Source organism: Celeribacter sp., assembly GCF_048259695.1.
In the GTDB taxonomy this organism is placed as follows: domain Bacteria; phylum Pseudomonadota; class Alphaproteobacteria; order Rhodobacterales; family Rhodobacteraceae; genus Celeribacter.
In genome coordinates this window covers 55,180-112,850 of the sequence record NZ_JBLXHL010000001.1, presented here as the reverse complement: position 1 = coordinate 112,850, position 57,671 = coordinate 55,180, and the positions used below count along the sequence as shown (strand labels likewise).

Here is a 57,671-nt window from a genome sequence, read left to right as displayed (position 1 = left end):
GTCTTGAAGCTCGGCCAGAGCATCATCCACAATGGCGATCCGTTCAGCCAATGCCGCAGCGGTCCCACCGGGTTTCTTCCCAGCAATCATGGCGTCACGGGCTTCGGCACGGGCATTGTCGAGTTCACCGGTCAGGCGGTCCCGTTCGGCCTGTAGGTCAGCAATTCGTTTTTCCAATTCATTCTTGTCCATATCATCCTCAGTTCGTTGTAGTCGGGGAACGGACGGCCAAGGTCGAAACCGCCAAAGCGCCTCAGCCGCCCGCAATTTGCCCAGACAAGAAAAGGAGGTAATTGCCGGGCACTTTCACACGATGCCGCTTCTGTCGGGCATGGGGGACCAGCGTTTGACTGCCGAACGTGAAATGCTGGCTCAGGGTTCGCCCATCAGGTCGAGTTCCATTTGCCGGATAAGATCGACCGGTGCGCCGGGCGTGGTGAGGAACTGGCCCGGATTGTCTTTCACGTCAGAACGGTATGAGCGCCAACAGCGCGGATTTGGACAATCAACGCCTCTGTCAATGAAAGCTTGCATCGCTGGCGTTACCCATCCACGGGGAAACCTCATACTGCCTTGAATGAACCACATACCAACAATCAGCCTGACCGTGTTTGCACGCATCGAGAAATCCTGTGACGGCGGGTAGTCTTCCAAAGCCTCTTCAACCAACGACTTTGCTGCTTTCTGGGTCTTGGCATAAGATATTGACGGCAAAGGAGGGACTGGTCGCGACGCAAGCTCACTCATCGGGGTCCTTGGGCGTTGTTGAGGTTCGAGAGCATCGTGCCGTATTGGCTCACGTCAGTAAGCCAGCAAGCCGTCCATCTGACATTCGATCAAAGGGATTTGGCCAATGAAGGGTTTAATAATCAGACGCTTGAAGTCCAGCGAAGACGCCAAGTACAGTATTGGGAACTGCATTGACTGCAATTAGGGAGCGCTACGGGACATCGTCATGGCTCTCATTTCCTAATTCTAATCGTCTCAGATGCTCTGACCCAAGAATCAACAGGTTTTCCATTTTGCATGGAGATTTGTTTGGGCGCGGCAGAACCTGCTTTTAAAATTTCATGCAGTGTCTCGCTCACCCTCAAGTGGGTGGGTTCCATCCACGATACCATCTGACCATCACAGATTTCATCACCAAAGACATCAATGTACTCGTTGTGCCGCACGCCAATATTTAGTGGGTAATTTCCATTCAAGTTTTCTACCAGACTGTCGAATGACATTATCTTGAAGTTAGGTGTTTCATACGACTTAACTAGCTGCTTTCGTTGGGGACTGTTTTCTATCTCAGCCCTTCGTCCATGCACCAACACGAACTTGAATGCTGTAGGGTGTTTTGCCATATGTGCAGGAACCTGCAGAGTGCTCAGCGAAGCAAGAAATCCGGCGGCGTTAGATTGGTCATTTAGCCATGCTTCCCACGTTTTAATTTGATGGATAGCTTTCTGAAAATCTGGACTAATTTCATTACTCTTGCGTTTAAAATACCGTGAAGATGGCTTCTCAATTTCGATGAAGACCGCATGCCAATCAATGCTACTCTTCGAGAAAAAGAAGAAGTCTGATTTGTAGTCTGCACCGAAGGATAATTTTCGAAGAACGAGACCAAAATGTACGCCGTGATTTTGCACGAACATCCTTGGTATCAATCCTGTATTCCTCTCCATAAAGTCCTGATAGCGTTGTTCTTTGTGTTCCTCGTCAAGTAAGGTGAGAAAATCTGTCTTAATCTTGTCGTTGATTAGTGCATTCATCTTAGAAAACCAATTGTTAGAAATGAGATACTTTCACTGACAACTTTCGCACATCTTACAGCATCACCTTGTTCTGGCTATTTATAATCATTCACCTCGACCTGTTGAAGGCCTAGTTTCTAATTTTAGATCAACGTTCTAGCGCGATGGTAGATGCAACTGACGCGCGGCTGCTACTGGTCCTCGAAATAGGGCGTTGCAGCAATCCATTCGAGCAAGCGGGCGCGTGTTTCGTTGTCTAAGTCTCCCCGTGCTTTAACGGCCAATACGGCCTCATCACGCACTTCGGCTGATTGCCATGGCACAGGATCGTGCCGGGCTTTCATCTCTGCCAGCACCCCGTCATCTGGGTCATGCAGATAACCCAAACAGATGCGCATGGTTGCGGCCCCATCGGCGAAGGTTTGGGTCGCAACGCCACCAGGGCGAACGAATGTGATTTGTGATGAATGCTCAGTCATTAGATATTCCCCTAGTCTCCTGTGGCGTCCCCTGGACAATTTCGGCGTCAATCGTGTCGTGTCGCTTATCCGAGACCGCTTCGGTCACCACGGGCCTCCGTATAGCCCCTTCTGGCTGAACCAGCTTGGGCTTGGCAGGCAAGGCGGTTTGAGCGCTCGTGGAATTGTTGATTTGGACATTGGTCTGGGCGGGTCCATCCACAGAACTCATCCGCAGGGATAGGAGCTTGTTCAGGACACGGGGATCGACGCTCGCTGTCTCGAAACGGTAAACTGGCTCGAATTCGTCATCCAACTCGGGTTCACCCGTCTCAGGATCGAAGCATTGAACCCATTTGCCAGTCCCCATCTCCAAGGCCGTCTGGGCCACCCGCATGGCCAATTCTTCTTCGAAGGCTGCCAGTGCCTCGTCCCAAGCCTCCGCAAAGTCAGGATGCTTTGCGCGCCGGTCATAGAAGGTCCGCCGGGTCAGGCCAGTCATGTTGGCCGCATAGGTGATGTGGCCGAATTGACGGAGATAGAGCAGAAACTCGCCACCCTTCTCGCCGTAGATGGGGCGGGTGATCGCTGCAATCTTGGAAGGCATCCGCGGGTCACTGGCCGGTTTGATCCGGTTCATCCTCATCAAGCTCATTTTTTGATACCTATTCTGTCTTCGTTACTGTGCTTGGCTGAGCAGGGTGCCGATTAAGCCCTTGAAGTCATTCGCGCCCCAGACGCCAGAACACCCAATTCAGTATCAATGGGGCGGCCTATCTGTGCGTGCTGATGGCTTCGGTTTTTCACGGACACCATCCTCGTTGCCGTTCGTGGTCAGAATGTCGTGTTCCGTTGGAGCCGTATGCCAGCGATTTACAATGGAGTGTGCCGTCTCACAACGTTGCGCAGTCCCAGTCTTCCAAGCTGGAAGATTTCTACGTCAACAAGGCGTTTTCGGGGGTTTCCGTAACGTACTGTTTTTATTGCCTTGTTGACGACGTTGATCTTCGTTGACCGTTTTTACTATATATATCCGGATTGCAGGCTGCCCCTATGCCCTGGTCCGTGCCCTGTGCCTAATCGGCTTATTCTACCAAGATATATTGCTATAAGATCAACATGATCAACATCGTCAACAAGTGTTCCGAAACAAGGCCTTAGAAGCATCATGTCAGGTCAACGAAGATCAACGACCATCAACACCGTGACTGAATTGATACGCTCCGATTTTCAGAACATCACTCATCGGCTCGGACATAGCCCGCCGAAACACGCCCTCCCAGCCTGACGCCTCGTCTGTGCTTCCAGCCAAGGGTTTCCATTGACCGCCTCAAACGCTGCGCATGGCCTTTATTCTGTCGGTCGCTTTCCAAGCCTAGATAGCTGAGCAGGTCTTGAGTATGCACTTTGTCGGCTAGAGGAGGCTCACGCAACGGCGAGGCAACTTGCTCGCCATCAATCAATTCCGCCGCATAGTCACCCGTACCGTTCTCAAAAGCCCGTCGTTCCGCTTTTCGGTTACTGAGCATCAGAGCCAGTTTATCGACCCAGGGATCATCAACCGTTTCGTCTGCCTGGCGTTCTGCCGCCATCGACCACAAAGGCTCAGGCAATACGTGACCGGTGTCCGATTTGAACAACGCATCAGCTTCGGCCCAGAGTTGGTCCCGATGCTCAGCAATCCAGCCCAGATCAACCCTGGACCCAGAGGCCATTTCCAACGGCCAGAAACGCCGAGCACCCGTTGGGTCGCTCAGGTATCCGCCTTCGTTGACAGTGCCCGCAAAAACCACACGGCGTTGATGATCTTCGGTGTTGCGACCATAGGGCGTCCGATACCTGTCTGTGGCTCTGGACATGAATGCTTTGAGTACGTCCATGTCGCTTGCCCGAAGACCTGCCAATTCGGCAAACTCGTGGACCCAGACGCCTTCTAGGTTCATGGCCGCATCCTTGTTCCGCAGATCACCCAATTCTGCATCGCTGAACCAATCCGGTGAGAACAGGTCCCGGAAACCGGTTGATTTCAGAGAACCTTGTGGACCTTTGATTACGGGCATCGTGTCCACCTTGCAGCCAGGTTGCCTTTGGCGAGCCACAGCCCCAACCATAAAGCAGCGTGAGACGGCTTCGGTGTAGTCATCACGGGCACACTGAAAGGCATCCGTGAAAAGGTCTTTGACCCTGCTCGTTCCGTCCCAAGTCAAGCCATCCAGATAGTCCAGGATTGGGTTGAACTTGTAGAAATAAGCGACTGTCGTGATTGCGTCCTGAACGTTTTCTTTTGAAGGCTGGTAGTCCTTTCGCTGGTGTTGCTCCATCAGCCAAGTTCGGGCCAACAAGAGCAGCTTGTCAGTCAGCACACGGCCATAGTCTTCACCCCAAGGTAATACGCCCGTTAAAACAACACGCTGCTTGAGTTCGTCAAATCGAGGATCAAGCTTGGAACCGTTGATTGCCTTGAGTGCGTTCTTTGCCGTGTCAGGTGCAATGCCAGTGTTCTTATTGACGGCCAAACCACCTTCATGCACTGGCTGTCTTTTGGTCGTGGCTAGGGCACTTGTGGCCTCGTCATCAAGGTCGTCGTCAAAATCATCCGCAGCGGGTTTTCTCGGAATGGCATCTTCGCCCCCTGCATCTCTCATCAGTTTGTAAAGGGTGCGGAAGGTGATGCGATTGCCGTCATTGTCGGCGTGAAGGCTATCCCACCGAATGCCGATAAGGGCGCCATGGTCTGCATAAGTTGGGTCTTGAGTGCACCAGTCCACAAACTCTTGCCGGCCATCTCCCGCCGTGGCGTGGTGGCAGGCCTGCATCAGAGTCAGCCAATCGTCATGGTCTGCAAAGTCGGCTGGATCCAGATGTTCAAGCATCTGAGCCAATTCTTCCTGATCGTGCTCGCCCCCGCCAGTTGCCACGCTGCCTGATGGTCTTCGGATCAGATCGACAAGAGCCTTAGGTGCAGCCTCAGCACCGAAAGCATCCAACTCGGGCGTGTCAGCCTTCCAGATGTAGGTCTTCAAGCTGTCGGGGTGGATCGAGCCAGGAGCGACGACCTGACGGCCAACCGTTTTGAACTCGATGCCAGGAAACTTATCGTTCAGGCTGTCTCTGGTGGAAACGTCCTCGGGCTTTGTCATATAGATATGTAGGCCACCCGAGCCGGTCTCAACGGTCGAATAAAGGTCTGGGTCCATACCGGTCCAAAGAACCAGTTCGACAAACGGGTTGATTGGAGACGCCAAAGTCTGGCCATCAGGAAATGCCCGTGGGTCCACGTCCAAGACCAGCTCAAACGGTCGCAGACGAACGCCGACATTGCTGCCTGCTTCCATGTGCTTGATTTGGTCGTTTGAATTGTAAGGGCGTTTCATCCAGTTGCGATCAAGCGGGGACTTGCCCCGTTTACGTTTCTTGCCCTTAACGTCATTCTCGGCCGAGAACTTATGTAAAGGGAGAAGCTGGTATCCACTGGCAAGCAGCGGCGTTAGTTGTGACGCATCGGTATGAACACCCATTTCAAGCCCCCGCACGTTTGGCGTTGTAGGCCTCGATCACAGAACGCTCATAGAAAACGGCTGTCCCAATCTTCACGTAATCAGGACCGGCATTCTTGTATTTGGTGTTGTTGCGACGGTTGCGGAAGGTCATCAGTACAGTCGCAGGGTGCCCTGTAAGTACCGCCGCTTCGTTTGTCGTTAAAAGGTCGTTCAATGGCGTGCCAAACGGCTTGGGTGCGTTATCTTCAGGCATGGTAAGCCTCCTATGTGCTGCAAATTTGACCGGATTGCTCTAGCCGCGCAGCCTGGCAGTCCGGTCCATCACCTAGAACAATATCGCGGCACATAAGGCCCGCATACCAACACTTGACCAGCGCGCAACGAACGCTGGCTTAACGTTTCGGTTGTAATGCTGACTCAGAACGCTGGAACATTGAGGAAATCCAAGAACCTATTCCCCAAGGGGTCGAATTGGACGCCCAACTGCGCTGCCTCAGGGTACTTTGCCTTGTCGAAATAGATTTGTTCGCCGTTGACCAAGACCCGTAGAGCGGGGTCTCCGGATGCTTCTTTCCTTTCTGGGATATGAAATCGCTCAGCAAGATACACTCGAGTCTGACCCTTCAAAAATCGGGCTTGGGGCTTGGCAATGGCCAAAGGTTCTACTGCTTTTCCGTAGAGTGCGCGCTCTGGGACAACGAATAGTTCGACCTCGACACTCAGCGCTTCCTCACCTTCCGGCAGGGTCAAACTATTTGGCAACCACATCTCCACCGGAATGCCCCTACCAATACCGCCGCTTGGTGCAGTTTGCCGAAAACCCATCTTCTGCCAGAACGGCAGGCTGGTTTCAGGCATACAATCTCCCGACAGCCTCACAACCCCATCAGAATATGCACGTTCAAGCCCAGCTTTGAATAATGCCGTCCCATATCCGTTGCCTTGATGGGTGTCTTTCACGCATGTGATGTCTGGCGAGTACTTACCAATTTGGAATGCAATGGCATTTCCGCCCTCCCGTACCACCCACATGTCTCGATCTTTTTCATGGGAGCGGCGGATAAGATTTCTGTTTCCCCAAAAGCCGATACCCTCAACGTCATCGAACTGTTCTTTCAACCATTGAAGTATGTACTCTAAGTCATCGTCTGTTGAGGAAGTTACATTCACGCTAGTTATCCAAATTGATCCAATACCTTAGCTGAATATACTCCTTAGAGTTGTTTGACGCTATACTCTTTGACCTACCAGCCCTGATAGGGTCTCAGCCCAGGCCTCCGACCAGTTGGCCGCACTGGAATGCCGGGAGCACCACTGCGCTTTAGGGCAAGGCCGACAAGGTCTAGGTCATTCCAAAACAAGTCGGTTGCAGAGGTTTGCAGCGCCACATCGGGACAAGCAAAAATCAATTTTCCCTCGGACCGGTAAAAGTCAGGATCGGTTCTGTGAGTGGGGAACACATTTGCATGAAGTGCCACAACCCAGAGTGTCATGGGATGATCGTGCCGCCAACCAATGCGCTCGCAAGCCAGTCTGAGGTCTCGTTGGAAAACCTCGGTTGAACTGTCCGTACATGCCAACAAGACCACCTGATCAATCTTGGCGGTATGTTCGGCGGAAACCTCCTTGCCTTGCCAATTCTTAGCGGCTGTAAGGGCTTTCTCGATACTAAAGCTCATGCGGCACCTGCCATCAAGAAGGCATCAAGGTCGTCGCGATGGTAGCGAACAATCCGGCCAACGGTCCGATATGTCGGCCCGATCCCTTTACTGCGCCAATTGTGCATTGTGCCCGTTGAGACAGAAAGATAGCCGGCGGCGGCTTCTGTTGTCATCCAAGGTGTGTCGTTTGATTGGTTTGTCATGCTGATAACTCCAAAATCAAGATGTGCCCGAATGGGCGACGATGAAATCAGGTTATCAGCTTGCAATACCTTTATATGCCAACGAGTTAACCAGTAGTGCCATCACTTTGTGAAGTTGAGAATATAGTCTTCCAAGGCCTGAGCGTGGGGCCTCAAGGCTTCAACAAGATGGGATTGGTGAACGTATCCACCAGACGCACCCGGGAGCCTTTGACCCAGAAGCAATGCGCCTTCAGCATAGGGCACACCAGCAGCAATCATGAAGGTTCTGGCGTGGTGCCGAAGTGCATGCGGGGAGGGGATGCCCTTGCGTTTGGGTTCGGCAATTCGACCAGAGGCGGACGTTGGCGAAGGCCAGAGCCACTCTGATGCCAGAGGTTCGTCGTTGTTCAATCTGGATTTGAGCGTTTCGGTCAACCAGCGGCCAGTAGGGAAGGACCATGCCTCTCCAACCTTCATATGTGTAAAAGTCAGAATTCCCCGTTCAGGATCAAAGTCGGCTCGTTTCACACCCAACAAAGAGCTGCGACGTGCCCCTGTCAGCAGAAACGTCCGATGCAAATCACGCATCACATCTGATGAGGTTTCTGTCTGCCCCCAAAACGCTGCTATGTCCAATTCATCGACCTGACGTCTTGCTGTTGCAGGAACGCGGATGGCATCGACGGGATTGCCTTCGATTGTCTCATCGTGTCTGCGGGCCGTATTGATGATCGCTCGAACAGTTCGCATCACAGAGCCGCCTGTTGTGCGTCCGTGTCGCTTTGTCAGCGTGTCTAAGAGTTCTCGGCAGTCTTGGCGCGATATGTCAGCCACGGCACGCCGCCGAAGACGGCCAAGATATTGGTCCATGTGATATTGATAGTTTTTCACGGACGCAGGGGACAGGTCCCGTTCGTTCAGATGCGTGGCCAAGGCCTGTTCTAACGTCATACCCGTTGCTTCGGGTCCAGCCGTAGGGTCGATACCAGATTGGATCGTGGCCATGAGTTTTCTGGCTTCGTTTCTTGCCTCTCCCAAACGAACCAAATCTGTTCGACCGATTTTCATTCGCACAGTGCGGACATGGCGCTTTTGACGCCTTACATCTCCTTGCACAGCAAAGGTCTTTGTCGTCTTATGGCAGATACATAGAAGGCCTTTGACGTCTGTATCTCGGTGGATGCCTGAACCCAATTCGAGGTCACGCACGCGTGCCTCTGTGAACTTGAATATTGTCATTGATAAATACCGTCCTGAGTACTGTTTCTGGGCTTAACTCGGGTGATGCTGAGTGAGCCGATAGGACGTATTTTGCCTTGTTTATATGGGTTCGTACGCCCTGAATTGGCGTGAATTGACCATGATTATGATGCTCGTCTCGATTTGTAATCAGTAGGTCCGCGGTTCGAGTCCGTGTGGGGGCACCATTTCACCATCCGAAAATATCCAAAGACACGCGATAAGCCCTTTGTTACAAGGGTTTTGCGACGTTCCTTTGTCCGATAGCGTTTTGTGCTGTCCGAAGGAAGCCCCAGTGGGGGTGCCAGTGGGGGTATCGGTAAATGTGTGAAAACTGGATACCCCCGGATGCCTTTAAGTGATTCCAACTCCGTTCCCTCAAGCCAAAGGGAAAGCCCTATAAGGTTTCGGGTTTTGAAGGCCTGTATATCCTGGTGAAGCCAAGCGGCTCAAAGCTTTGGCAATTCAAATACAGAATGCACGGCAAAGAGCGGCTTTTGTCGGTTGGGCAAGATTCCGACGTATCGCCCGCACAGGCACGCAAGGCCAAAGAGGTTGCACGCGCCCAAGTGGCGGAGGGCATCGACCCGAGCGAAGCTAAACAAGAGGCAAAAGCCATAGCCTTTGGCGCGCTGTTGCGTGACGTGGATGCCTTTGAAGGGCAGGCGACTACGCGGATAGGCTTGCAGCTCTTGGCGCTCACAGCCCAAAGGCCGGGCGAAATCCGTCATGCAAAATGGGAAGAGTTCGATTTTCAGGAAAAGATCTGGTCTCTTCCTGCCTCAAAAATGAAAATGCGCCGTGACCACAATGTGCCATTGCCAGATCAAGCCATAGCGCTCTTGGACGAGCTGCGCATGATCACGGGCAACGGGGAATACCTCTTTCCCTCGCTCCGCTCATGGCAACGCCCAATGTCTGAAAACACCTTAAACGCCGCGCTTCGTCGCATGGGCTACTCAGGAGAGGAAATGACCGCCCACGGATTTCGCGCGAGCTTTTCGACGCTCGCAAACGAAAGCGGCTTATGGAACCCCGATGCCATTGAAGCCGCACTCGCCCATGTGGAGCGAAACGAGGTGCGCAAAGCCTACAGCCGCGGCTTGTATTGGGACGAACGCGTAAAACTTGCAGATTGGTGGGCAAGATTCTCGTGTGAGCTGAAGGCAGCATAGTCCCATATAATAAAAGGAAGGCCATCAAATGTCCTTGAGTGACAGTGAACGTGGGTCGCTTATTGAAGCGGCAACGAGCAGGAAGCTTGGCGATCTGTCAAATTGGACGCGTCCAGAGTTGGCCCATACGTTCGGTCAAGTGATCTTGATGTCATAGATGAATTTGAAAAGCGCCTTGGTGAAACAATTAAGAAATTGAATACCGCATTTGAGGCGATGACTGACGATGCGCTTGATGAAATAGATAATGAACTTTCTGACCCGATGTGAATTGGGGCGGCTCAATGGGGTGCAATAGACGCGGGGACGCTCCACCATCTACATGAACAAAAGCCGCCACATATCGCGTCCGGCTTTGGGCATCCAGACTTCGCCGCTGATTATACCTATTGCGGATGTATGCCCGAATTGGGGCTTCATGACGTAACAGCGCTTTCTGTCGGGGGATTACCATGTGGCGGCATCGCGCTTGGGGTGCCATTGGAAAACTAAAGCGGGACAAAACTAAAGCGGGACACTGTGATCCCGCCTTTTGTTCTGTGATGCGCCTGAACAGCCGGTTCCGATGCCCGCCACCCCCCTGTCTTCGATGGAATATCAACGTCAAAGTGTGGCGGGGCCGGATCGGGTCAACCGTTCGGCTCTGCCGACAGGGCTGTGCGCATGTCCCGTATCGCATCGCCAATGTCGGTGCCGAAACGCAAGAGACTGCCACCGAGCAAGTACACACAATCCTGACCATAGTTGGCCAACATATCAGGCAATCTGTCGATGCTCATGCCGCCGCCCGGGCTAGGAAGAATGGACGGGCCAATCCCGTCACCGGTTTTGCAACTTTTCACGATCTCCAGACATTCAGACTGTGAAAAGCCGAACCGCCCGCCAAAATTTGGGAACACGGAAATATCCGCCCCCGCGAGGCGCATCAGTTGTCCAAAGAGCATGCCATGCCCGTACCCATGGTCCGGTGACAGGACATACGGCCCCAAATGGCTGGGGTGCGCCATGATGGGCAGGCCGAAGTCGGGATCTTGAGCCAGCCGGTTCATCGCGTCAAATCCGAACAGGCCCGGAATCAGAAGCACGCCGGATGCCCCCGCATCTTTGGCATAATACGCGAGATCGCGAACCTGATCGGAATGCCCGCCTATATTGGCAAAATAAAGCGCCCGTGACGGATCCCCGCGTCCGGCGCGCTCCTGGTTCGCGCGGGCCACAGCGGCGGCACAGGCCCTGACGCGCTCTTTGAACGGGGCGGCGTCCTGATTGGCCAAACCATGATCTTCCTTGATGATATCCGCTCCGGCTGCGGCCGTCAGGTAACACAGCTGCGCCAGGGTTTCAGCGGACGATCCTTGTGGTTTGATCACGGGACACACGTACCCGCCCTGCGTGCGCCCCGTCAGTTTGCGCAAACCGTCAACACCAAAGCGGGCTCCGGAAAACCGCGCTCTCAAATCCGCGTTTGGCGTCAGGTCGATGGCCTTCACGCCCTGCAAAATAGACGCGTTGCCCAATATGACATTGAGCAACTGCGGCAGTTCCCGCCCGACGGCATCGATGTGGTACCCGATTTTTGCGATCCAGACCCCGGCCCCGATTGCCGACACGTCGTCGACACGGCCAACAATTGTATCTTTGATATATCCGTTCGGCACGGTATCTGGCGGGATCTCCACGGTATCTTCCAACGCAATTGCCTGCGCACGTGCACGCGCATCTGCATCGTCGTCGGCGACGATCCGGTAGGTTACGATAAAGCGGTCCACTAAAGTCCCTCCGCTTTTACCAGAGAGTGAACCGCATCCACGCGAGCCGCCGTGAGGTCTTCTTCGGTAATCGAAAGACCCTGGCCGATAATGGCCTCGACGCCTTGTGTCAGCGCCAGAGCATCCAGACCATAGTAGCGCATCAAATAGGCGCGACTGCCACCGTGGGCATATGTGTCCTTGAGGCCCAGGCGTTTCAGTTTTTTCCCGACGCCATTGTCCGCCATCACTTCGGCGACCAAGGAGCCAATGCCCCCTTCGGTTACGTGGTTTTCGAGGGTGACAACCCCGAATTTGACAGAATTGATGTGATCAAGGATCGCCTCTGCATCGAATGGCTTGATCGTGTTGAGGTGCAAATGGCGTACAGAAACCCCTGAGGCCTCAAGCGCCTTTGTCGCCCGCAAGGCTTCTTCGGTCGTGATCCCCGCGGTTACGATCAAGACGTCCGAGCCGAGGCCCAGTTCGCGCATTTTCCCCACGACGATGGGCGTATCGAACAACCGTGGCACAGAGCCGCGAAGAACGCGGCAATAGACCGGACCGTCGATGCTGTCTGCCGCTTCGCAGATGCTTTCGACCTCTGTCGCGTCACCCGTTTCGAGAATGGTCATGTTCGGCATGGAGCGCATTACGGAGATGTCCTCGATGGCCTGATGCGTCATGCCGCCGGGGGTTGTGATGCCGGGCAAAAACCCCATGATCCTGACCTTGCGGCGTGGATATGCAATCGAGGCCATGAGCTGATCATAGGGGCGACGATATGTGAACACGCCAAAGGTGTGAATAAACGGACGATATCCCGCAAGGCCAAGCCCGCCACAAAAACTCATCATGTTTTGCTCGGCCATGCCCATTGACAGGAATTGATCTGGATGATTGTCCCTAAACTTGTCGATTTCGCATGAGGAGGTTAAATCAGCCGAGATACACAGAACCTCGGGGTTGGCCAACGCGTGCTTTTCAAAAGCGCTCTCGTAAGGGCGGCGTACCATTTCTACCATTTTCAGGTCCTATTCGTGTTCGTATTGAATTGGATCGACACCTAAAGCGTCGGCGATCGAGATGTTCATGCGTGCGCGCTCCTCTTCTGAATTGAAGCGGACATAATGCAGGCGCGGGAAGCGTTCCTCGAGAATAGGCATCGCGTGAAACGGGTTGGATTTCGCAAGAATGATGAGAGGCTTGCCGTCATGTCGGGTCTTTGCGGCCTCGCGCATGTCATTGAGGTTGTGCGCGTCAACCTCCACGACAACGGCGCCAAAGCTCTCCATCTTTGTCTTGATGTCACCGACCCCCATGACGCTCTCCATCGCGCCGTCACACTGTTGGTTGTTCACGTCCATAATCGCTTTGACGTTGTCGATGCCGTGGTGGGCACAACATTGAATGGCCTCCCACGTCTGGCCCTCCTGAACCTCGCCATCCGACATGTAGACCCAGACCCGACCCTGTTCGCCTTTTCGCTTGCGTGCCCATGCAAGCCCCGCCGCGGTTGACAGGCCGATGCCCAAAGTGCCGTTGTGGACTTCCATGCCCGGAGAATGTTCGGCGCCGATCATTTCAACGCTTGATCCGTCCTGATTGAACATCTCGAGGCCTTCGCTCGCCATCCGCCCTGTCTCGACCAACGTTGCATAGGCAACCAGTGCATAGTGCGCGGGGGCGATGAAAAGCCGGTCGAATTCAGGCGCGAACGGCCCGTTGTACCCTGCGCCCGTGTGATAGCTCGGGTTGTCAACGTGGGGGACGCCCTCAAAGGGTTTCGGGATCATCGGAAGCGTCGGCGCCCCCAGATTGAGCTCTTCGTTGTAGAGCCACGCCAGTTGTTCAGCCGCAGAACAGGCCTGTGAGAGATATCCACCATTATTGCGCATCGCATGTTCAAACACACGTCTCCGGATGCCCAATGCTATATCTTCGGTCGTCTTTTCATTCTTCACGGCAGTCTTCCAATCTAGCCAACACATGTGCCGGCGGGGTTGAGGATAAATCGAAGGGTCGAAGGTGCGGCGTCACACATTTGTTTTGCGAACTGTCGCCCCGGAACCGGCGCGGTGTTGCGCGGGTGGGGGGATAGGTTGTGGCCGGTTTTATGGGATAATTGTCATGGGATAATCATGGCGCCATTTGGGGTGTGTGACCGGCCCGAATGCGGACCGTTTGCGGCAAACAAACACACCCCGAGCGGTAAACAGATCATCGACATCGGTCGCGTCCGGGGTGAGTTTGCGGGATTGCCAAGCCGTAAACGCCATGGTCTTGCGAGTATGGCGCGCTATTAGCGGGGTGGTCTTCACCGGGGAGCCATCCCCGGTTCCGGCCGGTCAATAACTCGGCAATCCTGTGTTTAACCTAGCGGGTTGGCAGCGGCAGCCAGTCGGCAATCGCCACATCGGCATGTTGGAATTGCGGCATGTTCACGCCCAACTCTTCCATGTTGCTGATGTCGTTGTCATTCAGGAACGACTGCGTGATGAGGGTTGGAGGCACAACCACGGAGCCGTCGACCTTTTCCCCCGCCAACATAAGCGCGAGTGCGCGAACGGAGACTTCGCCGACAACCGCCGGATTGGTCGCAACGGTCGCAACCCACGCAGAGCCGGGTTCGCGCATCGCAGAAATATCTGCGGTGGAGATATCGGCCGAATAGATGTCGATATCATCGGTCAGGCCCGCTTCGTCGACGGCGATTTTCACGCCCTTGGCGAATTCATCAAACGGCGCGAAAACGACGGAGATCGTCGGGTTCGCCTGTAGGACGGCCCGCGCCTGGTTTGCGACAGAGTTGGCGATCGGGTTGTCCAGAGTGCCGAACATGGCGGCCTCTGTGACGCCCGGATTGGCCTCCTTGAACTCTGTCCACGCGACATCACGACGATCGAGCGGCGCAATGCCGGGTACGTAAACGTAGCCCGCCGTGAACGCATCACCGTTGTCCGCGAGGGCCTGATCCAGCGCCAGTTTCCCGAGCAGATAATCAGATTGTTCAATCTGCGGGATCGCGGCGTTTTCGAGGTTCACGTCAAAGGCCACAACCGTAATGCCGGCATCGAGCGCACGCTGTGCGGCCCCGGTCAGGGATTCGGTCAGACCGTGCTGAATGATGATCCCGTCGACGCCAAGCGCAATCGCCTGATCAACCATGTCGGCCTGAAGTGCCGCATCCTGACGGCTGTCAAGAACCCGCAAATCCACCCCGATAGCGGCGGCTTGGGTTTCGACGCCGGACAGGTAGGACTGAAAGAAGTCGCCGGTGGACAGGTACCGTACGAGGGCAATCTTGACCTCACCGGGATTGTCGAACGGCGCGGGCATGTCCTGCGCGAATATCGCTGTGCTGCTTGCCAGAACCGTAAGACCGGCACCGACCAGTTTAAGCATGTTTCTTCGTAGCATAGTATTTCCTCCCTTGGATTTATTGAGAGTTCCCGCACCGTCAGGTTGAGGAACTTTTCGACGACAGATAGAAAGTGAAAACAAGCGCACAAACGAGAACCGCGCCTTTGACGAAATCTTGGGTGTAGTAGGGGGCGTTCATCATGGTCATCCCTTGCAACAGGATGCCGACAAACAACGCACCGATGGCCGTGCCGAACGCGTTGGGCCGTGCGGCACCCAGGACCGCAAACCCGATCAACGCGGCGGCTACACTATCGAGCAACAGGTTGTTGCCCGACGCAATATCGCCACGCCCCAGACGCGCCGCCAAAAGGATCCCGCCGACCGACGCCGTGACGCCTGAAATCATATAGGCGAGGATTTTGTAGCGCTCGACATTGGTGCCGACCAGTTGCGCCGCGCGTTGGTTGGACCCGATTGCGTACATCAGGCGGCCGTGGCGCGTGAATTGCAAAAAGATCCAGATCGCCAGTGCCACGAGAATGAAAATCACCACCGGCACAGGGATCAACCGCTCCATAAAGAAATCGAACCGATGGCGCCCGAGCCACAAAAATGCCGCCGCAAACGTGCCCTCGGCGGTCTCGCCGTTTGGCAGGCTCATCCCCGTGGCGATGGAATTGCCCTGTGTCGGAATGCGTTGCAGCCCGATCAACAGGAACATCATTCCCAAGGTGGCAAGCAAGTCGGGGACTTTCATCTTGACGATCAGCAAGCCGTTGATCAGGCCCACAAATGCGCCCATTCCCAAACACAGCAGAACGGCGACGTAGGCCGGCTGTTCAAGGATCACCATGGAGTAGGCGGACAGCATCAACGCCGATGTGGCCACAGATCCGATCGACAAATCGAACCCGTCCACGACCAGTGTGCAGGTCACGCCAAGCGCCAGAATTCCGGTGATTGCCACCGACTGGAAAATAAACACGGCCGAACGCGCGCTGAAAAAGCCCGAGGCCCCAAGGCTGAAATAGACCGATAGACCTACTAAAAGCAGGATAAACCCGTATCGGATTGCAAATGTGCGCAGGCTTCCGTTTTGCATTAGTGGTGGTCCTCTAGTAATTTTTCGCCCGTGATCTGGGTGACAAGATTGCCTAAATTTAGGTTTGAATTCCGGTGTTCCCCGACAAGTCCGCCCTCATAGAGAACGACAATTCTGTCGGCGATCTCGATGGCTTCGTCGATTTCGGCAACGAACACGAGGGTCGTCCGGTTTTGTGCGGTTGCGCGAATATGGCGCCCGATGTCGCGCCGCGCCCCGATGTCGACCCCCTGAAACGGTTCATCCAACAGCAACACACGGCTTGGCTTTAACAGCCAACGCCCGATCATCACCTTTTGCTGATTGCCCCCCGACAGGGTCATGATGCTGTCGTCTTCGGATTGGCACACGACACCGATCTGGTCGATCATATCCGTCACGTTGCCCCGTTGGACCCCTTTGCGGATGAATGAAAAATGGCTGAACGCGCGCAGGAACGGCAGGCTCATATTGTCCGTAATGTTAAAGGCGCCCACAACGGCATTGTTGCTGCGATCCTTGGGGGACATGAACACCCCCGCACGCACGGCCTCACTGGCGCTTTTCGGCGCATAGGGTTGGCCGTCGAGGGTCATTGTTCCGCCCGCGGCGTCATTCAGCCCGAAAATGGTCGCGGCAAGCTGGCTTTTACCGCTGCCGAGCAATCCGGTGATGGCGATTACCTCACCGGCGTTGGCGGTCAGGTCGAATGCCGGCCAATGCGGTTTAAGTGATATGTTTTCGAGGCAGAGAACGGGCACGCCCCCCACCGTTGGCGTGATGTTGACGTCCGTCATTTTGTGACCGAGCATCGCAGTCACCGCACCTTCGTAATCCAGTGCCTCTCCCTCGAACGTGCCGGCAACCTGTCCGTCACGCATGGAGATGATGCAATCCGCAATACGGCGGATGTCCGACATGCGGTGCGAAATATAAAGCACCGCAACGCCCTGTTCCCGCAAACGGTCGATGAACGAGAACAGCCGTTCCGCCTCGGTTGCGGACAGGGACGAGGTCGGTTCGTCCAGAATGAGAACTTTGGGCGCGCGCGCCATCGCCCGTGCAATCGCAATCATCTGCCGGTCCGCGACATCGAGATCCGCGACACGGGTGCGCACGTCCATCGTCAGCCCCATGGATTTCGCAATCCCGCTCGCGTGCTTGCGCAACATACGATCGCGCACGAATGTCTTGGCTCCGGGCTTTGTCAGTTGGTCCAACATCAGGTTGGTCGCGACATCGAGATCGGGAATCACCCCGTCATCGATGTTTTGATGCACCGCAATGACCCCCTGCGAGATGGCCTCGGCTGCGGTGGCCGGCGAATAGGGCGCTCCGCCCAATTGCATCACGCCCGTGTCGAGCGAGTGAATGCCGCAAATTGCTTTGACCAATGTGGATTTACCGGCCCCGTTCGCGCCCATCAGAACGGTGACGGATCCGGCGTTTAACGTCAGGTCAATCCCGCGCAAAACCTCGTACTTGCCGAAGCTTTTGCAAACGCCTTCGATCTTGAGAACGGCAGATGTCATGGTTCCTCCCAGGCCGTCCATCGAGGGGCAGCCATCGTCACCGTGACTCTGAAATACACTAATGTCAACATCATTGACAATTGGCTATGCATTTGGTCTTTTGGAATCAGGAGGCGCCCATGGATCAAAATAATACCTATGAAAAATTGTCTGCCGATACGTTGGCCGCGCGGCTTGGCGGTTTGGCGGCTGTGACCGACCGCGTTGGTGCTGACACATCCAAATGGATGGTCAGGGAGGTGGGTGACGGTAATCTGAATTTGGTTTTTGTCCTTGAGGGGCCGAAGGGGACCGTCATCGTCAAACAGGCTTTGCCCTATGTGCGGCTTGTGGGCGATTCATGGCCCTTGCCGCTGTATCGCGCCTTTTTCGAGCATCAGGCCCTGTTCCGCCAACAAGAGCGTGCGCCGGGAATGGTTCCGGAGGTTTTCCACTTCGATAAGGAACAGGCCTTGATCGTTATGGAATTCTATCAGCCGCACATCATCCTGCGGGGCAAGCTGATTGCGGGTGAAACGGTCAGGAACCTGCCCGAGATGTTAGGGGCGTTTTGCGCCCGTACGGCCTTTCGCGGCTCTGAGTTGTCGATGGCGAGCGCCGAGAAAAAGGCCGATGTCGGTCTGTTTTCGGGCAATGTCGAAATTCCTGCAATCACCGAGGCGCTGGTCTTTACGGATCCCTATTATGACGCCGAAATGAACCATCACACGCCCGGGTTGGACGCCATCGTGGCCAAGGTGCGCGGCAATGCGTTGCTAAAACAGCGGGCGCAAAAAATGCTGATGAAACTGGCCTCGAACACGGAAACGATGGTGCATGGCGACCTGCATTCGGGGTCTATCATGTCCACAGATAGCGACAGTCGTGTCATCGATCCGGAGTTCGCGCAATACGGCCCGATGGGGTTTGATATCGGGATGCTGACCGCGAATTTCCTGATGGCCTATTTCAGCCAACCCGCACACCGTGACGCGGCGGATCTGGTCGGCTATCAAGCGTGGATTCTGGAGACAATTCGCGAGACGTTTGATAATTTCAACACGGAATTCAAACACCTTTGGAAAACCGAAAGGACCGGTATGCTGTACCCGAAGGCCCTGTTCGAGGATCAGGGCCAGTCATCAGACGCGGTGTGCGAGAGCGTCTTGGCCGACATCCTGCAGGACGCCGTTTCGTTTTGCGGGATCGAGATGCACCGCCGCGTTCTGTCGCTTGCCCATAATGCGGATTTCGAGACGATCGAGGACACCGGTCTTCGCGCCAGACTTGAGGCGCGCAATATCGCCATGGGCGCGGAGCTTATCCTGAATTCCGACACCATCACCAATATCGCCGCGCTGACGGCAATGGCAGAACGATTTAACGCTGGAGACTACCTATGAAGGTCAATGGAACGCACTACCGCTCGCTTTGGTGGAACACGGACTTGGAGGCTCTCGAGATCATTGATCAGCGATCTTTGCCCTATGAATTCAAGACCCAATCCGTCAACACGATGGAGGAGTACGCCGCCGCGATTGTCGAGATGCGGGTGCGTGGCGCGCCGTTGATCGGGGCGACCGCGGCCTATGCTATGGCCTTGGCGATGAAACTGGATCCGTCGGATGCCAATATTGACAAGGCATGGGACTATTTCCACGAAACCCGACCGACGGCGATTAACCTCCGGTGGGCCCTGAACCGCAGCAAGGCTCTGTTGTTGCCTCTTTCGCCGGATCAACGGGCGGCTGCTGCGTTGCAACTGGCCCATGAAATCGCCGATGAAGACGTCGACATCAACGCCGCTATCGGCCGCAACGGCATGGCGTTGATCAAAGAAATTGCAGCGACCAAAAAGCCGGGCGAACCTGTGAACGTGTTGACCCATTGCAACGCCGGTTGGCTTGCGACCGTCGATTGGGGAACCGCCACCAGTCCGGTTTATCACGCCCATAATGCGGGCATCGCTGTTCACGTCTGGGTCGATGAGACCCGCCCCCGTAATCAAGGCGCGTTGACCTCTTGGGAGTTGGGAAGCCACGGCGTTCCGCACACCTATATCGTGGACAACGCGGGCGGACATTTGATGCAGCACGGGTTGGTTGATCTTGTGATTGTCGGCACCGACAGAACCACCAATCGCGGTGATGTGTGCAACAAGATCGGGACCTACCTGAAGGCGCTCGCCGCGCAAGATAACAACGTGCCATTCTATGTCGCGCTGCCATCGCCCACGATTGACTGGACCATTGCGGACGGCGTGGCGGATATCCCGATTGAAGAACGCGATGCGCACGAAACGTCTCACATTCAGGGCACGTTGCCGGACGGTACCCTACAGTCGGTCAAGGTCACGCCCGACGGAACCCCGAGCGGCAACCCCGCCTTTGATGTCACGCCAAACCGTCTTGTCACGGGGTTGATTACCGAGCGGGGGATTTGTCCCGCATCGGAGCAAGGGTTGCGAGAGATGTTCCCCGAGCTTGCCTCCAAAGCGGGCGGTGTGTGATTTGCCGGACAACAAGCCACGCGCCTCTGACGAAATCCGCCTCGACCGACAGGAGCGGGCGATCCTGGATACAACGTGGTGTTATTACCACGAGGGTCTGAACCAGAACCAGATTGCGGCGAAGCTGAATATCTCGCGGGCGTCGGTCGTGAATTATTTGTCAGAGGCCCGCAAGCGCGGTTATATCCGTACATCGCTCGACCCAAGCATTTTTTCCGAGCACGAACTGGCCCATACCGTGGCCAAAACGTTCGGCCTGAAAGAGGTCAGCATCACCCCGTCGTCAGGGGAAACAACCGATGCGCGGGTCGCGAAACTCGCCGCGGACTGGTTGCCGCACCTGTTGGGCAAAGGCGACCGGCTTGGCGTGGCGTGGGGGGAAACGGTTTTTCAGGTTTCGGAAGCGGCCCCGAAGCAGGTCATCGAAGATCTCGAGGTTGTGCAGCTTGTCGGGTCACGGCCTGCATCCAAGGGGTTCGCCGCCGAAATCTGCTCTGCGATCCTTGCGCAGCAATTCGGGGCGCACTGCGTCAACCTGCACGTTCCCCTGTTGCTCTCGGACAAGGAACTCGCGCAGCGGATGTTGGCAGAGCCCGTGATCATGGAACAGATGGCCGCCGTAAATAGTTGCAACAAGACCATTTTCGCCTGCGGGACCTGTAACGAGGACAGCCATATCCTGAAAACCGGATTGATGACTCTGGAGCAATTGAAAAAGCACAAGGAACAGGGCGCAACCGGTGTTATCTGCGGCCGCCTGATTGACCAGAACGGTGTTCATATCCCGACCGATATAGAAGACCGGATGATCGGTATCTCCCTTGATAAAATGAAAGACAAAGACGTCGGTCTGCTTGTCGGATCCGGTGAAATGCGGGTCGAGCCGATGCTCGCGGCCCTGCGCGGCGGATATGCCACCCACCTTGCAACTTGTGACTACACCGCGCAGCTTTTGCTCGACCGGGCAGCCATGACATAGATTTGATGAAAGACAAAAATGAAAAATACATGGATTGAGAGCGACGCCCGCGCCCTGGTCGAAGACCTTGCCAAATCCGGCGTCAACGAAGATTTGGCCCTGCGCGTTTACACCACACGGTTGTTGGGGCGCGTGCCGCAACTGGTGCTGCATGGCGGCGGAAATACATCGGTAAAAACCACCGCCAAAGACATCGGCGGACAGGAGTGGGAGGTGCTGTGCGTCAAGGGCAGCGGTTGGGATATGGGCGTGATCGAGCCTGCCGGACTTCCGGCAGTGAAACTCGCACCGCTGTTGCGGACCCGCCATTTTGACGCGCTATCGGATGAAACCATGGTGGAACTCCAACGGTCAAACCTGATCACATCCAGTTCGCCCAACCCGTCCGTTGAAACGCTTTTGCATGCGTTTATTCCGCGCAAATTCGTCGATCACACCCATTCGACCGCCGTTCTGGCGCTGATCGACCAGAGAAATTCGTATGAGATCGCACAGGAGGTGTTCGGCCCCCGTTTCGGGTTTGTGCCATACATTATGCCCGGGTTCGATCTCGCGAAAAAGGCGGCCGAGGTGTATGAGGCCAATCCCGATGTGGATGGTTTGATCCTTGATAAACATGGCATTTTCACCTTCGCGGATGAGGCCAAAGCGGCCTATGATCTTATGATCGACAATGTCACGGCGGCCGAAAACTACATCGAAAAGAACCGCAGGTTCACGTCTTTCGCCAAGGGTAAATTGCCCGCGAAAATCGACAGCCCTGACACCGTTTTGCCGATTGTGCGTGGTGCTGTGGCCGAGGTTCTGGGGGGCGGGGCCTTTAACCGTTTCATCTGTGATCACCGGACGAACGACAAGATCATGGATTTTGTCGATGCCGCCGAGCTGTCGGATTTTGCAACACGCGGCATGCCCACGCCCGATCTGTCGATCCGCATCAAAAACAAACCCGTCATCCTTCCCGCGCCCGAAGCCGGCAAAGCGGACATGTTCAAAGAGGGGGTCAAGGCGGCGGTGGCGGACTTCATCACCGATTACACGGCCTATTTCCAGAACCATGATGCAAAGGATGATGTCACGCGCCAAATGCTCGATCCGATGCCGCGATTGGCCTTGGTTCCCGGGTTTGGCCTCATCGGCTTTGGCCGCACGCAAAAAGACGCGGCCATCGCGGCGGATGTCGGGGAGATTTTCATCGAAACGGTCTCCGGCGCACAGGCCCACGGCGCCTTTGAACCGGTTGAAATGGGCGAGCTGTTCAAGTTGGAATACTGGTCACTGGAACAGGCGAAACTTGCCACCGCCAAAAAACGGCCTCTGGACGGACAGATTGCTCTGGTGACCGGTGGTGCAGGGGGCATTGGGGCGGCAACCTGTCAGGTGTTTGCCGAACAGGGCGCACAGGTCGTCGTGGCGGATCTGCATCTCGAGGCGGCTCAAAACGTGGCGGCATCGCTTGGCCGCGGGCATCTGGCGCTTGCCTGTGACGTGACCGACCCCGACAGCGTGGCGCAGACCTTTGCGGCCATCAAAACACGTTTCGGCGGTCTGGATATCGTGATTTCCAACGCCGGCGCGGCATGGGAGGGGGCGATCGGCGAACTGGACGATGCGATCTTGCGCAAAAGTTTCGAGCTGAATTTCTTTAGCCATCAAACCGTGGCACAACATGCAATCGCGGTGTTCAAGGCGCAAGGCACGGGGGGCTGTCTGTTGTTCAACACATCCAAACAGGCCATCAATCCCGGCGCGAATTTCGGGGCTTACGGCACGGCAAAGGCCGCGACATTGTTCCTGTCACGCCAATACGCGTTGGAATACGGCGCGATTGGCGTGCGGTCCAATGCCGTCAACGCGGATCGCATCCGGTCCGGCCTGTTGGACAATGACATGATCGCGAGCCGTTCCTCTGCGCGGGGGCTCAGTGTGGACGACTATATGGCGGGCAACCTGTTGCGACAGGAAGTCACCGCGCGGGATGTTGCAGAGGCCTTTTTGTCCCAAGCGTTGGCGCATAAAACCACAGGCAACGTGGCGACCGTCGATGGCGGCAATATCGCGGCTGTTCTGCGCTAGGGGGACCGGGTTCCCCGCGTTTGTGCGCCGGACCCGATCCCCCGCCCGAACGAACCGCGCGCCCCTAACCGTCGTTGGTCGAAAGATCGGCCCGCAAACGGGTTTGATCAAGTGGCAGTCCCGCGAAAAAGTCCCATGCGTTCACGCCTTGGAAAAAGAACAGCTCGTATCCCGAAATGACCTGTAACCCCGCGGCGGCGGCGTCACATAGAAACTGTGTGTCGACAGGGGTGTAGACCGCGTCAAAGGCCCAGTTCGCGCCGCCCATAATGGCCGCAGGGATCGCGGTACCGTCGCGCCCAACCATGCCAACGGGGGTGCAGTTGACCAATCCGTCTGCGCCTGAGGACAGCTCTTCGACGGTGCGTCCGACCGTGATGAGTGTGTCCTTGGTGGCGGCACGCAGATCGGCGGCAAGGCCGTGGGCGCGTTCCTGACTGCAATCATTCAGGCGGATTTCACGGGCGCCAAGCGTGAGCAGGGCAAAGGCAATCGCCCGTCCGACACCGCCCGTGCCGACCAGAACCACCGTTCCGGGTGGCGTGTCTGCGCGTTCTTTGCGGTAGGCGGCCAGAAAACCGGAATAGTCGGTGTTGAACCCGCGCGGCCCCTCATCGGTGAACACCACCGTGTTGATTGCGCCGATACGGCGGACTTGGGCGTCCTCGATTGTGACGTCGCGCGCCGCGACTTCTTTGTAGGGGTAGGTGATGTTGACGCCGTGATACGACCCGTCGCGGCACGCCGCGAAGACCGTATCAAATGATTGGCCCATCTCGATCGGGATCAGGCTGTCGTATTGCACATCCAACCCGTTTTGGCGTCCGGCCAACCGGTGCAGGCGCGGCGTGGAGGACTGTTTGATATTATCGCCAATCAGGCCGAGGTGAAGATCAGGCAAGGTCGTACTCCCGAAGGGGGTGAAATATGGGGGCAGCGTATTTTAGGGCTGCGAAGGTGGCAAGTGCGCCCGCCCGTTCGGGGGCGGACCGCAGGGGGCGCGGCGTTACGGGGCCGCATCGGGTGCGCGGGAGAACAGGCGGCGTTTTGCCCGTGTCCAAAGCGGTGTCTGGCTGACAAAGATCAGGATCACGGCAATGAACAGCAGTAAGGACAACGGGCTTGTGACAATGCCCGTGAACAATTCGGACAGGCTTTCGCGGTCCGAAATGATCGCCCGCCGCCAGTTTTCATCAATCAGGCGCGACAGGATCACGCCCAGGATCACGGGGCCGACCTGATAGCCGTACAGCTTCATGAAATAGCCCAAGACCCCGAATCCGAGCATCCAGTAGACATCGGTGATGGAATTGTTGACGGCAAAGGCCCCGACGATGGAGAGCATCAAAATCATCGGGATCAACATGGCGCGGGGCAGCTCGACGATCTTGGTAAACAGGCGGATGCCCGTGAGGCCAAAGATCAGCATAAAGATATTGGCCAGAACCAGTGCGCCGACGATGAACCAGAACATTTGCGGTTGGTCGACCATCAGCATCGGACCGGGGTTTAGCCCGTGAATATAGAGCGCGCCAATGATGATCGCCGTCACCGCATCGCCCGGAATGCCAAGGGTGAGCATGGGGATGAACGCACCGCCGACAGCGGCGTTATTGGCGGTTTCGGGGGCCACGAGGCCCTCTTTTGCGCCTTGGCCGAACGGGACTTCGGGGGATTTGGTGACGCGTTTGGCGTGGTCATAGGCCATGAGCGCCGCGATGTCGCCGCCGGTGCCGGGCAGGGCGCCGATGATGACGCCGATGCTTGAGGTTTGCAGCGACAGCGGCAGGTATTTGCGCACCGAGGCCCATGAGGGCACGATCCGGTCGATCTTTTGCTTCACGGCGGTTTTGTCGAGGTGGCGCAGCTGGATCAGGGCCTCGGAAATGCCGAACATGCCGATCATCACGGCGATGAAACTGATCCCGCCCCACAGGTCGATCATGCCAAAGGTAAAGCGTTCCTGCGCGGTCAGCGGATCGAGGCCAACGGTGCCGATTAACAACCCGAGGGCGCCCGCAAAGATGCCCTTGGCCAGACTTTCTCCCGACAGGGAGCCGACCAGAAGAATACCGAGAATGGCGAGGAGGAAATAGTCGCGTGGCTGAAACGTCAGGGCAAATTCGCTGACCGTCGGGGCCGCCACGGCCAAGACGGAAATGCCGATGAACCCGCCAACGGCGGACATCACGGTGGAGACGCCAATGGCCTCGCCCGCCTGACCCTTTTGCGCCAAAGGATAGCCGTCAAACGCGGTGGCAATGGCCGAGGGCGCGCCGGGAATGTTGAGCAGGATCGCGGTGCGCGACCCGCCATACACCCCGCCCATAAAGATACCGACGATCAGGCTGAGGGCGGAATAGACTTCCCAGCTAAAGGTGAATGAAATCAGGATGGAGACGGCCATTGTGACTGATAGACCGGGGATTGCGCCGACATAGATGCCCGCAAATGTGCCCAAGGCAACAAGCATCAACAAGGACGGATCAAACCACACGGTGGTGAAATAGCTAAAGGCCTCAAGCATCATTTCGTCCCTTCGAACAGGTGCGCGATAAAGGCGAGGATTTCGCGTTCAGGCACGATGCCTTCGGGCATGAGAACCGAGAACACGAGGCGGAAAATCACGTAAACCGCCGCCAGACAAACGAGGGAAACCCATGCGCTATACCAAAGCCCACGGCGCGACAGGATCAGCACCGACACGAACAGAAACGCAAGGGATGTCGATAAAAACCCAAGCGGTTTCAATGCGATGGCATATAGAAGGATAAAGACGATCATCATCGCCGCCGCGGGCGGCAGGACGTCCGTGAAAAAGCTGTGGGTGGTGTCGGGTTTTGCGCGCAGCGTTTTCACGGCGATCACCACAGAGGAAATGACCATCACACTGGCCACGGCCATGGGAAAGGCGCCGGGGGAACTGAGCGCCTCGAACCCCGCGATGCCGTAGGCCTGCCACACGGCGCCAAAGCTGATGAGTGACAGGAGGAGGGCAAAGACCACCTCACCGGGTTTGCGTGTCATGTCTTTGTTCATTGTCCCCTCCCAAGGATGATCTGCGCCGCCACACCGTGTGGGCATGGCGGCACCTTTATGTTGGTCCCAAGTTATGGACGTGGAATGCCGAACTCTTCGGGCGAGGTCTTGGCGATGCCGGCGTCATAAACGATCCACGATGTGACCGATTGCCACTTGTCGAGGAAGCTGCGGGCCTCATCGCCGGAGATGTTCATGATCGAGAACCCGCGCTCTTGCATCAGGGTCGTAAAGTCGGGGTGCTTGACACCCTCGGCATAGGCGGCCTGAAGCTTTGCCACGGCGTCATCAGGTGTGCCGTTTTTGACGAACACGCCAAAGAACGGACCCCATGGCAGGTAGGCGTTGAACTGTGGGAACGCGTCGGTGATTGGCGCGAGGTCGGGCAAAACGGGGGTCGATTTGGTGTCGATCAGCGCGATTGCCTTCATCCGGCCGGCTTTGACGTTCTCGATCGCGGCGCCCAGAACGGCGGGCATCACGTCGATTGCGCCCCCTTGCAGCGCGGTCAATGCGGGGCCGTCCCCGTCATACGGCACGGTGATGACGGGCAGGTCCACCTGACTTGACAGCATCGCGGTCACAACGGACGGCAGGCCACCCGGGCCGGTCGAGCCGAATTTGATCTCGTTGGGGTGGGCGGCCACGTAGTCGACCATCTCCGCGAAGGTATCAAAGGGGGCATCGTTGTTGGCCACGATGAGCGGAATGCCACGGGCCAGAATGTTGATCGGGATGAAATCGGCATAGTCGGTCTCGCCAAGTCCCATCACCTTGTAGAGTTGCGGGTTTTCGGCCCCCATTAACAAGGTGTAGCCATCGGCGTCTTGGGCGCCGGCATATTTGACGGCAATGGCGCCAACGCCACCTGTCATGTTCTGCATGATGACTTTGCCGCCCAATGCGGTCTCGGCGTGCGGGGTGACAGAGCGCATCACGGTGTCGGTTGACCCGCCTGCACCCCATTGAATGATCCCTTGCAGATCCTTTTCAGGAAAGTCGGCCAGAGCGGGGGTTGCGACGAGTGCGGCGGCCAGAACGGCGCCAAGAATATTACGGGTCATGTGTATCCTCCCAGATCCCAAAGCTGCCCGAATCCTCCGTGATCCAGCAGCGGTGCCGCCATAATGTACCGAACGGTTAATTTGTCAAATATTTTGTACTGCCCCGTTAATTCTGTGGTATTCGAGGAGGATACACAGGCACACGGGGAGATATGTGTTGGCAAAAGAACCGAGAAAAACACAGTGGAAACAAGATCCTGATACCGTCAAAGCCGATATCTTGCGGGTGGCTGTCGAACAGTTCGCCGCGCATGGCCTGACGGGGGCGCGCATTGACGAGATTGCCAAACAGACCGCGACATCCAAGCGGATGATCTACTATTACTTCGGGGACAAAGAGGGGCTGTACCGTGCGGCGCTTGAGATGCACTACCGTCAGGTGCGCGAGGGCGAGGGGCAGTTTGTCGTCAGCGTCACCGACCCTGTTCAGGCCTTGCGGGACTTGGTGGAGTTCAGTTTTGACTTTCACGCCGAAAACCCGAATTTCGTGCGTCTGATCGCCATTGAGAACACCCACCACGGCAAATACCTCGAGCATTCCGACGTCATCCGGCAATTGAACCAACGGGCCGTGGATACGGTTGCGGAAATTTATTCCAAAGGGGTCGAGGAGGGCGTGTTTCGTGCGGGCTGTGTGCCTGTCGAGGTGCACTGGGCCATCTCGGCGCTGTGTTTTTACAACGTCTCGAACCAACACACCTTTAAACTGGGCTTCGGGGCGCGGGTCCATTCACCCGAGGGGCAAAAGGCCATTCGCAGGAACGTCGCGGATATGATTGTCCAGTCGGTTATGACGCCCGAGGCCCTCGCCCGCGATCTTGCATCACGGGGCCAATAGGCTGCCCATGCGGCGCATCGCCAAGGCGTAACCCTCGATGCCAAATCCCGCCATGACGCCGTCGGCGCGGTGGCTGACAAAGGAGTGGTGGCGAAAGGCCTCGCGTTTGTGGATCTGGCTGATGTGGACCTCGAACACGGGGCCGTCAAAGGTGTTGAGCGCGTCGAGCACAGCCACGGATGTATGGGTCAGCGCTCCGGGGTTGATGATGATCCCGCCCGCAACCTCACGCGCCTCATGGATCCAGTCGACGATTTGCCCCTCGTGGTTGGACTGCAACAGGCGCACCTCTAATTGAAAGGCGTCCCCGACCCTTGCGCAGGCGGCCTCGACATCGTCGAGCGTCTCGTGGCCATAGATGTCGGGTTGGCGTTTGCCCAATAGGTTCAGATTCGGGCCGTTGAGGATAAAGATCGTTTTGGTCATGGCGCGGGTCACTTTCCATCTGCGTGTGCGGGATCTCTAGCACGGGACGGGAATTGACTTCGAATGCCGAAATGTCGGCTTTGGCAAACCTTGTGTTATGTTTTGGGGCCGAACTGTGCGGCGCGGCTCATCTCGTCACGTAGCAATTCCACCAACCCGTCGGCAAAGATCGACCGCGGGTGGTCGGCATTAAAGGCCGCATAGGTGCGAAAAACGGAAGGCTCGCTCAGCGGGCGGATAACGATGCCCGGATGGCGCACGGGACCGGAGAGCGACAGCTCGTCCATGATTGCCACGCCCAATCCCTGACCGACGAGGGCGGCGATGGTTTGACCCGTGCGGGCCTCGATCGTGAAGGTCACGTCCAACCCGTATTGGCGGAACGGCTCCGCCAGAATGCGCCCGTAGGGATCATCGGGCACAATCCCGATGAGGCTCTCGCGTACCAGATCGTGAACCGACACCGAGGCCGATCTGGCCAAAGGGTGATCCTCGGGCAGGATGGTCACGAGCCGCCCGTTGTAAAGCGGCTGCATCGTCAGGCCGGGGTGGTCGAGCTTGTAGCTGAGCACCGCCACCTCGCCTTTGCGCAACAACAAATAATCGATGGCTTCCTCGATTTTGATCGTGTTCAGCGTGAGACGCAATTCGGGAAACCGGTCGTGCAGTCGTTTGATTGCGGCGGGAAAAACGTGGTGCGCGATGGAGGGGACGGCCGCGAACCCGACGCTGCGCGCGGCACCGGCCTTGAGGGCTTCGATTGCGTATTGCAGGTTCTCGACCGACTGGAACACACCCGTGATTTGCGCAAAAATGTCGCGGGCCTCGTCGGTGGGCGCATAGCGGCCATGGGTGCGCGAAAACAGCCGCACCCCGACCTGACTTTCGGTGTGCTTCATCACGCGGCTGATGCCGGGGGCGGACACGTTGAGCAGCTCCGCCGCGCCCTTGACCGTGCCGGCCACCATAATGGCGCGGATCACTTCGATTTGTCTGAGTGTCAGCATGAGGCCTCCTCGTGGTGTGGTTTAAATTAACATCATGTTTGCTCAACCGTCAAATACGGTATTCGAGTTAAGTTTTGCATCTCTCTATGGTGGCCTCGACTGCAAAACGGGGGTGAGGCCATGTACGATATGTCTGGAGATGTGCTGATCGAGGACGAGTTTCTGCGCGACGGATTGCAAAACGAGCGCCGCCTGTTTTCGATTCCCGAGAAACTGGAGTTCGTGACCGCGTTGGAACAGGCCGGGGTGCGGCGTATCCAGTTGGGGTCGTTCGTGCATCCCAAGTGGGTGCCGCAAATGGCCGACACCGATGCCTTGTTCGATGCGATTACCCCCAAGCCGGGCGTGACCTATACCGCGCTTGTACTCAACAAGGCGGGGTTGGACCGCGCCCTTGCGGTCGGTGTGCGCCACCTGTCGATTTCCATTTCGGCCAGTGAAACCCATTCGCAAAAGAACACCAACCGCAGTATCGCCGAAGCCCGTGCGGCCATTGCCCCCGTGATCGAAAAAGCCCTGTCCGAGGGTGTGATCGTGCGGGCGGGCATCCAGTCAGCGTTGGGCTGTGGTTTCGAGGGGCGCATCGACCCCGCGCATGTGATCGAGATCGCGCGCTTTTTCGCGGATATGGGCGTGCACGAGATCAATCTGGCCGATACGGCGGGACTGGCCAATCCCAAACAGGTCTATGAGTTGGCCACCTATCTGGAGGGCCGTATTGCGCCCGATCTGTCGTTGCATCTGCATGACACGCGCGGGATGGGCATGGCCAATATGGTCGCGGGCCTGCAAGCGGGCGTGCGCATTTTTGACGCGGCCTTGGGCGGGTTGGGCGGATGTCCGTTCATTCCCAAAGCCACCGGAAATATCGCCACCGAAGACGCTGCCTTTGCCTGTGGCGAACTGGGGCTCGACACGGGCATCGACTGGAAGGCGCTGCGCCCCGTCGTGGCCCGGGCCGAGACATTGTTGGACCGCGTCTTGCCCGGACGGATGGGGCATGTCGCGCCGCCGCCGTGGGATCTGTCGACAGGGGAGTCGGTGTGATGCGCGATTACGCTTTGTCCTACCTGACCATTCCCGGTGTGACGCCGCCCGAACAGGTCGAAATCGCCGCCGCTGCGGGCTATAGCCACGCGAGTTTCCGGTTGATCCATCTGAACGTGGCAGGCGAGCCCGACATTGATCCGACCGCCCCCGCCGTCATCCGCGAGACCCGCGCCGCACTGGCCCGCACGGGGGTGAATTGTTTCGACATCGAACTGGCCCGTATCCACCGCGAGATCGATCCGCAAGGCTTTCTGCCCGCCTTTGAGGCCGGCGCCGCGCTTGGGGCGCGTCAGGTGATCTGTTCGGCGTGGACCGATGTGCGCAACGACCGCGGTTTTGTCGTGGACCGGTTCAGCGAAATCTGTGCCTTGGCGCGCCCCTTTGGTCTGACCGTCAATCTGGAGTTTCCGGCGTTTTCGCGCCTCACCACCCTTGAGGATTGTGTCGAGGTGTTGGAACTGGCGGATTGCCCGAACCAGGGTCTGTTGGCCGATACGCTCTATATGCATTTCAACAAAACGCCGCTGTTTGCCTTGGGACGCTTGCCCGCCCATTGGATCAATTTCCTGCACATCTGTGACGCCGATGATCTGGTTTATACCAAGAACGAGATGATCCACGTCGCCCGCGATGCGCGTCTGTATCCGGGTGAGGGGGCGATTGATTTCTCGGCGCTCAATGATCTGTTCCCGAACATCCCCTTGGCTTTGGAACTGCCCAACGCCGCCCGTTCGGCCGAACTTGGCCACGAACAGCACGCCCGCAATTGCCTGACCGCCGCCAAGGCGGTGTTCGATCATCAGGCACCCCCCGCTTTTATTCGCAACACGGCAGGGGGCTGATCCCCCGCCCACCGACATCCACTGGAGGACCTCATGGCACCACGCGAACTGACCCCCGACGAGAAACAAACCGTAGCCGATATGATTGCCCGCGCCCGCGCCGCGATGGACGCGATCAAGGACTACGATCAGGAACAGGTGGACCGTTTGGCCCGCGCTTTGGGCTGGGCCTGTGGCAACGAAAAGACCTTTGTGCGCATTGCGCAAATGGGCGTGGACGAAAGCGGCATCGGTGACCGCGAGGGCCGTGCGGGCAAGCGGTTCAAGATCCTCGGCGTGTTGCGCGATGCGCTGCGTCAAAAATCGGTCGGTGTGATCGAGGTGGACAAGGTCAAAGGCCTGACCAAAATCGCCAAACCCGCCGGTGTCATCGCCTCGTTGATCCCCACCACCAACCCCGAACTCACCCCTCCGGTGACGGGCATCTACGCGATCAAATGCAAAAACGCCGCGATCTTTTCGCCGCACCCGCGTGCCAAAGCGACAACGGCCGAAATGGTGCGCGTGATGCGCGAAACCTGCAAAAAACTCGGCGCGCCCGAGGATCTGTTCCAATGTATCACGCAGCCGTCGATCCCGATGACCAACGAACTGATGGCCGAATGTGACGTCACCTTTGCCACGGGGGGGAAGCCGATGGTGCATGCCGCCTATTCGAGCGGCAAACCCGCCTATGGTGTGGGCGCGGGCAACTCGACGATGGTGATCGACGAAACCGCCGACATCAAAGAGGCCGCGATGAATTCGCGCATTTCCAAGACCTCCGATTTCGGATCGGGCTGTTCGGCGGATGGCAACCTGTTGATTGCCGCACAGGTCTATGACGAGATGCGCGATGCGCTTGAGGCCGAGGGTGGCTATCTGTGTAATGCGGATGAAAAGGCGCTGATTGAAAAGGCGCTTTGGACCCCCGAAGGCGGCCGCCGGATCGAAACCGTCGCCATTTCCGCGCAAAAGATTGCCGAGTTTGCGGGCTTTGACATTCCTGCCGACCGTAAATTCATCATGGTCGAGCAAGAGGAGATCGGCAAAGCGCATAAATTCTCGGGCGAAAAGCTCTGTGTGGTGATGGCGCTCTACAAGTTTGCCGATTTCGATGAGGCCCTCGCCAAAGTGCGCCAGATTTACGCTGTGGGCGGCATCGGCCATTCGTGCGGCATCTATTCGTTCGACGAGGACCGTATTCTGGCCCATGCCGCCAATGCGCCCGTGAGCCGTGTGATGGTGCGCCAACCGCAATCCAAAGCCAACGCAGGCAGTTTTGAAAACGGCATGCCGATGACCAGTTCGTTGGGCTGTGGCATCTGGGGCGGCAATATCACCAACGAAAATGTGTCGCTCAAACACTACATGAACGTCACATGGGTCGCGCATCCCATCCCGATGGACCGTCCATCCGATGCCGAATTGTTCGGTGAATTCTACAACACGGAGACCTTGTAAAATGGCCAAGCAAGAGATCGCAAAGCAACTGTGCGCCTATCTCGAGGGGCGCGGTGTCAAACATATCTTTGGTCTGTGTGGCCATACCAACATTGCCGTTCTGGCGGCGATGTCCGAGAGCGGCATCGATTTTGTGAACGTGCGTCACGAACAGATCAGCGCCCATGCGGCGGATGGGTATGCGCGGGTGACGGGCAGGGCGTCGGTGGTGCTGTCACACCTCTCGCCGGGTCTGACCAATGCGGCCACGGGCGTGGCCAATGCGGCGCTTGACTGTATTCCGATGGTGGTGATTGCGGGCGATATTCCGTCCTACTACTACGGCAAACATCCGCATCAGGAGGTCAATCTGCACGCCGATGCGTCGCAATACGAGATTTACCGCCCCTTTGTGAAACGCGCATGGCGGGTCGATACGCCCGAGCTTTTGCCCGAAATCATCGAGAAAGCCTTTGCTCTGGCCGAAAGCGGTCAACCGGGTCCGGTGTTGGTCAACGTGCCGATGGACTACTTTTCCGCCCATATCGACGATGCCCTTTGGGCGCGTCTTGGGGCGAACACCAAAGCGATGCGCAAACCGTCGCTCGACGACGAGACCGCCCGCGAGATTGTCGCCAGTCTGGTCAAGGCCGAGCGCCCCGTTGTTCAGGCGGGTGGCGGCATCCTTCTGGCCAAGGCATGGGACGAGTTGCGGGCCTTGGTCGATCACTTGGACCTGCCTGTGGCGCATTCGCTGATGGGCAAGGGCGCATTGCCCGACGATCACCCCTTGGTGCTTGGCATGACGGGGTTCTGGGGGACAACATTTACCAACCAGCAAACGCTGAATGCGGACTGGATACTGGCGCTTGGCACACGGTTCAAGGAGGCCGATTGTTCCTCATGGTATCCCGAGTACACGTTCAACATTGGCGAGGGCGGCGCGAAGCTGATCCATATCGACATTGAACCGCAAGAAATCGGCCGCAACTACCCGGTTGAAATCGGAGCCGTGGCGGATCTGAAAGCGGCGCTTAAGGTCTTGGTGCGTGTCGCCAAAGAGATGCTGCCCGAGGGCGTGTCACGCGATCAGTTGCGCAACGATATCGCCGCGTTCCGCTCCGGATTTGCCGCCTCGAACGTCGAGATGCAGCAATCGGATGCCTTCCCGATGATGCCCGAACGCATTCTGGCCGATTTGCGGGCGGCGATGCCGCGTGACGCCTATCTGACCTCCGATGTCGGATGGAACAAAAACGGCGTGGCGCAGCAATTTGACATCTACACGCCCGGCACCGCGTTGATCCCCGGTGGCTTTGCGACCATGGGATTTGGCCCGCCCGCCGCCGTGGGCGCCAAGATTGCCGCCCCCGACCGCGTGGTCATCTCCTTGGTGGGGGATGGCGGTTTTGGCCAGAACCCCGCCGTCTTGGCCACCGCCGCCGAGATGAACCTGCCGGTGATCTGGGTGGTGATGAACAACAACGCTTACGGCACCATCGCGGGTCTGCAAAAGGCGCATTACGACCTCAACTACGGCACGCTGTTTCCCAAAGCGCCAAGCCCGTTGGAACAGACCCCCGACTACGCCACCATCGCCCGCGCCTACGGGTGTGACGGGGTGCGCGTGGCCTGCGCCGCCGATTTCAAACCCGCCCTTGAGGCCGCCATCGCAAGCGGTCGCCCGACGGTGATTGATGTGGCGATGATCAACAACCCGACGCCCACCTCGGGGCATTGGAACATCCTCGATATCTACTCGCCCGAGGGGGGCGTCGGTCATGTTTCGACCGACTGACCGCGCTTGACGCGTCGGGGGCATCATTTCGCTGGCTTAAATGTACTATGTGGTACAATATGCCGTCGATGCCCCCGTAACGCGGCCCCCGATACCCCATGACCATATTAGGAGCGATGCCATGAAAACGTCTATTGCCACTGTTTCGATTGCGGGTGATCTCGGTGAAAAGCTCACGGCGATTGCCGCGGCCGGCTTTGACGGGATCGAGATTTTCGAACAGGATTTCATCACCTTCGACGGTTCGCCCGCCGATGTGGGGGAGATGGTGCGTGGCCATGGCATGACCATCGACCTGTTCCAGCCGCTGCGCGATTTCGAAGGGCTGCCGGAGCCGTTGCGCGCACGGGCCTTTGATCGGGTCGAGCGCAAATTCGACCTGATGCAGGAACTGGGCTGCGAGTTGCTGCTCGTCAGTTCAACCACCCACGACAAGGCGCTTGGCGGTATCGACCGCATGGCCGCCGATTTTCGCGAGCTTGGCGAACGGGCGGCAAAACGCGGTCTGCGCGTGGGCTACGAGGCCCGCGCATGGGGGACACACGTAAAGGATTACCGCGATGCGTGGGAGGTGGTGCGCCGCGCCGGTCACCCGTCCGTGGGTCTGATCCTCGACAGTTTTCACACCTTGGCAATCGGGTCCGATCTTAGCGCCATGCGCTCCATCCCCGGTGACCGGATTTTCCATGTTCAACTGGCCGATGCGCCGCTGATCGAAATGAACCTCGAATACTGGTCGCGCCATTTTCGGACCATGCCGGGGGAGGGCGATCTGGCTCTGGTCGACTTTATGGCGGCGGTGGCGGCCACGGGATACGCGGGGCCGCTGTCGCTTGAAATTCTCAATGACCAGTTCCGTGCGGGCAGCCCCCGCGTGATTGCGGTCGATGGCAAACGGTCGCTGTTGAGTCTGATGGATAAGGTGCGTGGCGTGACCCCCGATCTCAATGCTGCTCTGGCCCCGCCGGCGATGCCGTCGCGTGTCAAAGTCAACGGCGTCGAGTTCGTCGAATTTACCGCCAGCGAAGAAGAAGCCGAAACACTTGGCGCCATGTTGAGCACGCTCGGGTTTTCCAAAGTGTCGCGCCACGTGGCCAAGGACATCGACCTGTGGCGACAGGGCGACATCAACCTTGTTGTCAACACCGAACGTGAGGGCTTTGCGCACTCGGCCTATATCATGCACGGCACCTCCGTGTGCGACATCGGGTTACATGTTGCGGATGCTGCGGCGGCCGTTGAACGCGCCCGTGTTCTGGGCGCCAACCTGTTCTCGCAAAAGCGCGGCAAGGACGAACTGGACATCCCCGCCGTGCGCGGTGTCGGGGGCTCGGTCCTGCATTTTCTGGACCGCCATTCGGAACTGGCGGGGGTCTGGGACAAAGAGTTTACCAAAGTGGAGCAGGGCGCGACCGGCCCCGGTGCGGGCCTGACGCGGATCGATCACATCGCGCAGGTGATGAATTTCGAAGAGATGCAAACGTGGACGCTGTTTTATGACGCGATCTTTGACGTCGAGCGCACGCCGCTTGTCGATGTGGTCGACCCCAACGGGTTGGTCCATAGCCGCGCGGTGCAGACCCCCGACGGGGTGTTTCGCCTGACGCTCAACGGTGCGGATACGCATCGCACATTGGCCGGACGGTTTATCGCCGACAGCTACGGATCCTCGGTGCAACACCTTGCTTTTGCCACCGATGACCTGTTGGACACCGCCGGAAAACTGGCAGATCTGGGGTTCAAGGCATTGCCCATTTCGGAAAACTACTACGCCGATCTTGTCACGCGGTTCGACATTGATGCCGCGCTTTTGGCCCGTCTCAAGGCCGCGAATATCCTCTATGACGAGGATGAGAATGGCGCGTTTTTCCAACTCTACAGCCGCCCCTATGGCGAGGGGTTCTTTTTCGAGATCATCGAGCGCCGCAATGGCTATGACGGTTTTGGCAAGCCCAATGCGCCATTCCGCACCGCCGCCCAGAAACGACTGGCCCGCCCCGCCGGTATGCCGCGCCGCTGACCCTGTGCAATCCACGGATACGCAATTCGGGGCCGGAGGCGGTCGTGCTGTTCGGTCGTCGTGATTAGCGGACCGCGACGGTCACCTCACTGGCCCCGCCACCGGTTTTGACCACCTGCACCTGTACCGGAATGCGGTCTTTCATCGCTTGGACGTGGCTGATTACGCCGATGGTGCGCCCCTGTGCCTGAAGCCGCTCCAATGCGTCGATCGCAAGGTCCAGACTATCGGCATCCAGAGAGCCAAAGCCCTCGTCGATGAACAACGTGCCGGCAAGCGTGCCGCGACCGCCCATTCCCGAAAGCGCCAAGGCGAGGGCGAGTGAGACCAAAAACCGCTCGCCGCCCGACAACAGCCGCGTGGGGCGTGCATCTCCGGCCATATCGCGGTCGATGACGTGCAGCGCCAGGTCGCTCGACGCCACCCGCAACTGGTAGCGCGGTTTGAGATCGTCAAGGTGCAGGTTGGCCCGCTCGACCAGGAGCGACAGCGTGACGGCCTGTGCGATTTGGGCAAATTTGTCGCCTTTGGCCGACCCGATGGCATCGTTGACCGCCGTCCATGTCTCTGAAACCTTGCGTGCCGCCTCGATCCCGGTTTCCAGACCCGACAACAGTTTTGCGGCCTGTGCATCGGTCTCGAGTTGCTGCGACAGCCGCCCGAGCGTCTCGCCGCGCGCGCGGTTTCGGCCCTCGATCGCGGCCTTTTGTGCGGTCAGGTCGTCTTTGCCCTGCGTCGGTCGCCCCTTGGCGATCAATGCGGCACATTCGGTTTCGCGCTCTTTGTGTGCGCCTTCGGCGGCGGCCAGTTCCGTCTGTGCCGCCTTGAGACCCGCGCGGGTGGCCTCTACCGTCGCAACATCCGCCGCGTGCAGATCGCGCACATGCGCAAGGCCAAGCCCCGCCGCTGTACAGGCTTCAACGAGCGCGGTTTCGGCGGCGCCCGCCCGTATGCCGGCCTTTTCCCTGGTCGCTTCGGCGGCTTTGAGCGCACTGGCCAATGCGGCAAGATCGGTGGTCTGCGCGCCCGCATGCGCCTGTGCCGCGTCGAACTCTGCGTGGGCTTTTGTGCGCCAGTTGTTGTGCCGTGTGCGGTGTGCCGCGGTGTCCTCGCCGCCAAGCAATCCGTGGCGTTCCATGCGCAGCCGGTTCACCGTGTCCATGCGCTCGGCCTCTATCGTTGCGGCGGTTTCGCGGTTCAGGCGTGCGCTGTCCACCGCCGCGCGGGATGTGGCGCGTTTGGCATCGGTGTCGGTGCGTTCCGCCAGAGCGGTGTCGATGCTGTTTCGGGTGGCGACCAATCGGGCAACCGTCCCGCGCAAATCCTCAAGGCGGGCCGTGGCATCCGCGTCAAAAAGGGCGGCCCGCACCGCTGTCGGGGCCAATAGCGGCTCCAACCGCCGGTCAATATCGGCCACCGCATCGCGTGCGGTTGTTGCCGCGTGCTCTTGGGCCGTGATTGCCGCTTGGGTCTGTGAAATTGCCGCATCAATCGCCCGGATTTGCGTATCGCACGTGGCGATTTGGGCCGTGGAGGCTTCGATTTCACTGGCGGCGGTTTGGTGGTCGCGGTTGAGCGCCGCAAGGCGGGTGTGTGCCGCTTCGTGTTGGTCGCGCCATGTGTCCAGTTGGTCGTTCAGTGCGGAAAATTGCGTGTCGGGCGTGCGTGGATCATCGGGTAGATCATCAAACAGAGCGCACTTTTCCAACCGCTCAAGCGCCTGAGCGACACCTGTTTCGGCCTCTTTGATTTGAGCGGCAAGGTGGGGCGCCTTGTCCGTTTGTGTGGCAATGATCTCTTGGGCTGCGGAGCTCTGCGTGGCGGCGTGGCTTGCCTCGGAATGCGCAGTGTCGCGGTCGTTTTGCGCGGTTTCGAGCTGCGTGCGCAGTTCCGTCGCCAGTTGCGCCAAGGCGGTGTTTGCCATCACCGGGTGGGCGGTGGACTGACACACGGGACAAGGGGCGCCATCGACAAGGTGTTGGCGCAAATGTGCGGCCTCGTGCGATACGGCGGCCGCGGCGGTTTGTGCGGGCTGACGCAAGGCCGCGATAAGCCGCTCGGCTGCGGTGCGCCGCGTCTCGGCCTGTTCTTGCGCCGCTTTATGTGTTTCCAGATCGGTCTGTGCATCCGCAAGCGCCTGTTGGCTCAAGGCCAGAGCCGCATCGGCGTCCCGTAGGGCTGTGGCGGCTTGGCGCAGGGATTGCAGCGCGATCCGGGCCTGTCCGACCCGCTCGAGTTGTCCGGCAGGGTCGCAAGCCGTCAGGCGCGTGCGCTCTGCTTCGAGGGTGTCCTGTGCGGTGCGGGCTTTGGTGATTGTTGCGTTTGCGGCATCAATGTCCGTCACGTATTTTGCGCGGCGTCCGGTGTCGGCGGCGATGGTGTCAGACAGGCGCATGGCTTCGGATGTGGCGCGCGCCGCACGGTCTGACTGGGCAATGCGGGTTTCTAGCCGGTCGTCGATCATCGCCCGGTTGGACAGCAACGCATCGTGGCCTCGGGTGGCTTGCAATTCGGTGCGCAGCGTCTCGATGGTGGCGGTGAGGGAGGCCGCTTGCTGTTCCAGTGCGGCGTGATCGGCATCACAGGCCGCTTCGTGTGTTTTCCGCTCTGCGAGGGTTCGGGCGGCGCGGCCCTGTTCCTGTGTGGCTGTGGTGATCTGGCTGTCGAGACGGGCGGCGTTGTCCCAATCGGGACCAAAGGTTTTGAACGCCGTTTCCGCCGCTGTGCGATCGGCCTTGGCCGCCTCCAGTCGGGTTCGGGCCGTCGTTACGGCGGCCTTTTGGGCGGCATTCTGCGCGGTGAGATCTGCGCAATCGGCGATGGCCGCCTCCTGTGCCGCTACGGCCTCGGTGAGGGCGCGGACCTCGCCACGCAGACCCTGCGCGGTGTCCCATTGCGCGAGCCATTTCTGATCGTCGGACAGGGTGGCAAGCTGCGCCACCGCCCGTGCGACGCGCTGTGTGGCGGTCTCAAGGTGCGTCTGTGCGGCTTCGGTGGCTTTGTATGTGTCGAGACCGGCCTGAACCTCCGCGTGCGCAATCGCGTCTGCCGCCTCTTGTGCGCGCAGGTCGGTGATGGCGGCCGTGAGGGCATCACGGGCCTCCGGCGTGAGCAACCGATGCTCGCCGCGCCGTGTTTCGAGCGTCTTGAGGGCGGATTGCGCATCGCGGTGGCGCTCAAAGATATGCCGCGAAATGTTGCGGTAGATGCCTGTGCCTGTGACCTTTTCAAGGATCGCGGCGCGTTCATCGGTCTTGGCGCCCAGAAAGGCGTCAAAGTCGCCTTGGGCCAGTAGCACCGTGCGGCGAAACTCGTCATAGGTCAGCCCCGTGAGTTCGACGATCCTGTCGTTCACCCGCGAGGCTTGGGTTTCTATGATTTGCGTGTCGGCGGTGCGCATCAGGCTGCGCTCGATGGATTGTAGCCGCCCGTCGATCTTGTCGCGGGCGCGGCGGGCCTGCCATGCGGCGGTATAGACCGCGCCGTCATTGGCCTGAAACGTCACCTCGGCGTAGCCTGTTGCGGCCCCGCGCCGCAACGCCATGCGCGGGTCGTTTGATTTGAGGGCATGACCGTCGATATCCGCGATGCTCTCGCGCGTCCCGTCCCCCGACAGGCGCGGGCAATTGGCATAAAGGGCGAGGCACATGGCGTCGAGGATGCTCGATTTTCCCGCGCCGGTTTCGCCGGTGATGGCAAACAGGCCTGCCGAACGCAGCGGATCCTGGTCGAGGCATATCTCGAACGGTTTGGCGAGACTGGCGATGTTTTGGCCGCGTATGGACAGAATGTGCATGGGTCAGATCCCGCCCGCGACATCGCGAAATGCCGCCAGATGTCGCGCCTCGGGGGCAAAGCCGTTCCGGGCCTCGAACGCGGTGCAAAACAGGGTTTCGGGATCGGTGTCGCCAAGCGCCACAAGTGGCGCGGGCGTGTCGGTCGTGTCGCCCGTTTCGGGGCGGTGAATGCGCACACCGGCGGGGCGCACGGGCGCGCCGCGCAGCGCCTCTTCGGCCTTGCCCATGATCACGGCGGGCGCGTCATCGGCCTCCAGTTCGACATAGACGAGCGGGCGCAGACTGGCCGGGCCTGTGTCGTCTATACGGGTGAGAGCCTCGGCCAGTCGGGCAAGTGTGGTCGTGCCGGTTTCGGGGATGCGGCGCACATCGGCGGGCCATGGCATGTCGTGGTGGGTGGCGGTGATCTGCCGCCCGTCGATATCAAGGATCGTGACCCCGTGGCGATAGCGGATTTCGGATGCCGACAGCGGAAAGCAGCTGCCGCTATAGCGCACCCGCCCGCCGTCAAGATTTTGCGGCCCGTGCAGGTGGCCAAGGGCCACGTAGTCGATCCGTGACGGGAAAATGTCGGGGGGTACGGCATGGGCGCCACCGATCAGAATGCGCCGCTCCGCGCCTTCGCTTTCCATACCGCCAATGCAGTGCAGGTGGCTGGTGGCAATCAGGGGAAGATCGCCGATGCGGGCCTCGGCGGCGGCGGTGAGACCGGCGTAAAATGCGCGGGCGGCCTCGACCACGGACACCCCGCTGTCGCTTTGCGAAAAGCTGACCCCCGTCAGGTCCGCCGCCCGCAGGAATGGCACGGCCAAAACGTAGGCCGCAGGGGTGCCATCGGCGGCAGGCACAGGGATCAGGTGGGCGTCGAGGTCGATCTTGTCCCCCTTGCGCCGCACGGTGCCAAGGGCGTGGATGTCAAAGCCTTTGAACAGATCGTCGGGGGCCTCAAGGCGCAGCGCAGGGTCATGGTTCCCGCCCGACATGACGATGGTCAGGTTCGGACGGCGGCGTTTGAAACCGGCCAGTGCGCCATAGAGCATCTGTTGGCTCTCGCCCGAGGGGTTGGAGGTGTCGAACACATCGCCCGCAATGAGCAACAGGTCGATCTCTTCGGCCTCCAACAGCGCGCCGAGCGCCGACAAAAACACCGCATGCTCCGCCTCGCGCGACCACCCGTTGAGCGTTTGACCGATATGCCAGTCGGCTGTGTGCAATGCGCGCATGTTGAAACCGTCCACCCGGATTAAAACGCCGATTGTCTATTGATCGGCGCCATTGTTCAAGAACTCCGCGCCGCATTTTGTCGTTGCGCCGCATGGGACAGGCATGTGGTACAGTCGCGCCGTTCGTGCCGTTCGGCGGGCCGCAACGGTGGCGGGGCGGGGCGGGCGATAACCAAGGGTCGCGTGCGGGTGTAAAACGGCTATAAGATTACCGGATTGGTCCCTCAGCGGGCCGCGCCACCCCGTACAACGCCGGATGTTAAAGGATGCCGCATATGCAAGAGACACCTCCCGCGACCGTTAAGCCGCGTGCATGGATGCAATTGCTGTCACATCCGGCGGTGCGCATTGTGATCCCGATTGTCGGCACGGGTCTGGCGCTTTTTGTGCTGCACCGGATGTCGACCGAGATTTCATTGGCCGAGGTGAAAACCGATGCCCGAGCCTATCCGCTGCATATCCTTGCGTTGTCGGTGGGCGCGATGTGCATCAGCTATCTTGCGCTGTCCCTCTACGATGTGATCATTTTGCGTGATGTGTCGGAAACGCGATTGCCGCCCAGTGTCACGATCCTGACAGGGATCAGCAGCATGGCCGTGTCCAATATGTTGGGGTTCTCGTGGCTGACGGGCGGGGCCATCCGGTATCGTGTCTATTCGGCGTTCGGCATTGATGTCGGTGCGGTGGGGCGGTTGATTGCCACCACATGGATCGCGTTCTTTATCGGGCTTTGGGTTTTGCTTGGCGGGTTGATGGTGCTTCATCCCGCGGGGCTGTCCGCGGTGATCCACATGCCAACAGGTGTGGAGACGGTGTCGGGTCTTGCGATTCTGACGCTTGTCGGCCTGTATTTTGCATGGACTGCCACAGGGCGGCGTGCGGTGGGGGTGGGCCGCGTGCAGATGCAACTGCCAACGGCGGAGATCGGCGCAAAGCTCACCGCGATCTCGATCCTTGATGTGGTGGCCACGTCGCTGACGCTCTACGTGTTGATGCCCGATGATCTGGCGCAGAACTTTGTGTTCTTTTTCGTGGTGTTTGTCGCCGCCGTGGGTCTGGGAATCCTGAGCCACTCCCCGGGGGGGATGGGCGTGTTCGAGGCGACGATCCTCACCGGATTGGGGGCGGCGGGGCGCTCGGATGCGATTGCCGCCCTGTTGATTTACCGCATGATTTATACGGTTTTGCCGTTTCTGGCCTCGGTTGCCGGTCTGGCCGTGGCCTGGGGAATTGCCAACCGCCAAGCCGCAAGCGCCACCTCGAAACTGGTGTTTGCCGCGATCGGGCCGATGGTGCCTTTGGTCTCGGCGGGTCTTGCCACCTTGTCGGGGGCGGTGTTGTTGATCTCGGGCAGCTTGCCGGCCGATCCGGCACGGCTCGGGTTCTTGCGCGAACTGTTGCCGCTCGGTCTTGTGGAAACCTCGCACCTGATCGGGAGTGTCGTCGGCGTGTTGTTGATGATCGTCGCCCGAGGACTGTACCGCCGGATGTTTCGCGCCTGGTTGGTGGCGATGGTGTTGCTCGGCTCGGGGTTTGTGGCCTCTTTGCTCAAAGGGTTCGATTGGGAAGAGGCGCTGACATTGGCCTCCTCTGCCCTGATCTTGTGGGTGTTTCGTGCCGCTTTTTACCGCGCAAACGTTGCGGGCGGGATGCGGCTCAACCGCAGATGGATTGTGAGCGTCACGCTGCTTGTGGCCTCGATCAGCTGGATCGGTTTTTTCGCCTATTCCAATGTGCAATACTCGGATGCCTTGTGGTGGCAGTTTGCATGGAAAGGCGATGCCTCGCGGTTTATGCGCGCTATGGTGGCTGTGGCTGTGGTGCTCGCCGCGCTGTTGCTCAACACCTTGCTGAACAAGCAATCGACACGCTTGCGCCACGAGGACATTCAGGATGTCGTGCGCCGCCTCACGGCCACCACAGGCGGATCAGAGGCGTGGATTGCACTCAGCGGTGACAAGCGGTTTGTGATTTCCGCCGATGAACGCGCCTTTATCGCCTATGCCGATACGGGGCGCACATTGGTGGCCAAGGGGGATCCGGTGGGGGCCAAAGATGCCGGCATTGCGGCGATTTGGGATTTGCGCGAACTGGCCGATGCGATGGGGCGGCGGTGTGCCTTTTATGCGGTGTCGGACCGGTATTTGCCGACCTATCTTGATCTCGGGTTACAGGTGTTGAAAATCGGCGAAGTGGCCCGCGTCGAGCTTGGCACGTTCTCGCTCGATGGCTCACGGCGCAAGGACTGGCGTCATGCCAAGGCCCGTGCGGCGCGGGACGGCTATGCCTTCGAGGTAATCAAGGCTGCGGACCTTGGTCCCGATATGGACAACTTGCGTGCGGTGTCCGATGCGTGGCTCGCCCATAAAAACAGTGAGGAAAAGGGGTTTTCGCTCGGGTGGTTCCATCCCTCCTATATCGCGAACTTTGACATCGCGGTGCTGCGCCACACGCAAACGGGACAGATCACGGCCTTTGCCAACCTGATGCCGTCGGGGGATAAAACCGAGCTGTCACTGGATTTGATGCGCTACGATCCAAAGGGGTCGGGGGCGGCGATGGATGCGCTGTTTGCCGAGATGCTGCTGTGGGCGCGGGCCGAAGGGTTTGCGTGGTTCTCGCTCGGGGCTGCGCCCTTGTCGGGGATGGAGAACCGCAAACTGGCCCCCGCATGGCACCGTGTCGGCAGCTTTGTTTTCGAATATGGTACGCAGTTCTACCACTTTGAGGGATTGCGGTCCTACAAGCAGAAATTCGATCCGGTTTGGTCGCCCGAGTATCTGGCAAGTTCGGGGCGCCTCGATGCGGCGCGCATCCTGTATGAGGTCAGCCTTTTGGTGTCGCGCGGGGTCAAGGGCATGAAGAAACACGCGGGCGATGGCTGATGTCTGCCACCGCCCTGATGGTGACGGGCCCGATTAGCCGCGTGCGGCTTTCCAGGCCTCGAACCGTACCAATGTGTCGGGATCGGTCGGCGGGTAGAGGCCAATGACGGCGACGCCGCGCAGGATCTCGTCCAGTACGAAGTCCTCGAACAGCTCCATCGGTGCGCCCTCGGCGGCGATCTCGTCGGCGAGGTGGCGCGGGATGACCATCGTGCCGTCCGCATCGCCCACAATGATGTCGCCGGGGTAGACCGCGACACCGCCACAGCTGATCGGCACATCAATGTCGATTGCGTGGTGTTTGGTCAGGTTGGTCGGCGCGGAGGCTTTGGCGGCGAACACGGGCATGTCCAGTTTGGCCGCCCCCGCCGCGTCACGAATGCCGCCATCGGTGACAACACCGGCCCCGCCGCGCACCTGTAGACGTGTCAACAAAATCGACCCTGCGGAGGCGGCCGTTGCATCCTGACGGCAATCCATCACCAAGACATGACCCTCGGGACAGGTTTCAATCGCCACCCGTTGCGGGTGGTCGGGTTCGCGAAACGCCTCGATCGGATCGGTGTCCTCACGTGCCGCGATATAGCGCAGGGTAAAGGCGGGACCCACCATGCGCGGACCATCGGCGGCCAGAGGGGCGACCCCTTGGACGTAGCAGGATTTGAAGCCCTTTTTATAGAGCAAGGTCGCAATCGTGGCGGTGCTGATGCCTTTGAGGGCGGGCAGGGTTTGCGGGTCAAGCGGCATGTCTGCAGCGGGGCGTGGATTTGGCATGTTTGTATCCTGTCTATGGTGTGTCGTGGCCGTTCAAAGGGAGAGGGCGGAAAGATCAAGTGGAACCAAAGCGCCTTTTGCGCCAATGACTTGGCCTGCAATGCGCGAGGCGTTGGTGATGAGGTCGGGCAGGGGTGTTGTTCCCCCCAGATGCGCCAGAAGACCGGCATTGAAACTGTCACCGGCGGAGGTCGTGTCGACAATGGCACACGCCGGCGGGGCGGCAACCTCGCCGGTTTGGCCGTCATGGATATAATGGATCGGACCCGCGCCGTTTTTGACGATCACGGTCTGTGATATGGCGCTGTGGTAGCGGGCCATTGTGGCGGCGGGGCAGGTATCGCCAAAATGCGTCTGTTCGTCGTCAAACGAGGGCAGGACAATGTCGCTGAGGGCGGCCCCTGCGGTGATCTCGCGACGCATCTCGTCCCCTGAGGTCCACAGGTTTGGCCGCAGGTTGGGATCGAACGCCACAGTTGCCCCGCGCGTCCGTGCCGCAGTGAGGGCCGCATGCAGGGTCTCGCGCCCGCTTTGGTCCAGAATGGCCAATGTAATGCCGCTGAAATAGATCATATCGGCCCCTTGCAAGGCCTGTGCGAGACGCGCAGGGTCCGCCGCCAGATCACGGGCCGCAGACTGGCCGCGCCAGTATGAAAAACTGCGCTCGCCATCGCGCAAGGAAATCAGGTAGAGCCCGACGGTTTTGCGGGGATCCTGGTCCACGAACTGCGTATCTATGCCTGCCGTTCTCATGTGATCCAGCATCGCGGCCGATACCGCATCGGATCCGACGCGACTGACGTAGTGCGTGGTCCAGTCGGGCCGGAGGGCGCGCAGATACCACGCCGTATTCAACGTATCGCCCGCGACCCCCATCGTGAACGCGCCCACCGTTTGTGCGGGGGCGACTTCGACCATCGCTTCGCCGATCGAGACAAAGCACTTTGGCGATGGGGGGTGCGGTGACGCGGCGGCGGTGGACATGGCAGTGATGACTTTCGTGTTTGATTTAATACTAGTATACAGGGCCAGATAATTTGGTTCAGCACATGGAGACCACAAGATGAGCAAATTTCCCGTTGTAAAAACCGGCGAAAACGTAACCCGACAGGTTCTGGCCGATCATCCCGAGTTGATGGTTGTGGCGTTCCGGTTTGGCGCGGTGGGCGCGGAAGGGGCGTTGCACCACCATCCCCATATCCAGTCGACCTTTGTCGAAAGCGGGCGGTTCCGGTTCACGGTGGACGGCGAGGTGACCGACGTCGGCCCCGGCGACAGTTTTGTGATCCCTACCGAGGCGGTTCATGGCTGTGTCTGTCTGGAGCCGGGGACGTTGGTGGATTGTTTCACCCCGCGGCGTGACGACTTTTTATAAGGCCGCGTTTACGGGTTGGGACGAGTATCCGGCGCGGATCGATCCGCGCCGGATTTTTTATCAGCTGAACAACATGCCGCCGTTGATGTCGACGTTGGCACCGGTGATGAATGCCGCTTGGTCGCTGGCCAGATAGGCCACGAGATTGGCCACATCCATTGGCGCACCCTGACGTTTGAGCGGGGTCGCGCCCTCGACGATTTTACGCACTTCGGGCTTGGTAAAGATGTTGTGGAAATCGGTGTCGATCATGCCGGGGCAAACCGCATTGACGCGCACATCGGGACCGAGCTCTTTGGCCAGACCGCGCGTCATGGTCGTCACGGCACCTTTGGATGTGGCATAGGCCACCGCGCCGCCGCCGCCGCCATCACGACCCGCCTGGCTTGCGAGGTTGATGATTGCACCGCTTTTGAGGTGCGGCAAACAGGCTTTGACCATCAGGAAGGTGCTTGTGAGGTTGAGGTCCATCACCGCGTTCCAATGCTCAAGAGACATTTCGGCAATGGTTTTGCGTGCGATCAGGCCGCCTGTGTTGTTGACCAGAATGTCGACCCCCCCAAATTCGGACACGGCCTTGGCAACCAAAGCGTCTGCGCCCTCTTGGGTGTTCAGGTCGCCCTGAAGCGCTACGGCTTTGCCGCCTGCGGCTGTGATTTCGGCAACGGCCTCTTCGGCACCGGCGCTGCTTGAGAAGTAGTTGAGCACAACATTCGCGCCCTCCTGAGCCAGACGGACGGCGCATGCGCGTCCGATGTCGCGGCCTGCGCCGGTTACGATGGCTGTTTTACCGTTAAGGGTCATGCGTATTCTCCTACGTTTGGTGACCGGACGCCGTTACGACGTCGAATGTCTTTGGAATGACACCCCTGAAACGGGGCGCCGGAATTGGTGAAAGAAAGGCCGCAATCGCAACCTTGCCCGTCAAACAGAAAGGCCGCGGGGCGAGGCATGATCCTGTGCCGCCGGGGTGCCATAGATCTGTTCGATGCTCTTCAGCGCGACGCCTGACATGGACCCTCCCTTATATGTCTCGTGACGCTGACCGCGATCAGCCCTGACGGCGCATTGCTGCCGCCTTCAAAAATAGATTCGCTTCATTTTTCATTACTGGTATACTAGTAAGTGAACTGGGATACCAGAATTAATTCTGGGCGCCGTGGGTGAGGTCGCGGGCGAGGTCGCGGGCGAACCGTGGAGATGTGGCGCGGCGCGGTTGTGGGGGCAGGGGTCTGTGCGGGGACGTGTGGTGCCGAGCGGGCGGAGCCGGACGCGTGCCGGACGGGAAAGCGGCGCTGCAAAATGAGCCGGATCGGGAACTAGCCGTCCCGACGATATTGGGCTATGAACGGGCGAACGAGGAGACGTGAGACATGGACCAGATCACTCAAATACGTGATAGCCGCACGAATGTTGATATCATTTTTGACCATCTCTATGACGAGATTGCGTCTTTGCGCTTGTTGCCTGGGACCAAACTATCGGAGGCCGATGTGGCGGCCCGTTTCGGGGTGTCGCGTCAACCCGTGCGCGATGCGTTCAGCCGTCTCGAGAATTTGGATTTGCTGCTCATTCGCCGCCAAAAGGCAACGGAAGTCCGGCGGTTTTCATTGCAAGCTATTGCAAAGACACGATTTATTCGTTCCGCGGTCGAGGCCGAAGTGCTGCGCCGCGCGGCGCGTGAATGTGGGGTTGCGGATGGTGAGCTGCTTGATGCCGCGTTGGAACAACAGCGCGCTGCCTTGCTTGCACTGGATCACATTGCCTTTGGCAAACTGGATTACGAATTCCACCGGACCTTGTGTGAAATCGCCGAGGTTGATTTCGCGTTTGATGTTATCTCTGCGGAAAAGGCAAAGGTCGATCGCTTGTGTTTGCTCGGCCTGTCCAAACAGGACCGGATGCCCAAACTTTTGGCCGACCACGAAGCCATCGCCGCAAAGGTGAAGGCCGGCGATGGCGAGGGCGCGGTTGAGGTTGGCATGGCGCACTTGGCGCGGCTCGACGACACAATTGCGGCCATCACCCAACAGCATAGCAATTATTTCGAAGCTTAAGTCACGTCGCGGCCTGTGTTTTAAGGCCTGTTTTGCGCGGTGTTTGTCTGTGTGCCGGTCGTCGGCGCGGGGACTCGAAACCCGTTACCTTCCCCTATTTCATGTGGGGATGTGCATGTGGACGGGGACGGGCGGTGCAGCGTAAGTGCGGAGCGGGATCCGTTCGGGGTGCGCAGCGCAAAAAAGAATAGAATTTTTTCAATACTTTAGAGCTTGAGTCAGGGCGGAATGCGTATTCTGTGCGACAATTTTTTGACAGCCGAATTTCACTGGTATACTAGTATTAATCGCAGGCTATGAGTCGCAGCGGGGGTGAGTCTCGCAATCGCGACATGGCATAGGCGCATTCAAATTGATCAGGGAGGATCACGATGAGTTTTCTAAATGGGTTTAAAAACGTAGCACTGGGTGCCGTTTTGGTGGGAACCGCAGCGGCAACTGCCGGTGCAACCGAATTGCGCGGGTGGAACATCCACGTTGAGGATTATCCGGTGTCCATCGCTATGGATTCCTTCATGGCCGAAGTTGCCGAGCGCACCAATGGCGAGATCACAGGTAAAACATACCACAACGGCGTTTTGGGTAGCCAACCTGACGCCATCGAACAGATCCGCCTTGGCGTGATCGATTTCGGTGAATTCAGCCTCGGGCCAATGGGTCAGGCGATCCCCGAAACCAACGTTGTGTCCTTGCCCTTCATCTTCAAAAGCATCCCGCAGATGTATGAGCTGATGGACGGTGACGTTGGCGAAGCTATCGGCGAAGGCATGAAAGCCAAAGGCATCGTGCCTCTGGGGTGGTATGACGCGGGTGCGCGTTCGTTCTACAACTCGGTGCGCCCGATCAACACGCCCGCCGATGTCGAAGGTCTCAAAGTCCGCGTCATGAGCAACGATCTGTTCGTGAAAATGGTTGAATCCATGGACGGCAACGCGACACCTATGGCCTTTGCCGAGGTCTATCAGTCGATCAAGACCGGTGTTGTCGACGGTGCGGAAAACAACCCGCCATCCTATGAGTCCACCAACCACTACGAAGTTGCGAAATACTACTCGCTGACCGAGCACCTGATCATCCCCGAGTGCCTGTGCATGAGCCTGAAGTCGTGGGAGAAAATGACCCCCGAACAGCAGGAAATCGTCAAAGATGCCGGTCACAAGAGTGCGCTTTTGCAGCGTGAGCTTTGGGCCGCACGTGAAGCCGCAAGCATGGATACCGTCAAAGCAGGCGGTACAGAGGTCAACACGGTCGCTGACAAAGCACCGTTTCAGGCTGCTATGGCCCCTGTCTATGAGGGCTTCCTTGCCGACAATCCCGACCTGACCGATTTGGTCAACATGATCCGCAACGCGGACTAACCCGGCGTTGAGATCTCAGGGGCCCGTTTGTCAAAGTACAAGCGGGCCTTTCGGGTCCAATATGGGTATGTTCCATCGCTATGCGGAGGCTCCAATGTCGCATACATCTCCATTCCTTGCGTTTCTTGAGCGGGCGTTAGATTTCATCAGTACGCTGTGCCTGTTGATCGCATCCGTCTCTCTTGTTGTTTTGATTGCTACCTTCGGGTGGCTTGTATTCGGGCGTTACGTGCTCAACGTCACGCCGACATGGGTGGAGCAACTTGCGCTCTTGCTCATTTGCTACATCGCCTTTCTCGGGGCTGCCGCGGGGGTCAAGGAAGACACCCACATCGGCGTGACCCTGTTTCGCGATATGTTGCCGTTTGGGTCCCAAAAGGTGGTGATGATCGCAATCGACATCGCCATGGCTGTTTTCGGCACCGTCATGTTGATCGCGGGCATCACATTGATGCGGTTCGGCTGGGGAACCCTGTTGCCGATGCTCAATATCCCCGAAAGCTTTCGCACCCTGGCCATCACATCGTGCGGGGCGTTGATTTTGTTGTTTGCCGGGACCCGTGCGCTTGTTCGCATTCTGAAATTCAGGGCGTGGTCGCCCGCCGACGCATATAAGGAAAACTGATATGGGATTGGCCATTTTGTTGGGCGTCTTTGGCGTCGGCGTCGTGATCGGGTTTCCGGTTGCCTTTGCTATGGGGATTGCTGCGGCCTCCGCGTTTTGGTTCGAGGGCTTTCCGATGCTCATCACGTTCCAACGCGCCACGGCGGGCGTGACCGTTTTCTCCTTGCTCGCAATTCCGTTCTTTGTCTTTGCAGGCGAGATCATGCTGCACGGCGGTATCGCCTCGCGGTTGGTCAAACTGGCCTCTGCCCTGGTCGGGCATTTCAAGGGCGGGTTGGCGATGGTCAACATTTTTTCGAGCATGTTGTTCGGCGGGATTTCCGGCTCTGCGGTGGCGGACATCTCGGCCCTCGGGTCGCTGTTGGTCCCCGTGATGAAAGAGCGCGGCTACCGGCCTGATTTTGCGGTCAACGTCACTGTGACATCCTCCATTGCGGGTATCGTGATCCCGCCGAGCCATAACATGATCATCTTTGCGGTGGCGGCGGGGGGCGGCATTTCGGTGTCCAAACTGTTCCTCGCGGGTGTGATCCCCGGTATTTTGATGTGCGTCAGCTTGGCGGTTGCCGCCTATATCCTGTCGATCAAACACAATTATCCGTCCGAGCCGTTCCCCGGTTGGCGGGTTGTGGCAAAGGCCTCCGCCGATGCGATTCCGGGCTTTATGACGGCTGTGATTATCGTGGGTGGTACGCTGTCGGGCGTGTTCACCGTCACCGAGTCCGGTGCGTTCGGGGCGCTTTATGCGGTGCTCTTGACCAAATTCTACTACCGCAGCCTCAGCATGGCGTCGTTCAAAACCGCCGTCACAGGAGCGGTGCGCACCACCGCCATGGTGATGATCCTGATCGCCTTCGCAAGCTCGTTTGCCTATCTGTTGGCGCTTTATCAGGTGCCGGCGAAATTGAGCAGCCTGTTGGTGTCGATCTCGGACAATCCGATTGTGATCTTGCTGATGATCAACGTGATCTTGTTGATCCTCGGGATGATCATGGACATGGCCGCGCTGATCCTGATCTGTACGCCGATCTTCCTGCCGATTGCGGTCGGGCTTGGCATGGATCCGACCCAGTTCGGTATTATGATGCTGATCAACCTTGGCCTTGGCCTTTGCACGCCGCCCGTCGGGACGTGTCTCTTTGTGGGCTGTGCCGTGGGCCGGATCAAGATCGAGGAAGCGCTTAAATCCATCTGGCCGTTCTATCTGGCCATTCTGGTGGCGTTGGTTCTGGTCACCTATGTGCCGGCCATCTCGCTTTGGTTGCCGTCTCTGTACGACTGATCACCGGGACATCTCATCGTAAAGAGGGCGGGTTTTCCCGCCCTCTTTTTTGTTGGCCAGTCGCTTGGTTTGCGTGTCTCGGTGTTGTGGTCAGCAAATAAAAACCCTCACACTTGAGTGATTGCTCAAATTATGTATTGAGTAATCACTCAAATGGCCTTAGGTGGATGTCAGACGAAACGCATACACATCCAAGGAGCCAGAGAGCCACCATGACCGATTTCACCATCCACACGATCGAAAGCGCCCCCGAAGAGTCCAAAGCGGGCCTTGAAACCTCGTTCAAAACCAATGGCCGCGTCCCCGGATTGCATGGCGTTATGGCCGAAGCGCCCGCTCTTCTGGCCGCCTATCACTTTGCCCACGCACAATTCATGGCGACGAGCTTTGATGCCGAGGAAAAGACCGTTGTGTGGCAATCCGTGAACGTGGAGCAGAACTGCCACTACTGCGTCCCCGCCCACACCGGTATCGCCAAAATGATGAAGGTCGATGACGCCATCACCGAGGCGCTGCGCAATGAAACACCGCTGCCCACCGCAAAACTCGAAGCCCTGCGCACCTTTACACTGGACGTCGTGCGCAACCGCGGGTTCGTTGACGAGGCCGCGACACAGGCGTTCCTCGATGCGGGCTACACACAGCGTCACATCCTTGAGGTCATCCTGGGCGTGTCCCAAAAAGTGATGTCGAACTACACCAACCACTTTGCCCAAACACCGGTGGATCAGGTGTTCCAAAAATTCGCATGGCAAAAAGCCGAGTGATCTGACGGGCGGCCTGCGTTTTGTGCGGGCCGCCCCTCTTGTCTGATCGCGCCGGTTTTGGTTAACCGGTCTGCAAGATGCGCAGATGCGCCAAGGAGGCGAAATGACCGACCGAACATCCCCCGAAGCTTCCCCCCAAGAGGCCCCGTTGCGCATTGATATCATCTCCGACGTGATGTGCCCGTGGTGCATTATCGGCTACCGCCAACTCGCCGCGGCCCTCACGACCAAAGGCGTGGCACATGACATCCATTGGCATCCGTTCGAGTTGAACCCGAATATGCCCCCCGAGGGGCAGGATATGCGCGAACATCTGGCCGAAAAATACGGCACCACGCCCGCGCAATCCGAGGACAACCGCAATCGCTTGACGGCGTTGGGGGCCGACCTCGGGGTTGTGTTCAATTTCGACGACAGCTTCCGGATGCACAACACCTTCAACGCCCATCAGCTGTTGCATTGGGCGGACGGGCAGGGGCGCAAACACGACCTGAAACAAGCGCTGTTTGTCGCGCATTTCACCAACGCCCGCGACCTGTCCGACATCGCCGTTCTTGCGGATATTGCCGCCGAAACCGGTCTGGACCGCACCGAGGCGCTTGCCGTGCTCACCGACCAACGGTTTGCCGCGGCCGTGCGCGAAGAGCAACAATTCTGGACCCGAAACGGTATCCAGAGTGTGCCTGCCATCGTGTTCGACCGTCAACATCTGGTGACAGGGGCGCAAGGCGTTGATACCTATGTTAACATTCTCGATCAGCTCGCGAACCTGCGGGCTTGAGGACATCGTTACCCGTTGAGAGGACCCGCCATGGCCCGTGCCGCCCCCTATGATCGCGACGCCGCACTGGATGCGGCTATGGCGCTGTTTTGGGACAAGGGCTATCACGCCACATCGCTCAAAGATCTCGAGGCAACATTGGCGATGAAACCCGGCAGCATCTATGCTGCGTTCACGAGTAAGGAAAACCTCTATCTCCTGGCGTTGGAGCGCTATTTCGAGACGTCCCGCTCGGGGATTCGTGCGGCGATGGCGCGTGCGCCAAGTCCGCTCACAGGGCTTGCCAACCATTTTCGCGGCTTTGCACGTCTCGCGCCGCATGACACTGCCCGTCAGGCCTGTATGATGACCAAGACCCTGATTGACACCCGCACCACCGACCCCGCGATTGTGGAACAGGCCCGCGGTTATCTGGCCGCAATGCAACAAGAGTTCAGTGCGTGTTTTGCACGTGCCGTGGCCATCGGTGAATTGCCCGACACGGCCGATCCCGACCGCCTTGCGCGGCGCTATCTGGCCAATATTTCCGCCCTGCGCATCGAGCTTGCCCGTGGCGCACCACCCGAGGATGTGCTGACCCTCGCCGAGGATATGGCGCTCGAAGTCGAAGGGCTGCGCGCTGTCATCCCCGCGCCCTGAATGCATGTCATCGTGAGGTGTTGAGTCAAATGCGGGTGTAGTTTTGCACCGATTTTTTACGGCTATGCGCTACACCTGTGCCCCATGACATGTATTCCGCGCAAAACCCTTTTCGTCCATTTAGGGACCGAAAAAACCGGCACGACCTCCATTCAAACCGCCCTGACCCGACATGAGGCAACGGTGCGGGCGGCGGGCGTCAGTTATATAAAGGCGTTTCGGCGGGGTATCTGCCATAACGGGTTAACGCGCATGATGCGCGAAGAGGGCCGTGATAGCTTTATCCGCGGAAAAATCGCCCGCGAGGTAGAGGCAACCCACCAAAGCAAGCTGTTGATTTCAAGTGAGACAGCCTATGGAACCTACCCGACCCGAAAAATGATGTCGGTGTTGGGGGGGATGAAAGACATTGATATAAAAGCGCTCTTTTATTTTCGCAGACAGGATTTGTTTCTCGAAAGTCTGGCCAAACAGCGCGGGAAAACGGGCAATCTGGCGGGCGGTTATTTGCCGTTCATTTATGCGCGTCGTGACAAGGCGGACTACGCCGGTTTTCTGCGTGCCATGCGCACACGGTTCAACGATATTGCATGGTCGGCGCATCTGTATGACCGGGCGCATCTGCACCGTCAGGATGCGGTGAGCGACCTGTTTCACCGGATCGGGTTGGACGGGGTGGAGGTGGCGACACAGACACGGATGGTGGCAAACCGCACCCCGTCCTTGCCATTTATCGCCGCGTTGTCGGAATGTGGGTTTTCCGACCCGTCCGAGCGGCGCGCATTGTTACACAGCGCACTGGCGCACTCTCCGGCGACATTTTTCAAAACCGCTGATGTCTTGACGGCGGAGCAACGTGCGGAGCTGATGGATGGGTACCGCGCCTGTAATGCGGCGATGTCCGATGAGGTCGGTGTCGATCTGGTCAAGCTGTTCCACGATGATGTGGCGTGGGACGGGGTGTCCGGCGCCATCAGCGATTCTGACGAGTGGGATTGGGCCGTTCAGGCCGCGCGGCTCGAGATCGGTCGTTTGACCAAACTGGCGCGTCTCGACGCCGCCGCCTGACGCGCCCAGTCAAGCGCGCCCAGTCAAGCGCGCCTTGTCAAATGGCCCAGTCAAACGTCCCTGTCAAACGTTCCGGATTTACGTTGCTCCGAGGGCTACCACGAGCGGAAACGTTACAGGTCTGACAGGTGAACCCGTCCCCCGCCAAGGCGATCGAGGTGCGCGTCGATGCCATGATGGGTGACGAGCAGGGGGCGATCCTGTCGGGAGGATTTTGGACCTGTCCCCGCCTTTGCGGGTCTGGGGCAGCGCGGCTCAATCCACACGACCGTGTTTCGCCGTAGGGGGGATTGTTACGTGTCTGGCTGAGGGCGAAAGCCGCAAAGTGACGCTCCGCTCCAAACTGCGCGACGTCGCATTTTCACGCCGGTTCAAGGGGATTTGATGTGCGTCAAATCGCGCGCCCTCTTTCTCCTTTAGGGGGAAGGTTATATATCCGACAAAAGAACTCTGAAATTGGGTGCTCGCATGACATCGTTCCAACATTTCGCCGCCATTGGTCTCTTTTCGCTTTGCGTGGCGGGCGCCCAGGCGCAGAACCTCGAGACGCTCGACGGATTGGGGGAGGCGCTTTTCTTTGATGTGAACCTGTCGCAAAACCGCACGCAATCCTGTGCCTCGTGCCATGATCCGGAGCGCGGGTTTGCCGACCCGCGCGGGGCCGCGTCCATCGGTGATGACGGGGTCTCTTTGGGGGATCGTAATGCGCCGACCGTGACCTATGCCGCGTTGGCCCCTGCGTTTCATCGCAACAAGGATGGCCGTTGGATTGGTGGCCAGTTTCACGATGGACGAGCCGCCACGCTAGAGGATCAGGCGGGCGGGCCGCCGCTCAACCCGATCGAAATGGGGATGCCCGATCAGGCGTCTGTGGTGGCACGGTTGCGCGAGACCGAAGACTATGTGACGGCATTCGAGGCCCGGTTCGGCGCGGGGGTTCTGGACAACGCCGAGTTGGGGTATGAGGCGATGACACAGGCCATCGCGGCCTTTGAACGCCGCGACAGCTTTTCGCCCTTTGACAGCAAATATGACCGCTACCTGCGCGGCGAGGTAGAATTGACCCGTGAGGAATTGCTTGGCGAGACGCTGTTCTTTTCGCAGCAATTCACCAATTGCAACCTGTGTCACCAACTTCATTCACGGCCGGGCGCGGAGCGCGAGACCTTCACAAACTATGACTATTTCAACATTGGTGTGCCAAATAATACCGATTTACGTGGTATGAATGGCGTAAAGTTGGACAAAACGGACAACGGCCTTGCGGACAATCCGTTGGCGAAGGCGCCCGAAAATTACGGGAAATTCAAAGTGCCGACCCTGCGCAATGTCGCCGTGACAGGACCGTATATGCACAACGGGGTGTTTGCGGATTTGCGTACGGTGGTGTTGTTTTATAACCGCTACAACTCCAAAGCCGTCGAGAGACAGATCAATCCTGAAACCGGGAAAATCTTTGGTCCGATGCCGGTGATGCAGACCTTGGCCTTTCAGGAGCTGACCGAAGGCGATGCGCTAGACGACGCTGAAATCGATGCGCTCGTCGCCTTTATGAAAACGCTCACGGATGCGCGCTACGAGCATTTGCTCGACGAATAAACCGTCCGGTCATACGATGAACTCAGGCCCTGCGCAATCGCAACGCGGGGCCTGTGCGCATTCGCGGGATTTGCAGACTTTCTTTCGCATTTCATTTGGTATACCAAAACTGAAAGACCCCGCTATAGTTGCGGGAAAAGATGCGTAGGGAGGAACCTTCATGTCCGATTTGATCTTTGCCGATAGCCTGTCCCGTCTGGGTACAGAGAGTGCCTTCATGGTGTTGGCCCGCGCGGGCAAACTCGCAGCCCAAGGGCGTGACATCATCAACCTCGGGATTGGCCAACCCGATTTTCAAACCCCCGATCATATCGTCGAGGCCGGTATCAAGGCGCTCAAGGATGGGCATCACGGCTACACCCCCGCCAACGGTTTGCCCGTTTTACGCGAGGCGGTGGCCGCCGATTTGAACCGCCGCCACGGTGTCGAGGTGAACCCCGATAACGTTGTGGTTGTGCCTGGCGGCAAGCCGACGATGTTCTTTGCAGTGTTGATGTTCGGTCAGCCGGGGACGGAAATCATGTACCCCAATCCCGGCTTTCCGATCTATGAAAGTGTCATCAAATACTCCGGCGCCACGCCTGTTCCGATTGGATTGAAAGAGGAAAACGGCTTTGCCTTCAAGGCCGAGGACGTGCTGTCCAAAATCACCGACAAGACACGTCTCATCATTATCAACAGCCCTGCAAACCCCACGGGCGG

Annotated in this window: 50 protein-coding genes (2 of these 50 only partly in view); 23 read left to right on the top strand and 27 right to left on the bottom strand. The window is 58.3% G+C overall.

Features of this window, described 5'->3' with window-relative positions; all coding sequences use genetic code 11:
• The 10 genes from ACN0Q0_RS00530 to ACN0Q0_RS00485 all read right to left on the bottom strand — a co-directional run.
• Positions 1-192, bottom strand: partial view of a hypothetical protein gene (locus tag ACN0Q0_RS00530; RefSeq protein ID WP_417241394.1) — the beginning only. 468 nt of this gene lie to the left of the window's left edge; 192 of the gene's 660 nt are visible here — the first part of the coding sequence; its start codon is at positions 190-192; its stop codon lies off the left edge, out of view.
• Positions 193-372: 180 nt separating this feature from the next.
• A complete protein-coding gene (locus ACN0Q0_RS00525; protein WP_417241393.1) occupies positions 373-747 on the bottom strand; it encodes a hypothetical protein in 375 nt (124 codons plus the stop codon).
• A gap of 215 nt (positions 748-962) precedes the next feature.
• Positions 963-1,763 carry a Shedu anti-phage system protein SduA domain-containing protein gene (locus ACN0Q0_RS00520; RefSeq protein ID WP_417241392.1) on the bottom strand — a complete coding sequence of 267 codons (801 nt, stop codon included), beginning with the start codon at positions 1,761-1,763 and terminating at the stop codon, positions 963-965.
• 173 nt (positions 1,764-1,936) lie between these two features.
• A complete protein-coding gene (locus ACN0Q0_RS00515; protein ID WP_417241391.1) occupies positions 1,937-2,224 on the bottom strand; it encodes a hypothetical protein in 288 nt (95 codons plus the stop codon).
• Positions 2,217-2,843 (bottom strand): hypothetical protein, encoded by a 627-nt coding sequence (locus tag ACN0Q0_RS00510; protein WP_417241390.1) that lies wholly within the window; start codon positions 2,841-2,843, stop codon positions 2,217-2,219. Before ACN0Q0_RS00510 ends, ACN0Q0_RS00515 begins: the two co-directional genes overlap by 8 nt.
• A gap of 598 nt (positions 2,844-3,441) precedes the next feature.
• Complete coding sequence (locus tag ACN0Q0_RS00505; RefSeq protein ID WP_417241389.1) at positions 3,442-5,721, bottom strand: VapE domain-containing protein; 2,280 nt, start codon at positions 5,719-5,721, stop codon at positions 3,442-3,444.
• Between the two features lies 1 nt (position 5,722).
• Positions 5,723-5,956: a hypothetical protein gene (locus tag ACN0Q0_RS00500; RefSeq protein ID WP_417241388.1), complete on the bottom strand. Its 234-nt coding sequence runs from the start codon at positions 5,954-5,956 to the stop codon at positions 5,723-5,725.
• 164 nt (positions 5,957-6,120) lie between these two features.
• A complete protein-coding gene (locus tag ACN0Q0_RS00495) occupies positions 6,121-6,873 on the bottom strand; it encodes a GNAT family N-acetyltransferase (protein ID WP_417241387.1) in 753 nt (250 codons plus the stop codon).
• A gap of 505 nt (positions 6,874-7,378) precedes the next feature.
• Entirely contained in the window at positions 7,379-7,567 is a 189-nt protein-coding gene (locus ACN0Q0_RS00490; RefSeq protein WP_417241386.1) for a helix-turn-helix domain-containing protein, read from the bottom strand.
• Positions 7,568-7,669: 102 nt separating this feature from the next.
• The gene (locus tag ACN0Q0_RS00485; protein WP_417241385.1) at positions 7,670-8,758 is read right to left on the bottom strand and encodes an integrase arm-type DNA-binding domain-containing protein; all 1,089 of its coding nucleotides are present in this window, start codon (positions 8,756-8,758) and stop codon (positions 7,670-7,672) included.
• 452 nt (positions 8,759-9,210) lie between these two features.
• On the opposite strand from ACN0Q0_RS00485, the gene ACN0Q0_RS00480 reads away from it, so the two are divergent.
• Positions 9,211-9,963 (top strand): tyrosine-type recombinase/integrase, encoded by a 753-nt coding sequence (locus ACN0Q0_RS00480; RefSeq protein ID WP_417241960.1) that lies wholly within the window; start codon positions 9,211-9,213, stop codon positions 9,961-9,963.
• A gap of 629 nt (positions 9,964-10,592) precedes the next feature.
• Here the strand turns inward: ACN0Q0_RS00480 and ACN0Q0_RS00475 are convergent.
• From ACN0Q0_RS00475 to ACN0Q0_RS00450, 6 genes are all read right to left on the bottom strand, one after another.
• The gene (locus tag ACN0Q0_RS00475; protein WP_417241384.1) at positions 10,593-11,732 is read right to left on the bottom strand and encodes a RuBisCO large subunit C-terminal-like domain-containing protein; all 1,140 of its coding nucleotides are present in this window, start codon (positions 11,730-11,732) and stop codon (positions 10,593-10,595) included.
• Positions 11,732-12,736, bottom strand: a complete 1,005-nt coding sequence (locus tag ACN0Q0_RS00470; protein WP_417241383.1) for a transketolase family protein — start codon at positions 12,734-12,736, stop codon at positions 11,732-11,734. The genes ACN0Q0_RS00475 and ACN0Q0_RS00470 overlap by 1 nt, the downstream gene beginning before the upstream one ends.
• Positions 12,737-12,745: 9 nt before the next feature.
• A complete protein-coding gene (locus ACN0Q0_RS00465) occupies positions 12,746-13,609 on the bottom strand; it encodes a transketolase (protein WP_417241382.1) in 864 nt (287 codons plus the stop codon).
• A gap of 478 nt (positions 13,610-14,087) precedes the next feature.
• Entirely contained in the window at positions 14,088-15,131 is a 1,044-nt protein-coding gene (locus ACN0Q0_RS00460; protein ID WP_417241381.1) for a substrate-binding domain-containing protein, read from the bottom strand.
• Between the two features lie 40 nt (positions 15,132-15,171).
• Positions 15,172-16,179, bottom strand: a complete 1,008-nt coding sequence (locus ACN0Q0_RS00455; RefSeq protein WP_417241380.1) for an ABC transporter permease — start codon at positions 16,177-16,179, stop codon at positions 15,172-15,174.
• Entirely contained in the window at positions 16,179-17,690 is a 1,512-nt protein-coding gene (locus tag ACN0Q0_RS00450; RefSeq protein ID WP_417241379.1) for a sugar ABC transporter ATP-binding protein, read from the bottom strand. The genes ACN0Q0_RS00455 and ACN0Q0_RS00450 overlap by 1 nt, the downstream gene beginning before the upstream one ends.
• Positions 17,691-17,809: 119 nt before the next feature.
• On the opposite strand from ACN0Q0_RS00450, the gene mtnK reads away from it, so the two are divergent.
• Genes mtnK through ACN0Q0_RS00430 form a run of 4 tightly spaced genes read left to right on the top strand, consistent with a single transcriptional unit; the run spans position 17,810 to position 23,233 of the window.
• The gene (gene mtnK, locus ACN0Q0_RS00445) at positions 17,810-19,072 is read left to right on the top strand and encodes an S-methyl-5-thioribose kinase (RefSeq protein WP_417241378.1); all 1,263 of its coding nucleotides are present in this window, start codon (positions 17,810-17,812) and stop codon (positions 19,070-19,072) included.
• The gene (gene mtnA, locus ACN0Q0_RS00440; protein WP_417241377.1) at positions 19,069-20,178 is read left to right on the top strand and encodes an S-methyl-5-thioribose-1-phosphate isomerase; all 1,110 of its coding nucleotides are present in this window, start codon (positions 19,069-19,071) and stop codon (positions 20,176-20,178) included. Before mtnK ends, mtnA begins: the two co-directional genes overlap by 4 nt.
• Position 20,179: 1 nt before the next feature.
• Positions 20,180-21,157 carry a sugar-binding transcriptional regulator gene (locus ACN0Q0_RS00435; protein WP_417241376.1) on the top strand — a complete coding sequence of 326 codons (978 nt, stop codon included), beginning with the start codon at positions 20,180-20,182 and terminating at the stop codon, positions 21,155-21,157.
• An 18-nt stretch (positions 21,158-21,175) separates the two neighbouring features.
• The gene (locus ACN0Q0_RS00430; RefSeq protein WP_417241375.1) at positions 21,176-23,233 is read left to right on the top strand and encodes a bifunctional aldolase/short-chain dehydrogenase; all 2,058 of its coding nucleotides are present in this window, start codon (positions 21,176-21,178) and stop codon (positions 23,231-23,233) included.
• A 64-nt stretch (positions 23,234-23,297) separates the two neighbouring features.
• Here ACN0Q0_RS00430 and ACN0Q0_RS00425 read toward each other — a convergent pair whose 3' ends face one another.
• The 4 genes from ACN0Q0_RS00425 to ACN0Q0_RS00410 all read right to left on the bottom strand — a co-directional run bounded on the left by ACN0Q0_RS00425 (position 23,298) and on the right by ACN0Q0_RS00410 (position 27,336).
• Positions 23,298-24,134, bottom strand: a complete 837-nt coding sequence (locus ACN0Q0_RS00425; RefSeq protein ID WP_417241374.1) for a shikimate dehydrogenase family protein — start codon at positions 24,132-24,134, stop codon at positions 23,298-23,300.
• Between the two features lie 105 nt (positions 24,135-24,239).
• Positions 24,240-25,760: a tripartite tricarboxylate transporter permease gene (locus ACN0Q0_RS00420; protein ID WP_417241959.1), complete on the bottom strand. Its 1,521-nt coding sequence runs from the start codon at positions 25,758-25,760 to the stop codon at positions 24,240-24,242.
• Positions 25,760-26,272: a tripartite tricarboxylate transporter TctB family protein gene (locus ACN0Q0_RS00415; protein ID WP_417241373.1), complete on the bottom strand. Its 513-nt coding sequence runs from the start codon at positions 26,270-26,272 to the stop codon at positions 25,760-25,762. Before ACN0Q0_RS00415 ends, ACN0Q0_RS00420 begins: the two co-directional genes overlap by 1 nt.
• 71 nt (positions 26,273-26,343) lie before the next feature.
• A complete protein-coding gene (locus tag ACN0Q0_RS00410; protein WP_417241372.1) occupies positions 26,344-27,336 on the bottom strand; it encodes a tripartite tricarboxylate transporter substrate binding protein in 993 nt (330 codons plus the stop codon).
• 157 nt (positions 27,337-27,493) lie between these two features.
• Here ACN0Q0_RS00410 and ACN0Q0_RS00405 point away from each other — a divergent pair, with 157 nt between their 5' ends.
• Entirely contained in the window at positions 27,494-28,174 is a 681-nt protein-coding gene (locus ACN0Q0_RS00405) for a TetR/AcrR family transcriptional regulator (protein WP_417241371.1), read from the top strand.
• On the opposite strand, the gene aroQ is transcribed toward ACN0Q0_RS00405, so the two are convergent.
• Positions 28,160-28,600: a type II 3-dehydroquinate dehydratase gene (gene aroQ / locus ACN0Q0_RS00400; protein WP_417241370.1), complete on the bottom strand. Its 441-nt coding sequence runs from the start codon at positions 28,598-28,600 to the stop codon at positions 28,160-28,162. The two genes, ACN0Q0_RS00405 and aroQ, sit on opposite strands and share 15 nt — an antisense overlap.
• 95 nt (positions 28,601-28,695) lie before the next feature.
• Positions 28,696-29,607, bottom strand: a complete 912-nt coding sequence (locus ACN0Q0_RS00395) for a LysR family transcriptional regulator (protein WP_417241369.1) — start codon at positions 29,605-29,607, stop codon at positions 28,696-28,698.
• A gap of 120 nt (positions 29,608-29,727) precedes the next feature.
• On the opposite strand from ACN0Q0_RS00395, the gene ACN0Q0_RS00390 reads away from it, so the two are divergent.
• The 5 genes from ACN0Q0_RS00390 (at position 29,728) to ACN0Q0_RS00370 (ending at position 36,739) form a co-directional block, all read left to right on the top strand.
• Positions 29,728-30,654 (top strand): hydroxymethylglutaryl-CoA lyase, encoded by a 927-nt coding sequence (locus ACN0Q0_RS00390; protein ID WP_417241368.1) that lies wholly within the window; start codon positions 29,728-29,730, stop codon positions 30,652-30,654.
• Positions 30,654-31,499, top strand: a complete 846-nt coding sequence (locus tag ACN0Q0_RS00385; protein WP_417241367.1) for a sugar phosphate isomerase/epimerase family protein — start codon at positions 30,654-30,656, stop codon at positions 31,497-31,499. Before ACN0Q0_RS00390 ends, ACN0Q0_RS00385 begins: the two co-directional genes overlap by 1 nt.
• Before the next feature lie 33 nt (positions 31,500-31,532).
• Complete coding sequence (locus ACN0Q0_RS00380) at positions 31,533-32,942, top strand: aldehyde dehydrogenase family protein (RefSeq protein WP_417241366.1); 1,410 nt, start codon at positions 31,533-31,535, stop codon at positions 32,940-32,942.
• 1 nt (position 32,943) lies between these two features.
• Positions 32,944-34,719 (top strand): thiamine pyrophosphate-binding protein, encoded by a 1,776-nt coding sequence (locus tag ACN0Q0_RS00375; protein WP_417241365.1) that lies wholly within the window; start codon positions 32,944-32,946, stop codon positions 34,717-34,719.
• Between the two features lie 121 nt (positions 34,720-34,840).
• Entirely contained in the window at positions 34,841-36,739 is a 1,899-nt protein-coding gene (locus tag ACN0Q0_RS00370; RefSeq protein ID WP_417241364.1) for a bifunctional sugar phosphate isomerase/epimerase/4-hydroxyphenylpyruvate dioxygenase family protein, read from the top strand.
• A 64-nt stretch (positions 36,740-36,803) separates the two neighbouring features.
• Here the strand turns inward: ACN0Q0_RS00370 and ACN0Q0_RS00365 are convergent, their stop codons facing one another.
• Positions 36,804-40,535, bottom strand: coding sequence for an AAA family ATPase (locus ACN0Q0_RS00365; protein ID WP_417241363.1), 3,732 nt, complete (start codon positions 40,533-40,535; stop codon positions 36,804-36,806).
• 3 nt (positions 40,536-40,538) lie between these two features.
• Positions 40,539-41,759, bottom strand: a complete 1,221-nt coding sequence (locus ACN0Q0_RS00360) for an exonuclease SbcCD subunit D (RefSeq protein WP_417241362.1) — start codon at positions 41,757-41,759, stop codon at positions 40,539-40,541.
• Positions 41,760-42,034: 275 nt separating this feature from the next.
• Between ACN0Q0_RS00360 and mprF the strand changes: the two genes are divergently transcribed.
• Positions 42,035-44,644 carry a bifunctional lysylphosphatidylglycerol flippase/synthetase MprF gene (mprF, locus tag ACN0Q0_RS00355; RefSeq protein WP_417241361.1) on the top strand — a complete coding sequence of 870 codons (2,610 nt, stop codon included), beginning with the start codon at positions 42,035-42,037 and terminating at the stop codon, positions 44,642-44,644.
• A 33-nt stretch (positions 44,645-44,677) separates the two neighbouring features.
• Here mprF and ACN0Q0_RS00350 read toward each other — a convergent pair whose 3' ends face one another.
• Together ACN0Q0_RS00350 and ACN0Q0_RS00345 are read right to left on the bottom strand one after the other, a co-directional pair.
• Positions 44,678-45,418: a ribonuclease activity regulator RraA gene (locus ACN0Q0_RS00350; protein WP_417241360.1), complete on the bottom strand. Its 741-nt coding sequence runs from the start codon at positions 45,416-45,418 to the stop codon at positions 44,678-44,680.
• Positions 45,419-45,451: 33 nt separating this feature from the next.
• On the bottom strand, positions 45,452-46,402 hold the full coding sequence (locus ACN0Q0_RS00345; protein ID WP_417241359.1) for a sugar kinase: 951 nt from the start codon (positions 46,400-46,402) through the stop codon (positions 45,452-45,454).
• 79 nt (positions 46,403-46,481) lie between these two features.
• On the opposite strand from ACN0Q0_RS00345, the gene ACN0Q0_RS00340 reads away from it, so the two are divergent.
• On the top strand, positions 46,482-46,793 hold the full coding sequence (locus tag ACN0Q0_RS00340; protein WP_417241358.1) for a cupin domain-containing protein: 312 nt from the start codon (positions 46,482-46,484) through the stop codon (positions 46,791-46,793).
• Positions 46,794-46,853: 60 nt separating this feature from the next.
• Here the strand turns inward: ACN0Q0_RS00340 and ACN0Q0_RS00335 are convergent, their stop codons facing one another.
• The gene (locus ACN0Q0_RS00335) at positions 46,854-47,597 is read right to left on the bottom strand and encodes an SDR family NAD(P)-dependent oxidoreductase (RefSeq protein ID WP_417241357.1); all 744 of its coding nucleotides are present in this window, start codon (positions 47,595-47,597) and stop codon (positions 46,854-46,856) included.
• A gap of 569 nt (positions 47,598-48,166) precedes the next feature.
• Here ACN0Q0_RS00335 and ACN0Q0_RS00330 point away from each other — a divergent pair.
• The 10 genes from ACN0Q0_RS00330 to ACN0Q0_RS00285 all read left to right on the top strand — a co-directional run.
• A complete protein-coding gene (locus ACN0Q0_RS00330; RefSeq protein ID WP_417241356.1) occupies positions 48,167-48,850 on the top strand; it encodes a GntR family transcriptional regulator in 684 nt (227 codons plus the stop codon).
• 371 nt (positions 48,851-49,221) lie between these two features.
• Positions 49,222-50,208 (top strand): TRAP transporter substrate-binding protein, encoded by a 987-nt coding sequence (locus tag ACN0Q0_RS00325; protein WP_417241355.1) that lies wholly within the window; start codon positions 49,222-49,224, stop codon positions 50,206-50,208.
• Positions 50,209-50,302: 94 nt separating this feature from the next.
• Positions 50,303-50,833 (top strand): TRAP transporter small permease, encoded by a 531-nt coding sequence (locus ACN0Q0_RS00320; RefSeq protein ID WP_417241354.1) that lies wholly within the window; start codon positions 50,303-50,305, stop codon positions 50,831-50,833.
• 1 nt (position 50,834) lies between these two features.
• Positions 50,835-52,115 (top strand): TRAP transporter large permease, encoded by a 1,281-nt coding sequence (locus tag ACN0Q0_RS00315; protein ID WP_417241353.1) that lies wholly within the window; start codon positions 50,835-50,837, stop codon positions 52,113-52,115.
• Between the two features lie 212 nt (positions 52,116-52,327).
• Positions 52,328-52,882 (top strand): carboxymuconolactone decarboxylase family protein, encoded by a 555-nt coding sequence (locus tag ACN0Q0_RS00310; RefSeq protein WP_417241352.1) that lies wholly within the window; start codon positions 52,328-52,330, stop codon positions 52,880-52,882.
• Positions 52,883-52,985: 103 nt separating this feature from the next.
• On the top strand, positions 52,986-53,663 hold the full coding sequence (locus ACN0Q0_RS00305; protein ID WP_417241351.1) for a DsbA family oxidoreductase: 678 nt from the start codon (positions 52,986-52,988) through the stop codon (positions 53,661-53,663).
• Between the two features lie 30 nt (positions 53,664-53,693).
• Positions 53,694-54,302, top strand: a complete 609-nt coding sequence (locus ACN0Q0_RS00300; protein WP_417241350.1) for a TetR/AcrR family transcriptional regulator — start codon at positions 53,694-53,696, stop codon at positions 54,300-54,302.
• 252 nt (positions 54,303-54,554) lie between these two features.
• Positions 54,555-55,370, top strand: coding sequence for a hypothetical protein (locus ACN0Q0_RS00295; RefSeq protein ID WP_417241349.1), 816 nt, complete (start codon positions 54,555-54,557; stop codon positions 55,368-55,370).
• Between the two features lie 468 nt (positions 55,371-55,838).
• A complete protein-coding gene (locus ACN0Q0_RS00290) occupies positions 55,839-56,969 on the top strand; it encodes a cytochrome-c peroxidase (RefSeq protein WP_417241348.1) in 1,131 nt (376 codons plus the stop codon).
• Positions 56,970-57,129: 160 nt separating this feature from the next.
• Positions 57,130-57,671, top strand: the beginning of a protein-coding gene (locus ACN0Q0_RS00285; RefSeq protein WP_417241347.1) for a pyridoxal phosphate-dependent aminotransferase. Its footprint extends 628 nt past the window's final position; only the first 542 of its 1,170 coding nucleotides appear in the window; its start codon is at positions 57,130-57,132; the stop codon falls past the right edge of the window.

What these genes read in the sequence shown, in the direction of transcription:
- ACN0Q0_RS00465 (WP_417241382.1), bottom strand. Translation starts at nt 13,609, where the DNA reads ATGCGCAATAATGGTGGATATCTCTCACAGGCCTGTTCTGCGGCTGAA.
- ACN0Q0_RS00315 (WP_417241353.1), top strand. Translation starts at nt 50,835, where the DNA reads ATGGGATTGGCCATTTTGTTGGGCGTCTTTGGCGTCGGCGTCGTGATC.
- ACN0Q0_RS00330 (WP_417241356.1), top strand. Translation starts at nt 48,167, where the DNA reads ATGGACCAGATCACTCAAATACGTGATAGCCGCACGAATGTTGATATC.
- ACN0Q0_RS00310 (WP_417241352.1), top strand. Translation starts at nt 52,328, where the DNA reads ATGACCGATTTCACCATCCACACGATCGAAAGCGCCCCCGAAGAGTCC.
- ACN0Q0_RS00305 (WP_417241351.1), top strand. Translation starts at nt 52,986, where the DNA reads ATGACCGACCGAACATCCCCCGAAGCTTCCCCCCAAGAGGCCCCGTTG.
- ACN0Q0_RS00385 (WP_417241367.1), top strand. Translation starts at nt 30,654, where the DNA reads ATGCGCGATTACGCTTTGTCCTACCTGACCATTCCCGGTGTGACGCCG.
- ACN0Q0_RS00470 (WP_417241383.1), bottom strand. Translation starts at nt 12,736, where the DNA reads ATGGTAGAAATGGTACGCCGCCCTTACGAGAGCGCTTTTGAAAAGCAC.
- ACN0Q0_RS00510 (WP_417241390.1), bottom strand. Translation starts at nt 2,843, where the DNA reads ATGAACCGGATCAAACCGGCCAGTGACCCGCGGATGCCTTCCAAGATT.
- ACN0Q0_RS00320 (WP_417241354.1), top strand. Translation starts at nt 50,303, where the DNA reads ATGTCGCATACATCTCCATTCCTTGCGTTTCTTGAGCGGGCGTTAGAT.
- ACN0Q0_RS00365 (WP_417241363.1), bottom strand. Translation starts at nt 40,535, where the DNA reads ATGCACATTCTGTCCATACGCGGCCAAAACATCGCCAGTCTCGCCAAA.
- ACN0Q0_RS00500 (WP_417241388.1), bottom strand. Translation starts at nt 5,956, where the DNA reads ATGCCTGAAGATAACGCACCCAAGCCGTTTGGCACGCCATTGAACGAC.
- ACN0Q0_RS00395 (WP_417241369.1), bottom strand. Translation starts at nt 29,607, where the DNA reads ATGCTGACACTCAGACAAATCGAAGTGATCCGCGCCATTATGGTGGCC.
- ACN0Q0_RS00380 (WP_417241366.1), top strand. Translation starts at nt 31,533, where the DNA reads ATGGCACCACGCGAACTGACCCCCGACGAGAAACAAACCGTAGCCGAT.
- ACN0Q0_RS00410 (WP_417241372.1), bottom strand. Translation starts at nt 27,336, where the DNA reads ATGACCCGTAATATTCTTGGCGCCGTTCTGGCCGCCGCACTCGTCGCA.
- ACN0Q0_RS00350 (WP_417241360.1), bottom strand. Translation starts at nt 45,418, where the DNA reads ATGCCAAATCCACGCCCCGCTGCAGACATGCCGCTTGACCCGCAAACC.
- ACN0Q0_RS00345 (WP_417241359.1), bottom strand. Translation starts at nt 46,402, where the DNA reads ATGTCCACCGCCGCCGCGTCACCGCACCCCCCATCGCCAAAGTGCTTT.
- ACN0Q0_RS00455 (WP_417241380.1), bottom strand. Translation starts at nt 16,179, where the DNA reads ATGCAAAACGGAAGCCTGCGCACATTTGCAATCCGATACGGGTTTATC.
- ACN0Q0_RS00420 (WP_417241959.1), bottom strand. Translation starts at nt 25,760, where the DNA reads ATGCTTGAGGCCTTTAGCTATTTCACCACCGTGTGGTTTGATCCGTCC.
- ACN0Q0_RS00290 (WP_417241348.1), top strand. Translation starts at nt 55,839, where the DNA reads ATGACATCGTTCCAACATTTCGCCGCCATTGGTCTCTTTTCGCTTTGC.
- ACN0Q0_RS00390 (WP_417241368.1), top strand. Translation starts at nt 29,728, where the DNA reads ATGTACGATATGTCTGGAGATGTGCTGATCGAGGACGAGTTTCTGCGC.
- ACN0Q0_RS00295 (WP_417241349.1), top strand. Translation starts at nt 54,555, where the DNA reads ATGATGCGCGAAGAGGGCCGTGATAGCTTTATCCGCGGAAAAATCGCC.
- mtnA (WP_417241377.1), top strand. Translation starts at nt 19,069, where the DNA reads ATGAAGGTCAATGGAACGCACTACCGCTCGCTTTGGTGGAACACGGAC.
- aroQ (WP_417241370.1), bottom strand. Translation starts at nt 28,600, where the DNA reads ATGACCAAAACGATCTTTATCCTCAACGGCCCGAATCTGAACCTATTG.
- ACN0Q0_RS00300 (WP_417241350.1), top strand. Translation starts at nt 53,694, where the DNA reads ATGGCCCGTGCCGCCCCCTATGATCGCGACGCCGCACTGGATGCGGCT.
- ACN0Q0_RS00460 (WP_417241381.1), bottom strand. Translation starts at nt 15,131, where the DNA reads ATGCTACGAAGAAACATGCTTAAACTGGTCGGTGCCGGTCTTACGGTT.
- ACN0Q0_RS00340 (WP_417241358.1), top strand. Translation starts at nt 46,482, where the DNA reads ATGAGCAAATTTCCCGTTGTAAAAACCGGCGAAAACGTAACCCGACAG.
- ACN0Q0_RS00370 (WP_417241364.1), top strand. Translation starts at nt 34,841, where the DNA reads ATGAAAACGTCTATTGCCACTGTTTCGATTGCGGGTGATCTCGGTGAA.
- ACN0Q0_RS00335 (WP_417241357.1), bottom strand. Translation starts at nt 47,597, where the DNA reads ATGACCCTTAACGGTAAAACAGCCATCGTAACCGGCGCAGGCCGCGAC.
- ACN0Q0_RS00505 (WP_417241389.1), bottom strand. Translation starts at nt 5,721, where the DNA reads ATGGGTGTTCATACCGATGCGTCACAACTAACGCCGCTGCTTGCCAGT.
- ACN0Q0_RS00515 (WP_417241391.1), bottom strand. Translation starts at nt 2,224, where the DNA reads ATGACTGAGCATTCATCACAAATCACATTCGTTCGCCCTGGTGGCGTT.
- mprF (WP_417241361.1), top strand. Translation starts at nt 42,035, where the DNA reads ATGCAAGAGACACCTCCCGCGACCGTTAAGCCGCGTGCATGGATGCAA.
- ACN0Q0_RS00525 (WP_417241393.1), bottom strand. Translation starts at nt 747, where the DNA reads ATGAGTGAGCTTGCGTCGCGACCAGTCCCTCCTTTGCCGTCAATATCT.
- ACN0Q0_RS00325 (WP_417241355.1), top strand. Translation starts at nt 49,222, where the DNA reads ATGAGTTTTCTAAATGGGTTTAAAAACGTAGCACTGGGTGCCGTTTTG.
- ACN0Q0_RS00430 (WP_417241375.1), top strand. Translation starts at nt 21,176, where the DNA reads ATGAAAAATACATGGATTGAGAGCGACGCCCGCGCCCTGGTCGAAGAC.
- ACN0Q0_RS00490 (WP_417241386.1), bottom strand. Translation starts at nt 7,567, where the DNA reads ATGACAAACCAATCAAACGACACACCTTGGATGACAACAGAAGCCGCC.
- mtnK (WP_417241378.1), top strand. Translation starts at nt 17,810, where the DNA reads ATGGATCAAAATAATACCTATGAAAAATTGTCTGCCGATACGTTGGCC.
- ACN0Q0_RS00520 (WP_417241392.1), bottom strand. Translation starts at nt 1,763, where the DNA reads ATGAATGCACTAATCAACGACAAGATTAAGACAGATTTTCTCACCTTA.
- ACN0Q0_RS00450 (WP_417241379.1), bottom strand. Translation starts at nt 17,690, where the DNA reads ATGACATCTGCCGTTCTCAAGATCGAAGGCGTTTGCAAAAGCTTCGGC.
- ACN0Q0_RS00375 (WP_417241365.1), top strand. Translation starts at nt 32,944, where the DNA reads ATGGCCAAGCAAGAGATCGCAAAGCAACTGTGCGCCTATCTCGAGGGG.
- ACN0Q0_RS00415 (WP_417241373.1), bottom strand. Translation starts at nt 26,272, where the DNA reads ATGAACAAAGACATGACACGCAAACCCGGTGAGGTGGTCTTTGCCCTC.
- ACN0Q0_RS00360 (WP_417241362.1), bottom strand. Translation starts at nt 41,759, where the DNA reads ATGCGCGCATTGCACACAGCCGACTGGCATATCGGTCAAACGCTCAAC.